At 73.6% G+C, this 57,671-nt stretch carries 45 protein-coding genes and 1 pseudogene (1 of these 46 running past the window's edge); 29 read left to right on the top strand and 17 right to left on the bottom strand.

All coding sequences use genetic code 11. The features are described from left to right. A protein-coding gene (locus tag KMS84_RS11545) for an ABC transporter ATP-binding protein (protein ID WP_256916057.1) crosses the window boundary here: on the bottom strand, positions 1-1,638 show its 5' portion. It extends 222 nt beyond the left edge of the window; only the first 1,638 of its 1,860 coding nucleotides appear in the window; it begins with the start codon at positions 1,636-1,638; its stop codon lies beyond the left edge, outside the window. After that, the gene (locus KMS84_RS11540) at positions 1,635-3,416 is read right to left on the bottom strand and encodes an ABC transporter ATP-binding protein (RefSeq protein WP_256916056.1); all 1,782 of its coding nucleotides are present in this window, start codon (positions 3,414-3,416) and stop codon (positions 1,635-1,637) included. The genes KMS84_RS11545 and KMS84_RS11540 overlap by 4 nt, the downstream gene beginning before the upstream one ends. A gap of 182 nt (positions 3,417-3,598) precedes the next feature. Here KMS84_RS11540 and KMS84_RS11535 point away from each other — a divergent pair, with 182 nt between their 5' ends. Genes KMS84_RS11535 through KMS84_RS11520 form a run of 4 tightly spaced genes read left to right on the top strand, consistent with a single transcriptional unit; the run spans position 3,599 to position 7,172 of the window. Continuing rightward, a complete protein-coding gene (locus tag KMS84_RS11535; RefSeq protein ID WP_256916055.1) occupies positions 3,599-4,504 on the top strand; it encodes an ABC transporter ATP-binding protein in 906 nt (301 codons plus the stop codon). Further along, positions 4,501-5,235 (top strand): ABC transporter permease, encoded by a 735-nt coding sequence (locus tag KMS84_RS11530; RefSeq protein ID WP_256916054.1) that lies wholly within the window; start codon positions 4,501-4,503, stop codon positions 5,233-5,235. Before KMS84_RS11535 ends, KMS84_RS11530 begins: the two co-directional genes overlap by 4 nt. A 25-nt stretch (positions 5,236-5,260) precedes the next feature. After that, positions 5,261-6,523, top strand: a complete 1,263-nt coding sequence (locus KMS84_RS11525; RefSeq protein ID WP_256916053.1) for a sensor histidine kinase — start codon at positions 5,261-5,263, stop codon at positions 6,521-6,523. Further along, positions 6,516-7,172, top strand: a complete 657-nt coding sequence (locus KMS84_RS11520; protein WP_285893405.1) for a response regulator — start codon at positions 6,516-6,518, stop codon at positions 7,170-7,172. Before KMS84_RS11525 ends, KMS84_RS11520 begins: the two co-directional genes overlap by 8 nt. A 49-nt stretch (positions 7,173-7,221) precedes the next feature. On the opposite strand, the gene glgX is transcribed toward KMS84_RS11520, so the two are convergent. Next, positions 7,222-9,456, bottom strand: coding sequence for a glycogen debranching protein GlgX (gene glgX / locus KMS84_RS11515; RefSeq protein WP_256916052.1), 2,235 nt, complete (start codon positions 9,454-9,456; stop codon positions 7,222-7,224). A 153-nt stretch (positions 9,457-9,609) separates the two neighbouring features. On the opposite strand from glgX, the gene KMS84_RS11510 reads away from it, so the two are divergent. The 8 genes from KMS84_RS11510 to KMS84_RS11475 all read left to right on the top strand — a co-directional run bounded on the left by KMS84_RS11510 (position 9,610) and on the right by KMS84_RS11475 (position 17,264). Then, on the top strand, positions 9,610-10,851 hold the full coding sequence (locus tag KMS84_RS11510; protein WP_256916051.1) for a L,D-transpeptidase: 1,242 nt from the start codon (positions 9,610-9,612) through the stop codon (positions 10,849-10,851). 182 nt (positions 10,852-11,033) lie between these two features. Continuing rightward, on the top strand, positions 11,034-12,287 hold the full coding sequence (locus KMS84_RS11505; protein WP_256916050.1) for a L,D-transpeptidase: 1,254 nt from the start codon (positions 11,034-11,036) through the stop codon (positions 12,285-12,287). A 99-nt stretch (positions 12,288-12,386) separates the two neighbouring features. After that, positions 12,387-13,154, top strand: a complete 768-nt coding sequence (locus tag KMS84_RS11500; RefSeq protein ID WP_256916049.1) for an enoyl-CoA hydratase/isomerase family protein — start codon at positions 12,387-12,389, stop codon at positions 13,152-13,154. Between the two features lie 288 nt (positions 13,155-13,442). Then, on the top strand, positions 13,443-13,946 hold the full coding sequence (locus KMS84_RS11495) for an ATP-binding protein (protein WP_256916048.1): 504 nt from the start codon (positions 13,443-13,445) through the stop codon (positions 13,944-13,946). Between the two features lie 94 nt (positions 13,947-14,040). After that, complete coding sequence (locus KMS84_RS11490) at positions 14,041-14,847, top strand: polysaccharide deacetylase family protein (RefSeq protein WP_256916047.1); 807 nt, start codon at positions 14,041-14,043, stop codon at positions 14,845-14,847. Continuing rightward, positions 14,847-16,031 (top strand): YncE family protein, encoded by a 1,185-nt coding sequence (locus KMS84_RS11485; RefSeq protein ID WP_256916046.1) that lies wholly within the window; start codon positions 14,847-14,849, stop codon positions 16,029-16,031. Before KMS84_RS11490 ends, KMS84_RS11485 begins: the two co-directional genes overlap by 1 nt. A 214-nt stretch (positions 16,032-16,245) precedes the next feature. Next, positions 16,246-16,458, top strand: coding sequence for an EF-hand domain-containing protein (locus KMS84_RS11480; protein ID WP_256916045.1), 213 nt, complete (start codon positions 16,246-16,248; stop codon positions 16,456-16,458). Between the two features lie 143 nt (positions 16,459-16,601). Beyond that, positions 16,602-17,264: an NADPH-dependent F420 reductase gene (locus tag KMS84_RS11475; protein WP_256916044.1), complete on the top strand. Its 663-nt coding sequence runs from the start codon at positions 16,602-16,604 to the stop codon at positions 17,262-17,264. A 202-nt stretch (positions 17,265-17,466) separates the two neighbouring features. Here KMS84_RS11475 and KMS84_RS11470 read toward each other — a convergent pair whose 3' ends face one another. Together KMS84_RS11470 and KMS84_RS11465 are read right to left on the bottom strand one after the other, a co-directional pair. Continuing rightward, complete coding sequence (locus tag KMS84_RS11470) at positions 17,467-18,129, bottom strand: NAD(P)-dependent oxidoreductase (protein ID WP_256916043.1); 663 nt, start codon at positions 18,127-18,129, stop codon at positions 17,467-17,469. A 56-nt stretch (positions 18,130-18,185) separates the two neighbouring features. Next, complete coding sequence (locus KMS84_RS11465) at positions 18,186-18,383, bottom strand: thioredoxin domain-containing protein (RefSeq protein ID WP_256916042.1); 198 nt, start codon at positions 18,381-18,383, stop codon at positions 18,186-18,188. Positions 18,384-18,502: 119 nt separating this feature from the next. Between KMS84_RS11465 and KMS84_RS11460 the strand changes: the two genes are divergently transcribed. Beyond that, positions 18,503-18,913 carry a winged helix-turn-helix transcriptional regulator gene (locus tag KMS84_RS11460; protein WP_256916041.1) on the top strand — a complete coding sequence of 137 codons (411 nt, stop codon included), beginning with the start codon at positions 18,503-18,505 and terminating at the stop codon, positions 18,911-18,913. 226 nt (positions 18,914-19,139) lie between these two features. Beyond that, a pseudogene (locus KMS84_RS11455) lies at positions 19,140-19,586 on the top strand (LuxR C-terminal-related transcriptional regulator); the annotation flags it as partial. 16 nt (positions 19,587-19,602) lie between these two features. Here KMS84_RS11455 and KMS84_RS41230 read toward each other — a convergent pair. The 9 genes from KMS84_RS41230 to KMS84_RS11410 are packed head-to-tail and all read right to left on the bottom strand — an operon-like array spanning position 19,603 to position 30,404. After that, entirely contained in the window at positions 19,603-20,607 is a 1,005-nt protein-coding gene (locus KMS84_RS41230; protein ID WP_256916040.1) for a prephenate dehydrogenase dimerization domain-containing protein, read from the bottom strand. Next, complete coding sequence (gene pabB / locus KMS84_RS11445) at positions 20,604-22,745, bottom strand: aminodeoxychorismate synthase component I (RefSeq protein ID WP_256916039.1); 2,142 nt, start codon at positions 22,743-22,745, stop codon at positions 20,604-20,606. The genes KMS84_RS41230 and pabB (KMS84_RS11445) overlap by 4 nt, the downstream gene beginning before the upstream one ends. After that, entirely contained in the window at positions 22,742-23,077 is a 336-nt protein-coding gene (locus KMS84_RS11440) for a chorismate mutase (RefSeq protein ID WP_256916038.1), read from the bottom strand. Before KMS84_RS11440 ends, pabB (KMS84_RS11445) begins: the two co-directional genes overlap by 4 nt. A gap of 1 nt (position 23,078) precedes the next feature. Further along, positions 23,079-24,341, bottom strand: coding sequence for a phenylacetate--CoA ligase family protein (locus tag KMS84_RS11435; protein WP_256916037.1), 1,263 nt, complete (start codon positions 24,339-24,341; stop codon positions 23,079-23,081). Further along, a complete protein-coding gene (locus tag KMS84_RS11430) occupies positions 24,338-25,582 on the bottom strand; it encodes an ATP-grasp domain-containing protein (protein ID WP_256916036.1) in 1,245 nt (414 codons plus the stop codon). The genes KMS84_RS11435 and KMS84_RS11430 overlap by 4 nt, the downstream gene beginning before the upstream one ends. Next, the gene (locus KMS84_RS11425; protein ID WP_256916035.1) at positions 25,579-26,868 is read right to left on the bottom strand and encodes an MFS transporter; all 1,290 of its coding nucleotides are present in this window, start codon (positions 26,866-26,868) and stop codon (positions 25,579-25,581) included. Before KMS84_RS11425 ends, KMS84_RS11430 begins: the two co-directional genes overlap by 4 nt. Then, complete coding sequence (locus KMS84_RS11420; protein WP_256916034.1) at positions 26,861-28,123, bottom strand: aminotransferase class I/II-fold pyridoxal phosphate-dependent enzyme; 1,263 nt, start codon at positions 28,121-28,123, stop codon at positions 26,861-26,863. The genes KMS84_RS11425 and KMS84_RS11420 overlap by 8 nt, the downstream gene beginning before the upstream one ends. Continuing rightward, on the bottom strand, positions 28,120-28,968 hold the full coding sequence (locus KMS84_RS11415; RefSeq protein WP_256916033.1) for a N5-glutamine methyltransferase family protein: 849 nt from the start codon (positions 28,966-28,968) through the stop codon (positions 28,120-28,122). The genes KMS84_RS11420 and KMS84_RS11415 overlap by 4 nt, the downstream gene beginning before the upstream one ends. Beyond that, on the bottom strand, positions 28,968-30,404 hold the full coding sequence (locus KMS84_RS11410) for an NAD(P)/FAD-dependent oxidoreductase (RefSeq protein WP_256916032.1): 1,437 nt from the start codon (positions 30,402-30,404) through the stop codon (positions 28,968-28,970). The genes KMS84_RS11415 and KMS84_RS11410 overlap by 1 nt, the downstream gene beginning before the upstream one ends. Before the next feature lie 450 nt (positions 30,405-30,854). On the opposite strand from KMS84_RS11410, the gene KMS84_RS11405 reads away from it, so the two are divergent. From KMS84_RS11405 to KMS84_RS11385, 5 genes are all read left to right on the top strand, one after another. Next, entirely contained in the window at positions 30,855-31,424 is a 570-nt protein-coding gene (locus tag KMS84_RS11405; RefSeq protein ID WP_256916031.1) for a GNAT family N-acetyltransferase, read from the top strand. 429 nt (positions 31,425-31,853) lie between these two features. Next, positions 31,854-32,780 (top strand): ArsR/SmtB family transcription factor, encoded by a 927-nt coding sequence (locus tag KMS84_RS11400; RefSeq protein ID WP_256916030.1) that lies wholly within the window; start codon positions 31,854-31,856, stop codon positions 32,778-32,780. A 399-nt stretch (positions 32,781-33,179) separates the two neighbouring features. Further along, positions 33,180-33,446 carry a hypothetical protein gene (locus KMS84_RS11395; RefSeq protein WP_256916029.1) on the top strand — a complete coding sequence of 89 codons (267 nt, stop codon included), beginning with the start codon at positions 33,180-33,182 and terminating at the stop codon, positions 33,444-33,446. Next, entirely contained in the window at positions 33,443-35,521 is a 2,079-nt protein-coding gene (gene pabB, locus KMS84_RS11390) for an aminodeoxychorismate synthase component I (RefSeq protein WP_256916028.1), read from the top strand. Before KMS84_RS11395 ends, pabB (KMS84_RS11390) begins: the two co-directional genes overlap by 4 nt. Continuing rightward, complete coding sequence (locus tag KMS84_RS11385) at positions 35,518-35,856, top strand: chorismate mutase family protein (RefSeq protein ID WP_256916027.1); 339 nt, start codon at positions 35,518-35,520, stop codon at positions 35,854-35,856. Before pabB (KMS84_RS11390) ends, KMS84_RS11385 begins: the two co-directional genes overlap by 4 nt. A 124-nt stretch (positions 35,857-35,980) precedes the next feature. Here KMS84_RS11385 and KMS84_RS11380 read toward each other — a convergent pair whose 3' ends face one another. Beyond that, the gene (locus tag KMS84_RS11380; protein WP_256916026.1) at positions 35,981-36,403 is read right to left on the bottom strand and encodes an acyl-CoA thioesterase; all 423 of its coding nucleotides are present in this window, start codon (positions 36,401-36,403) and stop codon (positions 35,981-35,983) included. 207 nt (positions 36,404-36,610) lie between these two features. Between KMS84_RS11380 and KMS84_RS11375 the strand changes: the two genes are divergently transcribed. The 6 genes from KMS84_RS11375 to KMS84_RS11350 all read left to right on the top strand — a co-directional run bounded on the left by KMS84_RS11375 (position 36,611) and on the right by KMS84_RS11350 (position 43,617). Continuing rightward, entirely contained in the window at positions 36,611-38,131 is a 1,521-nt protein-coding gene (locus tag KMS84_RS11375) for an amino acid adenylation domain-containing protein (protein WP_256916025.1), read from the top strand. Then, on the top strand, positions 38,128-38,349 hold the full coding sequence (locus KMS84_RS11370; protein ID WP_256916024.1) for an acyl carrier protein: 222 nt from the start codon (positions 38,128-38,130) through the stop codon (positions 38,347-38,349). Before KMS84_RS11375 ends, KMS84_RS11370 begins: the two co-directional genes overlap by 4 nt. Next, entirely contained in the window at positions 38,346-39,707 is a 1,362-nt protein-coding gene (locus tag KMS84_RS11365; RefSeq protein ID WP_256916023.1) for a flavin monoamine oxidase family protein, read from the top strand. The genes KMS84_RS11370 and KMS84_RS11365 overlap by 4 nt, the downstream gene beginning before the upstream one ends. A 148-nt stretch (positions 39,708-39,855) precedes the next feature. Further along, entirely contained in the window at positions 39,856-41,580 is a 1,725-nt protein-coding gene (locus KMS84_RS11360; protein ID WP_256916022.1) for a class I adenylate-forming enzyme family protein, read from the top strand. A 16-nt stretch (positions 41,581-41,596) separates the two neighbouring features. Then, the gene (locus tag KMS84_RS11355; protein WP_256916021.1) at positions 41,597-42,985 is read left to right on the top strand and encodes a KamA family radical SAM protein; all 1,389 of its coding nucleotides are present in this window, start codon (positions 41,597-41,599) and stop codon (positions 42,983-42,985) included. 2 nt (positions 42,986-42,987) lie between these two features. Further along, the gene (locus KMS84_RS11350; RefSeq protein WP_256916020.1) at positions 42,988-43,617 is read left to right on the top strand and encodes a TIGR03086 family metal-binding protein; all 630 of its coding nucleotides are present in this window, start codon (positions 42,988-42,990) and stop codon (positions 43,615-43,617) included. Here KMS84_RS11350 and paaI read toward each other — a convergent pair. Then, positions 43,606-44,079, bottom strand: coding sequence for a hydroxyphenylacetyl-CoA thioesterase PaaI (gene paaI, locus KMS84_RS11345; RefSeq protein ID WP_256916019.1), 474 nt, complete (start codon positions 44,077-44,079; stop codon positions 43,606-43,608). The two genes, KMS84_RS11350 and paaI, sit on opposite strands and share 12 nt — an antisense overlap. A gap of 110 nt (positions 44,080-44,189) precedes the next feature. Here paaI and KMS84_RS11340 point away from each other — a divergent pair, with 110 nt between their 5' ends. Genes KMS84_RS11340 through KMS84_RS11325 form a run of 4 tightly spaced genes read left to right on the top strand, consistent with a single transcriptional unit; the run spans position 44,190 to position 54,530 of the window. Continuing rightward, positions 44,190-44,591 carry an acyl carrier protein gene (locus KMS84_RS11340; protein WP_256916018.1) on the top strand — a complete coding sequence of 134 codons (402 nt, stop codon included), beginning with the start codon at positions 44,190-44,192 and terminating at the stop codon, positions 44,589-44,591. Further along, positions 44,588-51,037, top strand: coding sequence for a type I polyketide synthase (locus KMS84_RS11335; protein ID WP_256916017.1), 6,450 nt, complete (start codon positions 44,588-44,590; stop codon positions 51,035-51,037). The genes KMS84_RS11340 and KMS84_RS11335 overlap by 4 nt, the downstream gene beginning before the upstream one ends. Before the next feature lie 14 nt (positions 51,038-51,051). Further along, complete coding sequence (locus tag KMS84_RS11330) at positions 51,052-52,926, top strand: beta-ketoacyl [acyl carrier protein] synthase domain-containing protein (RefSeq protein WP_256916016.1); 1,875 nt, start codon at positions 51,052-51,054, stop codon at positions 52,924-52,926. Between the two features lie 32 nt (positions 52,927-52,958). Then, on the top strand, positions 52,959-54,530 hold the full coding sequence (locus KMS84_RS11325) for a fatty acid--CoA ligase (protein ID WP_256916015.1): 1,572 nt from the start codon (positions 52,959-52,961) through the stop codon (positions 54,528-54,530). A 94-nt stretch (positions 54,531-54,624) separates the two neighbouring features. Here KMS84_RS11325 and KMS84_RS11320 read toward each other — a convergent pair. Continuing rightward, on the bottom strand, positions 54,625-57,671 hold a 3,047-nt coding region (locus KMS84_RS11320), incomplete at its 5' end, for an amidohydrolase family protein (protein ID WP_256916014.1).

Genomic DNA, 57,671 nt, shown 5'->3' with positions numbered 1-57,671 from the left:
GAGCGAGCTGGTCGCCTCGTCGAGGATCAGCACCGCCGGATCGGCCAGCAACGCCCGTGCGAACGCCACGAGTTGCCGCTGCCCGGCGGAGATGCGGCCGCCGCGTTTGCGGACGTCGGTGTCGTAGCCGTCCGGAAGAGCGCTGATGAACTCGTGCGCGCCGATCGCCTTCGCCGCCCGCTCGATGTCCTCCCGGGAGGCGTCCGGCCGCCCGATGGCGATGTTGTCGGCGACCGTGCCCGAGAACAGGAACGCCTCCTGCGTCACCATCACCACCCCGCGCCGCAGTTCGGGCACGGGCAGCTCGCGCAGGTCGACGCCGTCCAGCAGCACCCGGCCCCGCGAGGGGTCGTAGAAACGTGCGAGCAGCTTGGCCAGCGTGGACTTGCCCGCGCCGGTGGAGCCCACCACCGCGACCGTCTGCCCGGCGGGCAGGACCAGGTCGAAGCGGGGCAGCACCTCGCCGCCCGTGCGGTAGCCGAAGGACACCCCGTCGAAGACGACCTCGCGGCCGGGCAGACCGCCCCGGGGCGCGGGCAGTTCCCTCGGCGCCGACGGCTCCGGCACCGACGGCGTCTGCGCGAGCAGGCCCGCGATCTTCTCCAGCGAGGCGGCGGCCGACTGGTAGGAGTTCAGGAACATGCCGAGCCGGTCGATCGGGTCGTACAGCCGCCGCAGATACAGCACCGACGCCGCGAGCACGCCCAGTTCCAGCGAGCCGTCTGCGACCCGGGTGGCGCCCCACAGCACGATCAGGGCGACCGCGGTGTTGGCGACCAGCCGCGAGCCCACCACGTACCGGGCCATCTCCAGCAGCGCGTCGCCGTTCCTGCGCTCGTGCCGGCGGTTCAGGACCTGGAACGCGGCCTCGTTGACCGCCTCGCGGCGGAAGGCGCGCACCGGCCGGATCCCGTTCATGGTCTCCACGAACTTGACGATCACGGCCGCGATCGCGGTGGAGCGGGCCGTGAACACCCGGCCCGCGCGCCGCTGGTAGACCCGCACCAGCTGGTACAGCGGCACGAACGACGCGACGGCGACGGCGCCCAGGCCCAGGTCCAGCCAGAGCAGCATCGCGGAGATGAACAGGAAGGACAGCACCACCGAGACGAGTTCCTGAAGGCCCTCGTTGAGCAGCTCGCGCAGGGCCTCCACATCGCTGGTGGAGCGGGAGATCAGCCGGCCCGAGGTGTAGCGCTCGTGGAAGTCCAGGCTCAGCGCCTGGGCGTGCCGGAAGATCCGGCCGCGCAGGTCGAGCAGCACGTCCTGGCTGATCCGGGCGGAGACGATCAGGAACGCGTACTGCAACCCGCCGGAGGCCAGCGCGCACAGCAGGTAGCCGACGCCCACCGCGACCAGCGGCCCGTGGTCGTCCGACCGCCAGGCGGGCACGGCCCGGTCGATGGCGTACGCCACCAGCAGCGGGCCCGCCTGCACGGCCGCCTGCTGGAGCAGCAGCACCAGCGTGGTGAGGGCGACGCGCGCCCGCAGGGGGGCGAGCAGGGAGCGCAGCAGCACGCGGGTGGCGCCGGGCGGGGTGGGCAGGACGTCCCGGTCGAAGGGGTCCCGCGCGCTCTTCGGACGCGGTCGTCCCGGTCCGCCGTCGGTCGTGGGGGACGAGGGGGCGGGGGCGGTCATCGGTCGTCCTCCTGGCGGCCGGTTCCGGACATGAGGTGGGCGTACTCGGGGTGGTCGCGCAGCAGTTCGTGATGGGTGCCCACCGCGACGATCCGGCCCCCGGACAACAGGGCCACCCGGTCGGCGAGGAGCACGGTGGACGGGCGGTGGGCGACGATCAGCGCGGTGGTGTCGGCGAGGACCTGCCGCAGCGCGGCCTCCACGGCGGCCTCGGTGTGCACGTCCAGCGCGGAGAGCGGGTCGTCGAGGACGAGGAACCGGGGGCGGCCGACCACGGCTCTGGCCAGGGCGAGCCGCTGCCGCTGCCCGCCGGACAGGCTGAGCCCCTGCTCGCCGACCTGGGTGTCGGCGCCCTGCGGCAGCGCGTGCACGAACGCGGCCTGCGCCACGGCCAGCGCCCGCTCCAGCTCGTCGGCGCCCGCCCGGTCGTCGGCGCCCATCAGGACGTTCTCCCCGACGCTCGCCGAGAACAGGGTGGGCTCCTCGAACGCGACGGCGACCCGCGCGCGCAGCTCCTCGCGGGGCAGCGTGGCGACGTCCTCGCCGTCGAGGGTGATGCGTCCGGCCGTCACCTCGTGCAGCCGGGGGACGAGGGCCGTCAGGGTGGTCTTGCCGCTGCCGGTGGCCCCGACCAGGGCCATCGACTCGCCAGGGCGGACGTGCAGGTCGACCCCGTCGAGGACGGGCCGCGCACCGGGTTCGGCGTCCGGGTAGCGGAAGACGACACCGTCGAACCGCAGTCCGGTGTCCGGCGCCCGCTCCGAGCGCACCGCGGAGTCCTGTTCGGGCTCCTCGTCCATCACCTCGAAGTACCGCTCGGTCGCCGTCGCCGCCTCCTGGCTCATCGCGAGCAGGAACCCGATGGAGTCGACGGGCCAGCGCAGCGCGAGCGCGGTGGACAGGAAGGCGACCAGGGTGCCCGCGGACAGGTCCCCGTCCGCGACCTGGACCGCCCCCAGCACCAGCGCGGCGCCGATGGCCAGTTCGGGCAGCGTCACGATGACGGCCCAGATCGTGGCCAGCAGCCGGGCCTTGCTCAGCTCCGTGCCGCGCAGCGTCGAGGACAGCTCCCGGAAGGCGCGCGCCTGCGTGCGGTGCCGGCCGAAGCCCTTGATGATCCGGATGCCGAGGACGCTCTCCTCGACCACCGTCGTCAGATCCCCGACCTGGTCCTGCGCGCGTCGGGCCACCACCGCGTACCGGTGCTCGAAGTACACGCACATCACGACGACGGGGACGGCCGGGCCGAGGATGACCAGCCCGAGCGTCGCGTCCTGCACCAGCATGACGACGACGCCGAAGACGATCGTCACCGTGTTGACCAGCAGGAACGTCAAAGGGAAGGCGAGGAACATGCGGATCAGGCCCAGATCGGCCGTCGCCCGCGAGAGCAGCTGGCCCGACGCCCACCGGTCGTGGAACGCCACCGGCAGCCGTTGCAGCCGCCCGTACAGCCGCGCCCGCATCTCCGCCTCCACGTGCGCCAGCGGACGCGCCACCAGCCAGCGCCGCATCCCGAACAGCAGCGCCTCCGCGAGGCCGAGCAGCAGCAGGACGAGCGCGCCCAGCCAGACCCCCGAGGTGTCCCGGTCCGCCACCGGACCGTCCACCATCCACTTCAGGACCAGCGGGATCACCAGCCCCGTGCAGGAGGCCAGCACGGCGACGAGGGCGGCCGTGAACAGCCGGGCCCGTACGGGCCGGACATACGGCCACAGACGCAGCAGGGACCGTACGGCGGAGCGGTCGGGGGCGGTGGTTGCACGTGTGGGGGCCATCACTGCGAGCCTACGGACCGGCACTGACATCGCCCACCGAGTTTCGGCCCGGCCGGGCTCGTCCGCAGGTCCTACGACCTGCGGGTCCGCCGGGTCGTAGCGGCGCATCCACCGATCGGCCGATGCCCGTTCGAGCGAGCCGGCCGATGCGCGCGCGCCGCCCCGGCCGCGACGCTGGAGCCATGTCCGTCATCGAAGTCACCGACCTGCGCAAGACGTACGACGGCCGAGCGGTCGTCGACGGCGTCACCCTCGCCGTGGAGGAGGGCGAGATCTTCGGGATCCTCGGCCCGAACGGCGCCGGCAAGACCACCACCGTCGAGTGCGTCGAGGGTCTGCGGGCGCCCGACGCGGGCCGGGTGCGGGTCGCCGGGCTGGACCCGGTCGCCGACCACGAGAAGGTCGCCCGGGTGCTCGGCGCCCAGCTCCAGCAGAGCGAACTCCAGCCGAAGCTCACCGTCCGCGAGGCGCTGGAGCTGTACGCCTCCTTCCACCCCCGGCCGCTCGACTGGGCCCCGCTCGCCGAACGCCTCGGTCTGGCCGCGAAGCTCACCACCCGGTTCGCGCGGTTGTCCGGAGGCCAGAAGCAGCGCCTGTTCATCGCGCTCGCGCTGATCGGCGACCCGCGGATCGTCGTCCTGGACGAGCTGACCACCGGCCTCGACCCGCGGGCCCGCCGCGACACCTGGGAGCTCATCGAGGACGTGCGGGCCGGCGGGGTCACCGTCCTGCTCGTCACCCACTTCATGGAGGAGGCCCAGCGGCTCTGCGACCGCGTCGCGGTGCTCGACCGGGGCCGGGTGGCCGCCCTCGACACCCCCGCGGGCCTGATCCGGCGCTCGGCGGGCGCCACGGTCATCAGCTTCACCCCCTCCGCCCCGCTGGACGACCGCGACCTGGACGCCCTGCCCGAGCTGGCCTCGGTCGAGCACAAGGAGGGCCGCGTCACCCTGGCGGGCACCGACGCCACCGTCAACGCCGTCATCACGCTCCTCGCCCGCCACCGCGTCACCGCCCACCAGCTGCGCGTCGTGGACGCCACGCTCGACGAGGCGTTCCTCGACCTCACGAAGGAGACCGCGTCATGAGCACCGCCGTCCTGCGGACCGAGGCCGGCCTGTTCCGGCGCGAGCCCGGCGCCCTCTTCTGGATCCTGCTGTTCCCGAGCCTGCTGCTGGTGATCCTCGGCTCCGTCCCGTCCTTCCGGCAGCCCAGCGACGACCTCGGCGGGCTGCGCACCGTCGACGTCTACGTCCCGGTGGCCGTGCTGCTCGGGCTGATCGTCGGCGGCCTCCAGTCGATGCCGCAGACCCTGACCGGGTACCGCGAGCGCGGCATCCTGCGCCGGATGGCCCTCACCCCGGTCCGGCCCCGCGCCCTGCTGTCCGCGCAGATGCTGGTGTACGGCGGGGCGTCCCTGGCGTCGGCGCTGCTGGTCCTCGCGGTCGGCCGGCTCGGCTTCGACGTGCGCCTGCCCGAGCAGCCCGCCGGGTACGCCCTCGCCCTGCTGGGGGCCGTCCTGGTCGCGCTCGCGCTCGGGTCGGTGGTCTCGGCGCTGTCCCGTACGACGAAGATCGCGGGCGCGATCGGCTCCGCGGTGTTCTTCCCGTCGATGTTCTGCGCCGGGGTGTGGGCCCCGGTGCAGACCATGCCGCACCTCCTCGCCCGCGTCGTGGGCTGGACCCCCTTCGGGGCGGCCGCGCAGGCCCTGGACGAGGCGGCCGCCGGCCACTGGCCCGGCTGGAGCCACCTGGGCGTGCTCGCGCTGTGGATCCTGCTGCTGACGGGCGCCGCCTCGCGCTGGTTCCGCTGGGAATAGGCGCGGCGCCGTGCAGACTGGTGAGATGACCGCGGCGGACCGGCAGATCGAACGGCGCTGGGAACAACTGCACACCTGGGGGCCCTACGGGCTGCTCGGCGCCGGCGTCGTCCTCGCGGTCGCCTCCGCCCCCGGGATCGACCGCTCCATCCAGTGGTACGCCGCCTGGGACCTGGTCGGCGCCGGCGTCGCCCTCCAGGCGGCGTGGCAGGGCGTCAGGTCCCGGCTGCCCGACCGCGGCCGGACCCCCTCGCGCACGGGGACGGTCTACTACGTCGTCCGCTGGGCGCTCGCCTTCGCCCTCACGTGGATCGACCCGTTCTTCGCGTTCTACGCCGCCACCGGCTACATGGACGCCGACGAGCTGCTCCCCGGCAGGTTCCAGCGGCTCGGGCTGCTGGCGAGCGCGGTCACCGTGGCCGGCGCGCAGGCCGGCGGGCTGCCGTTGCACGGCCCGGTCCAGTGGATCCTCTTCTCCGCGCTCCTGGCCGCCAACTCCGGCCTCCAACTGGTGATCGCCCACATCATCGGCCAGGAGGCGCAGCGCACCCGCGAGCGCACCGCGACCATCGCCGAACTCGAGCGCACCAACACGGCGTTGCAGCAGGCCCTCGACGAGAACGCCGCCCTGCACGCCCAACTCCTGCTCCAGGCGCGGGAGGCCGGGGTCGCCGACGAACGCCGCCGGCTCGCCGCCGAGATCCACGACACCATCGCCCAGGGGCTGACGGGCATCATCGCCCAGCTCCAGGTCGTCGCCAACGCCCCCGACCTCGACGCGGCCCGCGCCCACCTCGAACGCGCCGCCGGTCTCGCCCGGCACAGCCTGGGCGAGGCCCGCCGCTCCGTGCACAACCTGGCCCCGGTGGCCCTGGAGCACGACGGACTGCCCGAGGCGCTGGAGAAGACGGTCGCCGAGTGGGGCGAACGCACCGGCGTGCGGGCCGGGTTCACGGTGACCGGCACCGCGGAGCAGCTCCACGACGAAGTGGCCGCGACGCTGCTGCGCCTCGCCCAGGAGGCCCTGTCGAACGCGGCCCGGCACGCCCGTGCCTCCCGCGTCGGCGTCACCCTCTCCTTCCTGGGGGACGAGGTCATCCTCGACATCCGCGACGACGGCCGGGGCTTCGACCCGCGGGCGGTGCGCCCGCGCACCCGCGGCGGTGGCTTCGGCCTCGACGGCATGCGGGCGCGCGCCGAACGCGTCGCGGGCGCCCTGACCGTGGAATCCGCCCCGGGCCAGGGCACGGCGCTGTCGGCTCGCGTACCGTTGATCCGCCATGAGTGACGAACCCCTGATCACGCTGCTGATCGTGGACGACCATCCCGTCGTGCGGGACGGCCTGCGCGGCATGTTCGAGTCGGCCCCCGGTTTCCGGGTCGTGGGCGAGGCTGCCAACGGCGTCGAGGCGCTGACGGCCGCCGCGACGGCCGACCCGGACGTGATCCTGATGGACCTGAGGATGCCGGGCGGCACGGGGGTGGACGCCATCCGAGAGCTGACCCGCCGTCGGGCACGCGCGAAGATCCTCGTCCTGACCACGTACGACACCGACTCCGACACGCTCCCGGCGATCGAGGCGGGCGCGACGGGCTATCTCCTCAAGGACGCCCCGCGCGACGAGCTGTTCACGGCGGTCCGCGCGGCGGCGCAGGGCCGTACCGTGCTGTCCCCCGCCGTGGCCACCCGCCTGGTCACCGCGGTGCGCGCGCCCCGGACGCCGGCCGCCGAGCCTCTCTCCGCGCGCGAGCGCGAGGTCCTCGCCCTGGTGGCCCGGGGCACCTCCAACCGCGAGATCGCCCGCGAGCTCTTCATCAGCGAGGCGACCGTGAAGACCCATCTCACGCATCTGTACGCCAAGCTGGGCGTGAACGACCGCGCGGCGGCCGTCGCGGCGGCCTACGAGCGGGGGATCCTGGGGCGGTCCTCGGAGTGAGCGGGAGCGCCCGGGCGCGCCCGTCGCCCCGGCCCGCCGCCCGTGCGCCTCAGCCCACCACCCGCAGCAGCAGCACCGCCCGCCCCGGCACCGTCACCGCCGTCCCCGCCGGCAGCGCCACCCCCGGCGCCTCGCCCTGTTCCTCGCGCGAGGTGTCGACGACCACCTCGTAGCGCTCGGCCCACGGCGGTCCCGGCAGGACGAAGTCCACCGGCCGGTCCCCGGCGTGCAGGACGGCGAGGAAGCTGTCGTCGGCGATCGGGACGCCCCTCTCGTCCCGGCCGGGGATGTCCCGCCCCGACAGGTACATCCCCAGGGTCGCGGCGGGCGCGTACCAGTCCCCCTCCGTCATCTCCGCGCCCCGCCGGGTGAACCACGCGAGGTCGCGCAGCCCGTCCGCGGAGTGCGCCCGGCCGGAGAAGAAGGCGCGGCGGCGCAGCACCGGGTGGCGGTGACGCAGCGCGATCAGCCGTGAGGTGAGGTCGCACAACGCCCGCCAGCCCGGATCCTCCAGCAGCCCCCAGTCGAGCCAGCTGATCTCGTTGTCCTGGCAGTAGGCGTTGTTGTTGCCCCGCTGGGTGCGCCCCAGCTCGTCGCCCGCGACCAGCATCGGCACGCCCGTGGACAGCAGCAGCGTCGTGAGCAGGTTGCGCAACTGCCGCCGCCGCAGGGCCCGTACGCGCTCGTCGTCCGTCTCGCCCTCGGCGCCGCCGTTCCAGGCGCGGTTGTCGTCCGTGCCGTCCCGGTTGCCCTCGCCGTTGGCCTCGTTGTGCTTGTGTTCGTAGGACACCAGGTCGCGCAGGGTGAAGCCGTCGTGCGCGGTCACGAAGTTGACCGAGGCGTACGGCCGCCTGCCGCCCCAGGCGTACAGGTCGCTCGACCCCGACAGCCGGTAGCCCATCTCCCGCACGTCGGGCAGCGCGTGCCGCCAGAAGTCGCGCACGGTGTCGCGGTAGCGGTCGTTCCACTCCGTCCACAGTGGGGGGAACGCGCCCACCTGGTAGCCGCCCGAGCCCACGTCCCACGGTTCCGCGATGAGCTTCACCCGGCGCAGCACCGGGTCCTGGGCGATCACCGCCAGGAACGGCGACAGCATGTCGACGTCGTGCATGGAGCGGGCCAGCGCCGCCGCGAGGTCGAAGCGGAAGCCGTCGACGCCCATCTCGGTCACCCAGTAGCGCAGCGAGTCGGTGATCAGACGCAGCACGTGCGGCTGGACCACGTGCAGCGTGTTCCCGCAGCCGGTGTAGTCGGCGTAGCGCCGGGCGTCGGGCTGGAGCCGGTAGTAGCCGCGGTTGTCGACGCCCTTGAGGGACAGGGTCGGGCCGAGCTCGCCGGCCTCGGCCGTGTGGTTGTAGACGACGTCGAGGATCACCTCGATCCCGGCGGCGTGCAGCGCGCGCACCATCCGCTTGAACTCGCCGACCTGCTGCCCCGTCGTCCCGGACGCCGAGTAGGCGGCGTGCGGGGCGAAGTAGCCGATCGAGTTGTAGCCCCAGTAGTTCTTCAGGCCGCGGCGCAGCAGGTGGTCCTCGTGCGCGAACTGGTGGACGGGCAGCAGCTCCACCGCCGTCACGCCGAGCCGCACCAGGTGGTCGACGGCCGCCGGGTGGGCGAGCCCGGCGTAGGTGCCGCGCAGCTCCTCGGGGATCCCCGGGTGCCGTCGGGTGAAGCCGCGCACGTGCAGCTCGTAGATCACCGAGTCCGCCCACGGGGTCTTCGGGCGGCGGTCGTCGGCCCAGTCGTCGTCGTCGTGGACGACGACGCCCTTGGGGACGTGCGGCGCCGAGTCCCGCTCGTCGCGCACGGTGTCGGCGACCTGCTGCTGGGGCCAGTCGCGGACGTGCCCGTAGACCTCCGGGGGCAGCGTGAACTCGCCGTCGACCGCGCGGGCGTACGGGTCGAGCAGCAGCTTGGCCGGGTTCCAGCGGCCGCCGGTCCACGGGTCCCAGCGGCCGTGCACCCGGTAGCCGTACCGCTGGCCCGGCATGATCCCGGGCAGGAAACCGTGCCAGATCTCGTGGGTGAGCTCGCCGAGCCGGGCTCGGGTCTCGCGCCCGGCCTCGTCGAACAGACACAGGTCGACCGCCTCCGCCCCGCCCGCCCACAGGGCGAAGTTGGTGCCCGCGACCCCGTCGGGGCCGACCCTGAACCGGGCGCCCAGGGGCGTCGGCGCACCCGGCCACACGGGTGGGCCCGGCACCTTGCGCGGCGCACCGTTCACGACGGTGGCCGGCGTGGCGCGCTGGGCCGCCACCGCCTCCTGCTCGGCTGCGCTGGACACCGTTCAGCCTCCCGCGGCTCGTGGGACGACGTGGGTGAGGAGCGCGCGGTGTCCCGGCCGCGGCTCCCCGTCGTGTCGTCCTCCCCCCATTCCTGCCCAGAGCGGCCCTCGCACTCACGTTTCCCCGAGGCGTGCCCGGTCGTTGGGCACGCCGTGAGGCACGTACATGGGCGCGCACGGCGCGCGGGGGTCGCACTGGCCGCCGTACTGACATGGGCAGGACTACTGGCCGGGGCCGCCGGCTGCACCGGCGGCGACAGCCGCAGCGGACTCGACCGGATGCTCGGCAAACCGCGGGCCCCCGAGGACGTCATCCGCGTGGCCCCGCAGGACGGGGCCAGGGGCGTGCGCCCCGGGGAGCGTCTGCGGGTGCGGGTGCCCGACGGACGGCTGGAGTCGGTGAAGGTCGTCAGATCGCAGGACGCCGAGCAGACGGAGGTGAGGGGCCGGATCGCCGCGGACGGGACGAGCTGGCGGCCGGACGACGACCGGCTCGGTCTCGCCGCCCGCTACACGGTGGACGTGGTGGCCCTGGACGGCGACGGCGACCGTTCGGCGCGCCACACCACGTTCACCACGTTCGTCCCCGAGAAGCGCTTCATCGGCTACGTCACGCCCGAGGACCGCTCGACGGTCGGCACCGGGATGATCGTCTCGCTGGAGTTCAACCGGGAGATCGAGGACCGGGCGGCCGTCGAGCGCGCCGTCCGGGTCACGGCGCAGCCGGCGGTGGAGGTCCGGCCCCACTGGTTCGGCCGCTCCCGCCTCGACTTCCGTCCCGAGGAGTACTGGAAGCCCGGCACCCGGGTCACCGTGGCGCTGGGGCTGCGCGACGTCGAGGCGGCGCCCGGGGTCTACGGGCTTCAGCACAAGACGTTCTCGTTCACCGTGGGCCGCAGCCAGGTCTCGCTGGTCGACGCGGCGCGGCACACGATGCAGGTGCGGCGCGACGGGGACCTGCTCGCCACCGTGCCGATCACGGCCGGGTCCCCGAAGAACACCACCTACAACGGCAAGATGGTGGTGAGCGAGATGCTCGAGCTGACCCGCATGAACGGCGCCACGGTCGGCTTCAGGAAGGCCGACGGCAAGGGCGAGTACGACATCCCGGACGTGCCGCACGCCATGCGCCTGACCAGTTCCGGCACCTTCCTGCACGGCAACTACTGGGCGGACGACGTCTTCGGCCGCGCCAACGTCAGTCACGGCTGCGTCGGCCTGAGGGACGTCAGGGGCGGCGCCTCGGACACGCCCGCGGGATGGTTCTTCGACCGCAGCCTCGTCGGGGACGTCATCGAGGTCGTGCACAGCAAGGACAAGCAGGTGGCCCCCGACAACGGTCTGGGCGGCTGGAACATGACCTGGAAGGAGTGGACGGCCGCGCCCGCGGAGTGACCCGCGAGAAGTCCCCGCCCTCCGGGGGCAACCTTCCCCGCCGTCCCATGGTCCAAGTTGGGACTGAACGGTGACATTTTCGGCCCGTCCAGGCCGCTGACCATGTGGTTAATATGCGGCGAACGCGGGGGACGCGTCGCTGTGCGGCCCGGGGAGGGCCCGGGGGAGTGGGGAGAACGACTTTGAACGTGCGACCGATACCGGGGGCGTCGGTTGGGGGGCGCTCACGCGGCCGCGACAGGCGGCTGGCGCTGATCGCCGGCGGGATGCTGCTCGCCGTGACGGCGTGCGGCGGCGGTGGCGACGGCTCCGGCTCCGGCTCCGACGGGAAGGCCGGCGGCGACAAGGGCGCGACGGCCGCCGCGCAGAGCAAGCAGTCGGAGGCGGTCGTCACCATCGCCCCGAAGACCGGCGCCAAGGGCGTCGACACCAGCGGCGCGCTGAAGGTGACCGCGGCCAAGGGCAAGCTCACCGAGGTGACCGTCAAGGACACCAAGGGCAAGAAGATCGACGGCGTGATCTCGGCCGACGGCGCCGGCTGGACGCCCGCCACCCACCTGGCCGCGTCCACCGCCTACCAGGTCCACGCGGTCGCCAAGGACTCCGAGGGCCGCACGGCCGCCGAGGACTCGTCCTTCACGACCCTGAGCCCGCAGAACACCTTCATCGGCAACTTCACGCCGGAGGACGGCTCGACGGTCGGCGTCGGCATGCCGTTCTCGGTGAACTTCACGCGCGGCATCACCAAGCCGGACGACGTCGAGAAGGCCATCAGGATCACCACCGTGCCGGCCGTCGAGGTCGAGGGCCACTGGTTCGGCAACGACCGCCTCGACTTCCGCCCGGAGAAGTACTGGAAGGCCGGCACCAAGGTGACGGTCGAGATGAACCTGGACGGCGTCGAGGGCCGCAAGGGCGTCTACGGCAAGCAGTCCAAGACCGTGTCCTTCACCGTCGGCCGCAACCAGGTGTCCGTGGTGGACGCCAAGAAGCACACGATGAAGGTCACCCAGGAGGGCAAGGTCGTCCGGACCATCCCGGTCACCACCGGCAAGCCCGGCTACGCCACCTGGAACGGCCAGATGGTGATGAGCGAGAAGTTCACCGTGACCAGGATGAACGGCGACACGGTCGGCTACGACGGCGAGTACGACATCAAGGACGTCCCGCACGCCGTGCGCCTGACCAACTCCGGCACCTTCGTGCACGGCAACTACTGGGGCGGCGACGCCTTCGGCAACTACAACGCCAGCCACGGGTGCATCGGCCTGCGCGACGTGCGCGGCGGCTACGACAGCTCCGTCGCGGCCGCGTGGTTCTTCAACCACTCGATCGTCGGCGACGTGGTGGTCGTGAAGAACTCCACCGACCCGACGGTCGACCCGGCCAACGGCCTCAACGGCTGGAACATCCCCTGGGCGGAGTGGAAGAAGTAGGGCGGCGCACGCCGCGGGGCGCACGCCCCGACCGACGGACCCGGTGCTGTGACCCACGGCACCGGGTCCGTCGTCGTTAATGGTGGTTAACCTGCTGGCATGACCGTGAATCTCGAAGTCGCCGACGGCGTCGGCACACTGCGCCTCGAACGTCCGCCCATGAACGCGCTGGACGTGGCCACCCAGGACCGTCTCAAGGAGCTCGCCGAGGAGGCCGGCCGGCGTGACGACGTGCGCGCGGTCGTCCTCTACGGCGGCGAGAAGGTGTTCGCGGCGGGCGCGGACATCAAGGAGATGCAGGCGATGGACCACACCGCGATGGTGTTGCGCGCCCGCGCCCTCCAGGACTCCTTCACAGCCGTGGCCCGCATCCCCAAGCCCGTCGTGGCGGCCGTCACCGGGTACGCGCTGGGCGGCGGCTGCGAGCTCGCCCTGTGCGCGGACTTCCGGATCGCCGGGGACAACGCGAAGCTGGGCCAGCCGGAGATCCAGCTCGGGCTGATCCCCGGCGCCGGCGGCACCCAGCGCCTCTCCCGGCTGATCGGCCCCTCGAAGGCCAAGGACCTCATCTTCACGGGCCGCATGGTGAAGGCCGACGAGGCGCTGGCCCTCGGCCTGGTGGACCGCGTCGTCCCGGCCGCCGACGTGTACACCGAGGCGCACGCCTGGGCCGCCAGGCTGGCGCGGGGTCCGGCGATCGCGCTGCGTGCCGCCAAGGAGTCGATCGACACCGGTCTGGAGACCGACATCGAGACGGGGCTGACGGTCGAACGCAACTGGTTCGCGGGTCTGTTCGCGACCGCCGACCGCGAGACCGGCATGCGCAGCTTCGTCGAGGAGGGGCCGGGCAAGGCCAAGTTCCTGTGATCAGCGTCTCCTTCCGGGACGCCGGAACCGCTTGCAATTGACGAGGCGTCTCATCCGGGTCCCCCGATGGGGCGGTTTATCGGAACCTTAAGACGGCCTTAAGGCCGCCTTTCCGGGGGCGAGCGTCGATCGCCCCCGGGCGGGCCGTCCTCGCAGGTGGGCGGGGACCTCGCGGCGGCCGTGCTGCCTGCGGCATATGCCGAACGCCGTCCGGGAAGGGCCCGCGCACGGGGGGCGTATTCCGGCGGAACCGCCCCGACGGGCTCGGCGGGCGGCCATGATGGGGGCATGGCGGGGCTGGAGGGCATCGGACAGCCGCGGGGACACAGCCGTGCGACCGCGGCGCGCTGGTCGCCTGCGGTCGAGGACGAACGGGCGCTCAAGGCGCTGGAGTTGTTCGGGAACCCCACGGAGGGCGAGGTCCTGCTGCCGTCCCGCCCCGAGTCCGCCGCCACGGCCCGCCGGCTCGCCCAGGTCGTCGTCCTGCGCCAGTGGGGACTGACCCCCAGGATGACCGAGGACGCGGTCCTGCTCGTCTCCGAACTCGTCGGCAACGCCGTACGGCACACCGGTGCCCGCATGTTCGGGCTCCGGATGCGGCGACGGCGCGGCTGGATCCGCGTCGAGGTCCGCGACCCCTCCCGGGGGCTGCCCTGCCTGATGCCGGTTCAGGAGACGGACGTCAGCGGCCGGGGCCTGTTCCTCGTCGACAAGCTGTCCGACCGCTGGGGCGTCGACCTGCTGCCCCGGGGCAAGACGACCTGGTTCGAGATGCGGGTCGCCGACCGGTAAGGGAGCCCACCGCAGGCAAGGAACCGGTAAGGCGTCGGGCGGCAGGCTGCGTCAATGGCCCGAATTGTGGGATATCGCCCCTTAAATGGGGTGGATGACCACCTCCGACCGTCGTACCGCGCTGCGGGCGGGCGCCGGGATCGTCGCCGCCGGCGCGCTCGCGGCCGCGTGCTCGCCCCCGGAGACCTCCTCCGGCGCCGGCGCCGCCCGCGGCGCCCCCACGCCGACCGCGCCCGTGCCGACCGCCCCCGGCAAGGCGGCCCGGCCCCGCGTCCCGCCGCCGGCGCGCGCCTTCCCCGGGCAGCCCGCGCAGATCGCGCACGGTCCCCGCGACCGTCCCCGTGTGGCCCTCACCTTCCACGGCCAGGGCGATCCGGCCGTCGCGCGCGCCCTGCTCGACACGGCCGAACGGCATGGCGCGCGGGTCACCGTGCTGGCCGTCGGGACCTGGCTCGACGAGCACCCCGGCATCGCCCGCCGGATCCTGGACGGCGGCCACGACCTCGGCAACCACACGCAGCGCCACCTCGACGTCAACGCGATGTCCGAGGCCGAGGCGACGGCCGAGATCACCGGGTGCGCCGATCGGCTGCGCCGGCTCACCGGGTCCGCCGGCTCCTGGTTCCGCCCCTCCCGCGCCGCCCGCGCCTCCCCCCTCGTCGAACGGCTGGCCCGGCGCGCCGGGTACCCGCACGTCCTGTCCTACGACGTCGACTCCCTCGACTTCACCTCGCCCGGCGCCCCCGCCGTCACCCGCAACGTCCTCGACGGGGTCCGCAACGGATCCGTCGTGAGCCTGCACTTCGGCTACCCGGACACGGTCGCCGCCCTCCCGGTCCTGCTGGACGAACTCGCCCGCCGCCGCCTGCGCGCGGTCACTGCCACGGAGCTGATCGGCTGATGCACCCCAACCTCGTCAAACGCGCCCTGCTCGCCGGTGCGGCGCTCGCCGTCCTCGCCGCCTGCGGCGCCGGGGCCAGGGGCGGCCCCGACGGCGCCACCAGGGCCGCGGTGCCGGCCCCGGCGAAGAAGGCCGCGCAGAAGCCGGCCGTCGACGGGCTGCCCGGCATGCCGCCCGTGCTGGACCCGAAGGACGTCTACGCCGCGGACCGCCCGAACCGGCTCTCCCCGGTGGTCCGCGACTTCCCCTCCCGGGTCTACGTGCCCAACACCGAGTCCGACACCGTCTCCGTCATCGACCCGCGGACGTACCAGGTGATCGACACCCTGCGGGTCGGGCGCCAGCCGCAGCACGTCGTCCCCTCCTGGGACCTGAAGACCCTGTGGGTGAACAACGACCGCGGGAACACGCTCACCCCCATCGACCCGAGGACCGGCAAGACCGGCCGGTCGGTCGAGGTGCACGACCCGTACAACCTCTACTTCACGCCCGACGGCAAGTACGCCGTCGTCATGGCCTCCCTCGACCGCGAGCTCGTCTTCCGCGACCCGCACACCATGAAGCGGGTCAGGACCGAACCGGTCACCTGCTACGGCGTCAACCACGCCGACTTCTCGCTCGACGGGCGGTACTTCATCGTCTCCTGCGAGTTCAGCGGCGAGCTGCTCAAGGTCGACACCGCGAAGATGAAGGTCGTCGCCCAGCAGAGGCTGCCGTTCCCGGGCGCGATGCCGCAGGACGTCAAGGTCTCGCCGGACGGGAAGCGCTTCTACGTCGCCGACATGAAGGCCGACGGGATGTGGATCGTCGACGGCGACACCTTCGGCAAGCCCGCGTTCCTGCACACCGGCAAGGGCTGCCACGGCCTCTACGTCAGCCGCGACTCCCGCAGGATGTACGTGTCGAACCGCGGCGAGGGCACCATTTCGGTCTTCGACTTCGCCGCGAACGAGGTCACCGACACGTGGCGCCTCCCGCAGGGCGGCAGCCCCGACATGGGCGGCGTCTCGGCGGACGGCAAGGTCCTGTGGCTGTCGGGCCGCTACAACTCCGAGGTGTACGCCATCGACACCGGCACCGGACGCCAGCTCGCCCGCATCAAGGTCGGCAGCGGACCGCACGGTCTGGCCGTCTACCCCCAGCCCGGCCGCTACTCGCTCGGCCACACGGGCGTCTTCCGCTAGGGCCCGCCCGCCCGGCTCCCGTCCCCGCCCTCGGCGTCCCGGCCGGTCGTCGCCGCCTCGCCGGTCCGCCGCAGGCCCGCCGCCGGTCCGCCGTACGTTCGTCCACCGGGTGGTCGCCGCGCTGCGCACCGCGGGGGGCCGTTAATCTGACCTGCGTCAGTAGGACAGCAAGACAGCACGTATGACCGCAAGGCATCTCAAGAGGGGCGGATCGGTGGCCGACATCGAAGAAGCGCGCAAGCAGTTCCAGCGGATCGACACGGACGGGGACGGCTACATCACCGCGGCCGAGTTCAAGACCGCCCTGGCCCAGGGCGGCGACTGGAACGTCACGGAGTCGGTGGCCGAGGTCATCATCAAGAGCCGTGACCTCGACGGCGACAAGGTCCTGTCGTTCGACGAGTTCTGGGCCCACCTCGACAAGTGACCCGGGCCGGGCCGGGCTGAGCCGGGCCGAGCCGTGCCGGAATAGTCGGGCGCAGGGCGCGGTTGACGCCGTCCAGACGTATGCGTGTGCATTGATATGGATCGCTCATCGACCTCGGATCGCATCGGAAGGCAGGGCCTGTCATGAAGATCGGCATCATCGGCGCGGGCAACATCGGCGGCAACCTCACCCGTCGGCTCACCGCCCTCGGCCACGACGTCGCCGTCGCGAACTCCCGCGGCCCGCAGACGCTCACGGACCTCGCCAAGGAGACGGGGGCCACCCCCGTGACCGTCGGGGAGGCGGCACGCGACGCCGAGATCGTGGTGGTCACGGTCCCGCTGAAGGCGGTGCCGGACCTGCCGTTCGGCCTCCTGGACGGCGCGGCCGACGGCGTGGTCGTCATCGACACCAACAACTACTACCCGCAGCAGCGCGACGGCCGGATCGCGGCCATCGAGGACGACGGCCTCACCGAGAGCCGCTGGGTGGAAGGCCGGCTGGGCCACCCCGTGATCAAGGCCTTCAACGGCACCTACGCCCAGGACCTGCTCGACCGGCCGCGACCGGCCGGCGACCCCGAGCGGATCGCGCTGCCCGTCGCCGGCGACGACGCGACCGCCAAGGCCACCGTGCGCGCCCTGATCGACCAGCTCGGCTTCGACACCGTCGACGCGGGCGGCATCGACGACTCCTGGCGCCAGCAGCCCGACACCCCCGTCTACGGGCTCCGGGCGGGCGTCGAGGCGGTCACCGAGGCCCTGGCGCAGGCGAGCCCGCAGCGCCCGGAGGCGTTCCGCGGCTAGACCGTTTCCTTCGGATCACGTCGATGACCTCGTGGATGCCTCCCTCGCCACGGGATCACGCCTGAGCTCGAGGCGCCGCCGGGCTCCACGTCCATGGGCGGCGCCGTCAGGCGCCGCCCGCACCGCGTCGTTCAGCGGGGGCACGTCGGCGGTCGGCCGGCAGGTGCGGCGTGGCCGCTCCGGGTCACGAGCGTGGGGCGGGTCATCCTCGTGCGTTCCAGACGAGGGGAGCCTTGCGGATCCAGGTGTCCTGCTCCAGCGCGTCGAGGAGGAAGCGGGCGAGATCGGCGCGGTTGATCCGCGTCCCCGGCTTCTCGGTGCCGGCCTCGGCGGCGTGCGGAGGGCCGCTCATCGGCTTGTCGGTGAGGGCGACGGCCCGGGCGAGGGTCCAGTCGACGTCGGAGGCGCGAAGGAGCTTGTCGACGCCGTGGTGGTCTTCGAAGCCGGCCTTGATGTTGGAGACCTTGATCAGGGCCTTGAACACCGGGTTGATCCGGGCCCAGTCGTCTCCGGCGCCCATCGTGGAGGTCAGGACGATCCGGTCGACGCCCTCCTCCTTCATCACGGCCAGGGTGTTGCGGGTGGCGTCGGTCATGAACATGGGCGGACTGACGGGCTTGGCCCACGGGTTGTCGGAGGCGCGGGAGTTGTTGAGCGTGCTGATCACCGCCTCGGTGCCCCGGGCGGCCTTGCGGACGTCGTCGATGCTGGCGGGCGTGCCCCGGATCAGCTCGACGCCGGCCGGGGCCCGGGCGGCGTCGGGGTCGCGCACGAGGGCCCGGACGCGGTGGCCGCGCTGTGCGGCCTCGTTGAGGACGTGGATGCCGGTGCGGCCGGTGCCGCCGAGGACGAGCAGGTAGGACATGGGGAATTCGGCCTTTCGAAACGATCAAGGGTGGGCCGGGGAGTGACCGGTGGGGGTCAGCTGTGGGCCGGTACGGCGCAGCCGTCGGGGCCGCAGACCGGTGCGCCGCCGCCGGTGCCGGGGGTGAGCGGGCGGGATGGGTGGACGACCTCCACCTCGTCGCCGTGCTCGAACCGCTCCACGGCCCCGTCCGGACGGTGGCTGCCCAGTCCGCACCAGGGACAGGTGACCTCGGCCCGGACCTCGACCTTCATGACACGCCTCCCATGCCCTGCGCTGGACTCCTACGTTTTGTTCGTAGCGCCATGATGGGCCAGTATGGAAGTCGACACAAAAGGCACACCGGTGTTCGTGCCGGAGAGGAATGTGCGTCATGGAGGTCAACGGCAGTTCGGGCGGCGCGGCGGCGGTGGGGCCCTGTGCCCGCATCCCCGCCGAGCACATGGAGTTCATCCGGCAGGTCCTCGACCGCGTCGGCGACAAGTGGAGCCTGCTGCTCATCGCGGTGGTCGAGGCCGGCCCGCTGCGCTACACCGACCTCCAGCGCCAGGTCCCCGGGATCTCCCAGCGGATGCTCACCCTCACGCTCCGCCAGCTCCGGGAGGACGGTCTGATCACCCGCACCGCGTACGCGGAGGTCCCACCGCGCGTCGAGTACGCCCTCACCCCGTTGGGGCGCGGCCTCCACGAGATCGTGACCTCCCTGATCGGCTGGGCCGCCGACCACCACGACGAGATCCGCGAACACCGCGCCCGCGCCGCGGCACCGGCGGCCCGGTCCTGACCGCAGGATCGGCGACCGGCCGTCGGCGTCCGGTGCGGCGCGGACGCCCCCGAACACCACTGGTCGCACCACGACCTGCCGACGTCGTATGTCACCCGGGTCCCGGCCATGGTGACCGTGCTGGTCGTCAGCACCATGGCGGCGGTCGGACCGGGGCCGGCCGGCCGGGTCGCGCGGGCCTACATCGCCGCTCTGGAGGACCGGGCCGTACGCCTGGAGACAGAGCGTCCGGGCCGGCGGCCGCTCCCATGTCCTGGTCCTGACCACCTTCGACCTCGACGAGCACGCGTATGCCGCCCTGCGCGCCGGGGCCAGCGGCTTCCTGCTCAAGGACGCGCTGCCCGACGAACTGGTCGCCGGCATCCACGCGGTGGCCGCCGGGGACGCGGTCATCGCACCCGGCCTGACCCGCAAGCTCATCGACGCCTTCTCCGACCGCCTGCCCGCCCGCAGCGCCGAGCAGGAGCGGATGCTCTCCGCGCTCACCGAGCGCGAGCGCGAAGTGCTCACCGCCGTCGCCTCCGGCTGGAGCAACATCGAGATCGGCGAACGGCTCAACCTCGCCGAATCCACCGTCAGGACCCACGTCAGCCGCATCCTCGCCAAGATCGCCGCCCGTGACCGCGTCCAGGCCGTGATCTTCGCCTACGACACCGGGCTGGTCAGGCCCGCACGACCGGCCGGCCGTCTCAGTCGGCGGCCTCGGCAGGACCGGCCTCGGCTCCCCGCTGCCGCGTCCTGCGCCGCTGGATCAGTTCGAACAGCTCACGGCACTCCTCGGCCCCCTCGGCGGCGTACGGCCCCAGGCCCCGCGTCGCCGAGGCGAGCGCGGCGCGGAAGTCGTCGGCCCGGTCCTCCTCGACGAGGGCGTCCAGCCGCAGCAGGGAGGACGACAGCTCCCTGCGACGGTCGCCGCCCAGGGCGTTGGCCCGCTGGATGTCCCAGTAGATCTCGGGCGGCGCCGCCAGGATGCGGCAGGCCAGCGCCACCAGGGTGCGGGCCGGGGGCGGGGCGATCCGCATCAGGGTGGGCACGTCCACCGGCGCGGCCAGGAGCGCGTCCACGAACGACAGCACCGCCGCGTGCGGCAGGGCCTGGAGCACGGACATCGCCGCGTCGTGGCCGGCCGGGTCCATCACGGAGACCGTCATGGACCCGGCCTCCAGCCGCGCCGACAGCCGGCGGACATGAGCGTCCGTCCGCTCGCCCGCGTCGCCCCCGTCACCGGCGTCGTCCCCGCCCGAGCCGGCCGGCCGCCCGGCCCCGGGCGCGATCACCACGACGGACTGTCCCGCCGAGGGCAGGGTGGGCGAGAACATCGGGTTCACCCCGCGCAGCGGGGCGCGCAGCCCCTGCTCCGCCGCGGCCGCGAACAACGGCAGCTGGACCGAGCAGGTGGACACCACCACCGTTCCCGGACCGGTGCACCCGGCCAGCCACGGCAGACACGCGGCGGCCACGTCCTCGGGCAGGGCGAGGACCACCTCGTCGGCCGCGGCGACGGCCGAGCGCAGCCCCGCGCCGGGTGTGCGCACGTCACCGGGGTGGTCCGCGTCCGCGCCCAGGTCGGCGGTGGCCACCGCGTCCCCGGCGTCCGTGAGGTGGGCGCGGTACCAGCGGCCGACCGTGCCCCCCGCGCCCAGCAGCACGATCCGCCGCAGTGCCGTCGCCCCCTCCGGGGCCGGGGCGCTCACGCCTCGCCCCGCCGCTGCCAGCCGCGCAGGCCGAAGTAGGGCACGCTCGCCTTCACCAGGGTCTCCTCGTACTCCTCGTCGGGGTCGGACTGCGAGGTGATCGCCCCGCCGACGCCGAAGCGCGCCGTGCCCCCGCGCACCACCGCGGTGCGGATCACGATGTTCAGGTCGAGCGCGCCCGAGAAGGACAGCCAGCCCAGGGCGCCCGAGTAGACACCGCGGGCCTCGCCCTCCAGCTCGTCGATGATCTCCATGGTCCGCTTCTTCGGGGCGCCGGTCATCGAGCCGCCCGGGAAGCAGGCGCGCACCGCCGAGAGCGCCGACTCGGTCCGCCGCAGCCGCCCGCGCACGGTCGACACCAGCTGGTGGACGGAGGAGTAGCTCTCGATCGCGAACGCCTGCGGGACGTGGACGCTGCCCGGGACGCACACCGAGTTGAGGTCGTGCCGGACCAGGTCGACGATCATCAGGTTCTCGGCGCGGTCCTTGCGCGAGGACCGCAGGTCCTCCCGCAGCGCCGCGTCCTCCTGCGGCGTCGCCCCGCGAGGGCGGGTGCCCTTGATGGGCCGCGACTCCACCACGCGGCTCTCGTCGACCCGCAGGAACGTCTCCGGCGAGGAGCACAGCACCTCGACGTCACCGGCCCGCAGATAGGCGCCGCGCGGCACCGCGCTGACCGTGCGCATCCGCGTGTAGGCGGGCAGTCCCGCGCCCACGCCGGACAGTTCGGCGCGGTTGGTCAGGCAGATCTCGTAGCTCTCGCCGTCGGTGATGAGGCGCTGGCTCTCCTTGATCTTCGCGAGGTAGGCCGCCCGGTCGTCGCGCAGGTCCAGCAGCCGCTCGGACACCGGCCCCGGTGTGTAGGCGGCGGTCCCGCCCGGGCCCGCCCCGCTCGTCGCCGCCGTGGGAGCCTCCGGGGCGGTGAGCCGGTCGGGGGCGGCCGCGCTCGTGCCGCCGTCGGGCCCGTGGCCCGGGCCGGCGTCCTCGGGGACGAGCCGGCAGTCCAGGGCGACGCCGCGCGCGTGGTCGAAGACGGTGAACGCGCGGGTGTGCAGGAACCAGGCCTCGGGCTCCAGCGAGGTGTGCCGCTCCTCGCCCGTGGTGAGCGCCTTCAGCTCGTAACCGAACCAGCCCACCAGACCGCCGCGGAAGGGCAGCGGCCAGTCCGCGGGCGCCGTGACCTCCACGGCGTCGACGATGTCCTCCAGCAGGGCGAAGACGTCGCCCGTCACCTCCTCGGTGCGGCCGGGGCCGCGCAGGGTGAGGCGGCGTGCGGCCAGGTCGTAGCCGAGGGCGACGTCGCCCGGCTCGCCCCAGGCGCCCATCAGCGAGTACCGGGAGCCGGGGTGCTCGCTGCCCTCGGAGTCGAGCCAGAACGCGTGCGGGCGGCCGGCGCAGTGCCGGTGGAAGAAGTCCGCGGGCGTGTCAGGCGTGGTGAAGGGCTCGGCTTGCAGCCGCATCCGCAGCGAGCCGCCCGCCCTGCGGAACGCCGCCACCGACGCGGACTCGGCGGCCGCCGGCCCGGGCGCGGGGGAGGCCGGGGACCGCACGTCGTCCCCGGCGTGGTGGCGGGCGGCCAGCGCGACGAAGTTGGCGAGGAGGCCGTGGCCGCCGGCCGACTCGACGGACTCGGGATGGAACTGCACGCCCCACACCGGCCGGGAACGGTGCGTGACGGCCATGACCAGCCCGTCCCGCGTCCACGCCGTGCGCTCGAGCGTGTCCGGCAGATCGGTGCTGACCAGCGAGTGGTAGCGCACCACCGGCAGGTCCTGCGGCAGCCCCGCGAAAAGGCCCGTGCCCAGGTGGGCGACCGTGTCGACGACGCCGTGCGCGGGGGCGGGCGCGTGGACCGTGCGCCCGCCGAAGAACTCGGCTATCCCCTGATGGCCCAGGCAGACCCCGAGCAGCGGCAGTGCGCAGCGCGCGATGATCTCGCGGCAGACGCCGAAGTCGGCTGCCCGCGAGGGCCGTCCGGGGCCCGGCGACAGGACGACGGCGCCGCACTCGTCGAGCGGCAGCGCGTCGAAGGGGGTGGTGTTCGGGACCACGAGCGGCTGCACGCCGGTCACTTCGTACAGGTACTGGGCGATGTTGAGGGTGAAGGAGTCGAAGTTGTCGACGACGAGGACCTTCACCGGTCCTCGGCCCCGTTCAGCTCGGCCATCAGCACGTCCTCCTGGGCGCACGTCTCGGCCACGATCCGCTCGAACAGGTCGCCGAGGTACTCCTCGGGCAGACCGTGGGCGGCCGCGTGGGCGCGGGCCCGGCCGACGACGAGCCCGACGCGCGAGGGCTGCATCATCGGGATCCCGTGCTCGGCCTTGAGTCTGGCGATGTCGAGGCAGAGGTCCATCCGCTCGACGATCAGCGCGAGCAGCCGGCGGTCCAGATCGTCGAGCCGGTCGCGCAGCGGACCCAGCACCGTGGCAGCCTCGGTCTCGCCGGGCGCCGCACCAGACGTGATCATCTCAGTCCTCTTCACTTTCGTCCCAGAAGAAGGGGGCCTTGGCCCGGGTGGTGATGCGCGGCGCGCTTTCGACGTCGACCGTGAGGCCGGCGAAGCGCGCCGAGCCGACGACCTTGCGCAGGGTCTGGTGCCGGCCGAGGGCCGTGCGCGCCGTCTCGCCCGTCAGCGCGCCCAGGGCCGAGCCGCGCAGCGTCAGCCGCAGCAGGCCCTGGCGCGAGCCGAAGGCGACCTGGTAGCGGGCGTCCGGCGGCAGGCCGAGCGCGGTGTCGAACATGGAGCGGGTGACGAGGGTGCCGTCCAGGTTGGCCGACACGTCGTCGCGGGCCCCGATCCGCAGCACCCGGGCGGTCGAGCCGCAGGGGCAGTCGACGGTCCGCAAACTGGCGCGGTCGCCGACGAGATAGCGCACCAGCGCGCCGCCGGTGTCGGCCAGCACGGTGACGGCGAGCGCGCCCACGTCCCCGTCGGGCAGCCGCCGGCCGTCGTCGTCGACGACCTCGGCGATCACCAGGTCCTCGTGCACATGGTGGTCCGTGCCGGTCAGGTGGGCGCACTGGAACCCGATGGGCCCGGTCTCGGTGGTGCTGTACGCGAAGGAGCGCACCGCGCAGCCCGCCTCGGCCAGCAGGTCCGCGGCCGGTCCGGTCATGCGCTCCCCGAGGTAGAACAGGGTGCGCAACTGCCGCATGGCCTCGGGGATCTCGGCGACCAGGCGCTCGACGTAGCCCGGCAGGCCGACCATCGCGGTGACCGGGAGGTCGGCGATCAGTTCCGCGAGGTGGGGCGCCGGCATGGAGGTGCCGGCCGGGAGCACGGCCGCGCCGCGGCGGGAGAGCACCGCGTCGGCGAAGCCGAACCCGCCGAACAGGTCGCCCGGAGCCAGCGAGTTGAGCACGAACGGGTTGTCGCCCAGGCCCTGCGTGCACAGTCCGCGGGCGCCGAGGGCCTCGACGCGCTCGTTGAAGGGGCGGTCGTGCAGCAGCGTCCGCACCCGGCCCGAGGAACCGCTCGACCGCAGCACCAGACGGATGTCGCCCTCGGTGATGCGGTGCGGCGCACCGGGCGCCAGGCTCCACTCGGCCAGCCGGTCGCGGGTGGTGAGAGGGACCTGCTCCAGCCCCTCGTGGGTCAGCGAGTCCGCGTGCGGGCGCAGCGCCGTGCAGGTCGCCGACCCCCGTACGGCGTCCCGCATGAGCGTCAGATTGTCCGCCTGGACCCCGAGCAACTCCGGGCGCGGCAGCGTGAGATCCGCGAGGAGCCTCACTGTTCCTCCATCCGTAGGGTGATGGCCCGGCAGGCCCGCTCGGCCGCCGCCGCGGCGGCCGCGGTGTCGGGGCCGACGGCGACGACCTCGCCGAGCCGGTCCCAACTCGCCGTCGCCGGGCGCACGGTGTCGCCCGGACCCGTCCAGACCCGCACGCTGTGCACGCCCGGCAGCGCGGCGGCCTCGGCCGTGCCGTCGACGGCGGCGACCCGGCCGGCGCGCTCGGCCAGCAGATACCGCTTCACGGCCGCCGCGCCCAGCGGCCGCACCGCGGGCGGCAGCGGCAGACCGCAGGCGTGGGCGAGCATGTCCGCCTCCATGTCCCGCCCGGTGACCAGCGTGAGCAGCGCCGGGATCTCGTCGCCCCCGGTCCGGGCGTGCGACTCGACGAGGTGGACGCCCGCCTCGCCGACGATGACCTCGGTGTGGGCGGGGCCCTCGCTCAGCCCGACATGGTCGAGGAAGGCCACGACACGGTCGACGACCGCCCGGTGGCGCTCGGCGTCGAGGTCGGCCGGCACGAGGTGGCCGGTCTCGACGAACGCGCCGCCCACGAGCTTGCGCACCACCGCCCGCACCTCGTGGCGGCCGCCGCGGCTGAACGTCTCGACGCTGAACTCCTCGCCGGCGGCGAAGGGTTCGACGAGATAGCCGGTCACGGGCAGCACCTCGTGGTACCGGTGGCCGTTGCGCAGCGTCTCGCGCACCCGCCGCCAGGCGTCGTCGAGGTCCTCGGGGCCGTCGACCCTGAGCACGCCGAGGCTGGCGGAGCCGTCGACGGGCTTGAGGATCAGCGGCCAGCCGGCCTCGCCGGCCACCCCGAGCGCGGTTTCGGGGCCGGTCAGCCGGGCCCAGGGAGAGCGCAGCGAAGGGCTCTTGTCGAGCACCTCGTGGGTCCTCGCCTTGTCGCGCAGCAGGGCTGCGACCCCGGTGCCGGGCGCGGTCAGCCCCAGGTCCAGGGCGACCGCCTCGGCCGCCGCGCACGCGGGTTCGTGGTTGCTGCACACCCCGGCGAAGCCGAATTCCTCGTGCAGGGCGCGGGCGAGGGCCACGACGCCGGGCACGTCGAGCAGGTCGGTGCGCACCGAGCGCAGGCACAGCGGGTCCAGCGAGGCGTCGGTCATGGTGGGCGCCTGGAGGTGCACCACGTCGAGACCGAGGCCGAGGGCCTTGTCGACGACTCTGCGGCTGCCGCTGAGCAGCAGGAGCACGGGGCGGCGCGGGGCCGCGGGGGATGTCACGAGGCGTTCTCCCTCACGAGCGGAGAGCGGCGGGCCAGGGCGACGCAGTACTTCATGGCGAAGGACGCGCCGAGGAACAGGGCGCCGAGGGCCAGCCAGCCCCAGGAGCCGTGGGAGAGCAGGAGCCAGGTGAGGGCGAGCGGGCCGACCGCCTCGGCGATCGTCGAGCCGATGCCGAAGAAGCCCTGGTACTCCCCGTACCGGCCGTCCGCCACCAGCCGGAAGCTGATCTCGTTCATGCTGGAGATCTGCCGGATCTCGCCGAAGGTGAGGACCGTGACCGCCAGCACGAGCACCCCGCCCGCCGCCCAGGGCGAGGAGGGCAGCCCGGACAGCGAGTACAGCGCCATGCCGGTGAACAGCAGCACCCCGCCGACGCGCAGACTGCGCACCCCCGCGTCGACGCTGGTCACCGTCTTGGCGGTCCGGTACTGGAGGGCCACCACCAGGCCCGTGTTGATCATGAAGACGGCGGCGATGCTCCACTCCGGCGCGTGCGTCTGCCGGACGATCCACAGCGGCAGCGCCACGTCGATCAACGGCACGTGCAGCATCAGGACCAGGTTGACGAGGCTGACGGCGGCGTAGCCGCGGTCGCGGAACACCCCCAGGGGCGAGCCCCCGGCCTCGGCGGCCGCGTCGCCGTCCGCGGGGGAGGCGACCGCCGTGCGCAGCGTCCGCGGCACCTTGAGCAGCAGCGCCGCGGCGAGGAAGAACGACAGCCCGTCCAGGGCGAACGCCAGCCGGTAGGCGCCGTCGGTGTCCACGGCGATGACCAGGGCGCCCAGTGCCGCCCCGACCGCCAGACCGGCGTTGGCGGTCGCGATCAGCACCGCCCGCACCCGGGTGACCCGGTCGGGCGGGAACGAGCGGGCGATCAGGGCGGAGCGGGCGGACATGGTGCCCTGGGTGGAGACCGCCAGCAGACAGGCCCCCACGAAGAACAGCGGCACGTTGGAGGTCGCCAGGTACAGGCAGATGGACAGTCCGGCCACCGCGAGCAGGGAGACGGCGACGGTGCGGGCCTCGAACCGGTCGGCGAGATGACCGACCGGCACGCTGAGCACCATGGCCAGCAGCCAGGACGCGGTGAGCGCGGCGCCGTAGGTGACCGGTTCCAGTCCGACCACCCGGGTGAAGTACAGCGCCGCGCAGACGTAGAACAGCCCGTCGCCGAAGTAGGTGACGAAGTGCGACACGGCGAGGGGGCGCACCAGCGGCCCCAGCGCCGGGCCGGGCGGCTTCGGGTCCCGCGCCGCGGCCGGCGAGGTGGATTGCTCAGTCACGGGCGTCGGACTCCTGACCGCTTCCGTAGTGCCCGCTCTCCTCGAGCGTGTCGGCGAGAAGGGTCAGATCCTCCTCACCGTGCAGTGCGGACAGGGCGAACCGCAGCAGGGACCGGCCCTGCGCCACCGTGGGGTAGAACGCGGGAAGCATGATCACTCCGCGTTCCTTGAGCCGCCGTACGGCGCGCAGCCCCTCCTCCTCGGTCTCGAACACCGCGCCGCGCACCGGTGTGCGCAGACCGGCGTTGGACAGCTTGTTGCCGGTCAGTTCGTCGAGCCGGGCCGCGTTCGCCCACAGCCCCCGCTGGAGCACGGTGATCTCGGGGGAGAGGTGGATGCGGGCCGCCGCGACGTTGGCCGCCATCATCGGCACCATCACCGAGTGCCCGAAGACCAGCGGGTTGGCGAGCTTCCTGACGACGGCGACGTCCTCGGCGGACGCCACGAGCAGGAAGCCCCCCGAACCGCCGAAGCCCTTGGACAGCGAGCCGGCCAGGACGACGTGGTGGGGGAGTTTGCCGCCGAGCGCGTCGAAGGCGTAACCGCAGCCGTCGGCGCCGTCGATGGAGATGCCGTGGGCGTCGTCGACGTAGAGGTACCCGCCGGCGGACGCCGTGCGCCGCGCGAGGTCCTGGACGGGCACCAGGCCGTTCATCGATCCGACCCCGTCCACCAGCAGGACCGGCGTGCGTCCCGCCCCGGCCGCCCGCCGCAACGACTCCTCCACCGAGGCGGGGTCGTCGGACCGGAACCGGTCGACCGGGCCGAACTGCTCGAAGATGCCGCGCAGCACCTGCATCGAGGCGTGCGCGGTGCGGTCGACGAACAGATGCGGCCCGCCCTGCACGGGGTAGCTGGGCAGCGACCCCGACGCCAGCAGCGGCAGCACCCCGAGGTGCACGTTGCTGGTGGAGGTGAACACGCAGGGGGTGGCGCCCGGGTAGACGCGGCCCAGCAGTTCCTCCAGCTCGGGCAGGTAGGACGGCCGCATCCGGTTGCGCGAGGACGACAGGTGCACGCCGAAGCGGCCGACGGCCTCGACCACGGCCTGCGCCAGCGCGGGGTGCGACTCCAGCCCCAGGTAGGAGCAGGAGACGAACTCCGTCGCGGTGGTGCCGTCCTGGAGGGTGACCCGTTTGCGGTCGCGGGAGACCACGGTGTGTCCGGTCAGCCCTTCGGCGAAGCACAGGTCCAGCGCCGAGGAGGTGCGGTCCCTGCGGGTGGTCAGCCAGTTCTGCGATGTCGGGGCGCTCACGAGGTTCCCTCCTGGTCGGCACGGCGGGCGACCGTGATCCTCGGTTCTCCGGCGGTGTCGACGAAGGTGGTGACGTCGTCGAAGGCGTCGTCGAGCAGGAGCGCGCGCACCTGCTCGGGCTGCGCCCGGTCGTGTTCGAGCGCCAGCCGCCCGCCGGGACGCAGCGCGGCGGCGGCCAGGACGGCGATCCGGCGGATGAGGTCGAGTCCGTCGGCGCCGCTGTAGACGGCCGCCCGCGGCTGGTGCTCGGACCACTCGGGCAGCAGGCGCACGTCGGGGGAGACGTACGGAGGGTTCGCGACCACCAGGTCGGTCCGCCCGTCGAACGCGTCGAGGCAGCCCGGCTCCGTCAGGTCGGCGGCGAGCACGGCGACCGGGCCCAGGACCGCCTCGTGGCGTGCCGCGTTGCGCCGCAGGTACTGCACGCAGGTGTCGTCCCGCTCGACGCACGTCACCTCCGCGTCGGGGCGCCGCCGTGACAGGGCGAGGCCGAGGGCCCCGACGCCCGAGCACAGGTCGAGGGCGACGCCGCCGTGCGGCAGGGTCTCGTGGTCGGCCGCCCACGCGACCAGCGCGGTGCTCTCGTGACGGGGCACGAACACGCCGCTTCCGACGACGAGTTCGAGGCCGTCGAAGTCGACCGAGCCGATGATGTGCCCGAGCGGGATGCGCCGGCAGCGCTCGGCCACGGCGGCCTCGAAGCGGGCCACCGCCGCCGCGCTCCCCGCGGTGAGGAAGCGCTCCCGCAGGGCGGCGAGGTCGCCCTCGACGTCCCACACGCCCGCCTCGGCCAGCCGGGCGCGGGCCGCGTCCTGCACGGACCGGATGCCCTGTGCGGTCGTCATCACGACCACGCCGCGTAGTACCGGGTGAGGGAGGCGCGGATGCCGTCGGTCATCGCGGCGACCAGTTCGGCCGGGGGCGTGAACGACGGGTGCAGCTCCTCCACCAGGGAACCGTAGAACCGGCGCAGATGACGCTCGATGCGCGGCGGCCATTCCGGCGTGACGTTCCACTTGTACTCGTAGCCGGTGGCCATCATGTGCTCGACCGCCGTGGTGACGACCTGCTCGCGGGTCCCGCCGGCCAGCGGGGCGCGCACCGGCGAGAAGGACGACAGGAAGTCGTACTCGCTCGTGCCGCCCTCGACGAGGGTGGCGATGTGCCGGGCCAGCAGCGGGGACTGGTGCAGTCCGTCGCGATACGTGCCGGTGGCCAGCCACAGCCCCTCCGCGCCGGCGTTGCCCACCAGCGGGAAGCCGTCGGCGGGCACCGGCCGGTTGCCGACCTGCACGGACAGCAGCGACGACTCGGAGAGGTTGGTGTGCAGTTGGTCCACGGCGCAGCCGAGCAGGAACTGCAGGTCGCCGACGGCGGCGAAGCGGCGGGGCTGCTCGGAGATGATGTTGGTGGCCCCGAGGTAGAGCACGCCGTCGGCGCGGGGCACGGCGTGCAGACCGCAGGCGAAGGCCCGGTTGGGGGTGCGCACCACGGACGAGGGCAGCGCGCGGTCCTCGGTCTCGACCAGCACCGAGACGCCGTACCCGCTGACCATGGGCGGCATCTGGGCGCGCGCCTCGGCCACCTCGTCCAGCAGCGTCAGGGACCGGGCGCCGGCGGCCACCACGACGTGGTCGGCGGGCAGGATCTCCCCGTTCGCCAGCTCGACGCCGGTCGCGCGGCCGTTCGTCACGCGTACCCGCAGCGCCTCGGCGTCGACCACCCGGCCGCCGGACTTCACCAGCGCCTGGTCCAGCTTGACCAGCAACCGGTGGGAGTCCACCGCGTGTTCGCCCGGGATGTACATGCCGCGCAGCGAACGCGAGAGGTCGTTCGGGGCCAGCCAGTCCAGGTCCTCGGGGTCGGCCGTCTCGTACGGCTCCTTGTACTCCTGCAAAGTCGCCTCGATGGCGCGGAAGTTGCCGGAGTCGACCGCGGCCGATCCCATCGTGTTGAGGAGGACGAACGTGCCGTCGGCGCTGAAGAGGGTGCGGGAGTCGCCCGAGTCCTGGCTGAGGCGCTCGTCCCACTCGGCCCAGTAGCGGCGGGCCCGGTGGTCCATGTCGAGCTTGGCCCGGCCGTGGTCGCTGGCCAGCAGCGACGTGGTGACCTCACCGAAGCAGCCGAGCATCGCGCCGGCGGCGAGCGAGGCGGCGTAGGGCCGGTTCTCCCGGCCGACGCGCGTGACCTGGAAGCCGCGGCTGCTCAACTCGTAGGCGATGGAGGCGCCCACCGCTCCGTTGCCGACGACGACGGCAGTCTGCTGTGGCCCTGCGTACATGGTTCTCCTCGTGATCTACGGGCACGGGGGCGCCGCTCGGCGCGTGCTCCGGCCGTGAGAAAAGGTGGGGATGTCGTCGTGCCCGGACGGGCGTCAGACGGTCGCTCGGACCGCGCTGTCCGGAGTCACGTGGTGCCACCGCGCGCACGCCTGCCACAGGGGCGTGGCGCACGGTATGAAGGGCGGGCCGCTTCGCGGTCTCGCGGGGGCGTGGGTACTGCCACGCCGCCTATGCGTCCGCTTTCGGCCGCGTGAGGCGGCCGCTTCCGGAACGGGGCGAGAAATGGGGTGGAGGTCCAGTCCGAAGATCCACCGACATGGGCCCAGGACTGTGCACTTCGCCGCATCGCTTCACGTTCCCCCGTTGCAGATGCCACTGGCCAGGTAGCGCCGTGGAGTCTAAGTTGCGCATGATGGGGTGTCAATCCTATGAATAGGGAAGCGGGACCCATGAATTTCGCGATTTCCCAGCCGGTGACGACCGATCGGTTGGTGCTGCGTCTGTTCACGGCGGACGACCTCGACGACATGCACGCATATCAGGGGCTGCCCGAAGTCGCCCGGTTCCTCTACCGGCCGCCGCGCGATCGCGCGCGCTGCGCCGAGGTCATCGAGCGCATCGGGCAGGGCACGCACTGGAAGGAGGACGGCGACAACCTGACCCTCGCGGTGTGCCGCCGCGACACCCCGGGGGTGATCGGCGAGGTGCAGGTGACGCTGTCGAGCGCCTACGCCCGGCAGGCCGAGATCGGGTGGGTCTTCCACCCCGACCACGGGGGCCGGGGCTATGCCACGGAGGCGTCGCTCGCCCTGCGTGACCTGGCCTTTCAACAGCTCGAGGTGCACCGGCTGTTCGCCCGCATCGACGCCGACAACACCGCCTCCGAGCGGATCTGCGAGCGGCTGTCGATGCGTCGTGAGGCCCATCTGATCGAGAACGACCGCGACGACCGCGGCTGGGGCAGCGAGTACGTGTACGCGGTCCTCGCCCGCGAGGTCGCCCCCGCCGGGACCGACTAGGCCGGGCGCGGCCGCCCCGCCCCCTGCCGGTTCGGACCGGGGGGCGGTTTCCGGACATGTTTATGGCCGAATTCCCCGGGTGTGGCTTCGGCCGTCGCCTGACCGGAATACCGCTTGACTTGTTCGGAATCCCCCGGGGTGAAGTCGTGTCGAACCTCGTCAAGGCCGTGCATCTCCGCCGCGACCGGCGGGGTGCACGGCCGCATTCGTCACCGGTGGGACTTCTTCCGTTGCCGGCGTGTTCGCCCGGCAGCCCGGATCCGGGTCCGGATTGCGTTGCACAACGGCGCCTTCACCGGCCTACCGTGAGAGGAGCAGGTGCAGCAGAGAAACGGGGGAACGTTGATCAGCTACAGTGCGACCGCCGATGACGTCGCGAAAGTTCGATTTTCCATGTCTCCGCTCGGGGAAACCGTTTACAGCTTTCGCATGCTGGCGTCTCCCGAGCGCCGAAGGCAGCACCAGCCGTGGGTGGACGACGTCCTGCACCGGCTGAAGGGCCTGGACCTCCGGCCGCTGCGAGCCGTGATCCCGCCCACCGGATACGTGCCCGACTTCCTCACGCCGCCGCCCACCGGCACGCCCTCCAGCTTCGAGAACGAACTGGAAGCGGTGCGCGCCACCCGGCTCTCCCACTTCGTGGACGAACTGGCCTGGATGGTGGGGGACACCGGGACGCCGCTCGCCTGGCGCCGCGAGACGGCGCCGCTGCACCGGCAGATGCTCGACGAACCCGAGAAGGCCGTCCAGCAGATCACCCAACGGCTGCGCGCCTACTGGCGGGTGGCCCTCGAACCGTCCTGGCACAAGCTGCACGCCGGGCTCGTCTCCGACGTGCGCTCCCGGATGCGGGTGATGGAGAACTCCGGCGCGGCGTCCGTCTTCTCCACGCTCAACGAGCGCATCGGCTGGCAGGACGACCGTCTCGTCGTGCGCAGCAGCTACGTCTTCGAGAAGAACCTCGACGGCCAGGGCATCGTCCTGGTGCCGAGCGTCTTCTGCGGCCCCGAGGTGCTCACCATGCTGCCGCCGCTCCAGGCGATGATCGTGTACCCGCGGCCCGCCGTCGCCGACATCTGGCGCCACCACGGGGAGGAACGCCCCAGCCCGCTGAGGGCGTTGCTCGGCGGGGTGCGCGCCGCGGTCCTCGAAGCCCTGCTCACGCCCTCCTCCACCGGCGAGCTGGCCGCCAAGGTCGACGTCACCCCCGGCGCCATCAGCCAGCACGTCTCGGTGCTCCGGGGCTGCGACCTGGTCACCAGCCAGCGGACGGGGCAGCGGGTCGTGCACGCCCTCACGGAGACGGGCGAAGCGCTCGTCCGCGGCGCCGAGCACTCCGCCGGCCGCACCTTCTGACGGGCCACCGCCGCGCCCTCCCGCCCGGCGGACTCCGCGCCCCGCGTGCCCCGCGGCCGGCTGACCCCGCCTCGTCCGGTCGCCGTCGGCCGCGGGGGCGGGCCGCCGTCGCCCCCCGCACCTGCCGCCGCCCCCGGGTACCGGTCGCCGTCGCTGTCCGTGAGCGAGCCTGTGCGGAGCTTTTAGCCTCAGCTAAAAGCTTTGGGGGCCCTCCTCGCCGTGTGTTTGGCTCACAGGGCCACCTTGGCGGGACGCTGGGCAACGGCGCCGAGCGGTCCCGCCGACTCCCTTTCCCGCACGGACGCGCGGCCGTACTGGGCCGTGCCCGCCCGACACCGGGAGGACCCCACCACCGACGGAACCAGCCCGTTGCACCACGACGTTCAGAAAGGCACAGGCATGACGACGACCTCGAGCCCTGAAGTCGGGCTGGCGGGTCTGCGCGCCGAACTCGACTTCAGCGACGCGACGTCGCTCCACGCCCCGCGGACCCGGACCGACATCCGCGTCCGGGGCGCCCGGCAGACACGGGAGCACGGCGCCGCCGGCCCGTTCACGCGGCGCGGGCAGCGCCCGATCACCGAACAGACCAGCGCCGTGGAGGAGTTCGTGACCGACCTGCCGGACACCCACGGCCGGCGGCCGGCCTGGGACGTCGCCTCATGAGACGCCCCGTCCGCACCCTCCTCGTCGACAACTACGACTCGTTCACCTACAACCTCTACCAACTCCTCGGCGAGGTGAACGGCCAGCCGCCCGTCGTCGTCCGCAACGACGTCGACTGGTCCGCCCTGCACCTCGGCGACTACGACAACATCGTCGTCTCACCGGGGCCCGGACGCCCCGACCGGGACCGCGACTTCGGCGTCGGGAGCCGCGCGATCCGCGACTCCGGACTGCCCGTGCTCGGCGTCTGCCTCGGACACCAGGGCATCGCCGCCCTGTTCGGCGGCACGGTCGAGCACGCCCCCGAACCGATGCACGGCCGGCCGTCGCGGATCCTGCACAACGGCGAGGACCTCTTCGCCGGGCTGCCCTCGCCGTTCTCCGCCGTCCGCTACCACTCCCTCGCGGTCTCCGCGCTCTCCGACGAACTGGAGGGCGTCGCCTGGACCGAGGACGGCGTCCTCATGGGGCTGCGGCACCGGACCCGTCCCGTCTGGGGCGTCCAGTTCCACCCCGAGTCCATATCCAGCGAGTACGGCCGTGAACTGCTCGCCAACTTCCGGGACCTGTCCCTCGGGCGCGCCGCGGGCGAGACGCCGGCCGCCCCGCCGTACCGGTTGCACACGCGGCGGCTGGACCAGGCGCCCGACACGGAGGCGGTGTACGCCGAGCTGTTCGCCGGCCGGCCGCACAGCTTCTGGCTGGACAGCGGCTCCCACGCCGACGGCGACTCCCGCTTCTCCGTCCTCGGCGACGGCAGCGGTCCGCTCGCCGAGTACCTCACCTACCGGGTCGCGACCGGCACCGTGCGCATCGAGCGGACCGGCCGCCCGGACGAGCAGGTGACCAGCGGCTTCTTCGACTACCTCGACGCCGAGTTACGGCGGCGCGCGCTGCCGACCGACCCGCTGCTGCCGTTCTCCTTCAACCTCGGCTACGTCGGCTACCTCGGCTACGAACTCAAGGCCGAGGCGGGAGCGGCCGCCGCGCACACCGCGCCGACCCCGGACGCGGCGCTGCTCTTCGCCGACCGCGCCGTCGTCGTCGACCACGAGGCGCGCTGCACGTACCTGCTCTGTCTCGGCACCGGCCCGGACGACCCGGACGTCGTCAAGTGGCTCGACGCGACCGCCGGCCGCCTCGCCGTGCTGCCCGACCAGACCGACCGCGAGCGCACCCCGCTCACCGAGGCGCCCCCGCTCGCCGTCGCCGCCCTCGCACAGCGGCACGACGAGCAGGAGTACCTGACACGCGTCGGGCAGTGCCTGGAGAAGATCCGCGACGGCGAGTCGTACGAGATCTGCCTGACGAACATGGTCTCCACGCCCACCGTCATCGACCCGGTGGCCACCTACCGGCTGATGCGGGAGATCAGCCCCGTGCCCTACGGCGCGCTCCTGGACTTCCCCGAGGTGGCCGTGCTCAGCGCGTCCCCGGAACGGTTCCTGAGCATCGGGACGGACCGGGTCGCGGAGTCGAAGCCGATCAAGGGCACCCGGCCGCGCGGCGCCACCCCGGACCAGGACCGGGAGCTGCGCGACGGCCTGCTGGCCAGCGAGAAGGACCGCGCCGAGAACCTGATGATCGTGGACCTGCTCCGCAACGACCTCAACACGGTGTGCGAGGTCGGCTCGGTGCACGTTCCCAAGCTGTTCGACGTGGAGACGTACGCGCCGGTCCACCAGCTCGTCAGCACCGTGCGCGGGACGCTGCGCGAGGGGGTGTCGGCGGTGGAGTGCGTGCGGGCCTCGTTCCCCGGCGGGTCGATGACCGGCGCGCCCAAGCTGCGGACCATGGAGATCATCGACGGGCTGGAGGGCGGGGCCCGGGGGGTCTACTCCGGCGCCCTCGGCTGGTTCTCGCTCAGCGGCGCGGCCGACCTCAGCATCGTGATCCGCACGATCGTCGCGACCGACGAGGGCGCCTCCTTCGGCGTCGGCGGAGCGGTGATCGCGCTGTCCGAGCCGGCCGAGGAATACGAGGAGACCCTGGTCAAGTCGCGGACGATGACCGCGGCCATCGTGGCCGGCTCGGCCCGCGCGGTACTGGTGCCGGGCGAGGCGGTGGACGCGTGAGCGCGGCCCTGGACCTGCCGGCCTCGATGACGAAGGCGCCGCAGGCGGTGCCCGCGAACGCCGCGGAACGCGAGGTCCGCGCGCTGCTCGCCGACCTCGACGGCCAGATCATCACGATGGTGCTGCGCCGGGCGGAGCTCGCCCGCTACGACCAGTCGACGCGGAGGCTGTCGGGCCTGCCGGCCTCGGAGCTCGCCTGGGAGAACGCCGTGCTGGGACGGTACGCCGACGCGCTCGGCCGTGCGGGGGTGGACATCGGGCGGGCGCTGCTCGCGCTGTCGCGGCTCCCTCCGGCGTACGCGTCGGCAGGGCGGGGGGCGCCGCAGCAGGAGTGACCCTCGACGCGGCGGACGGGGTGGTTAATGCCGAAAGCACCCTCGGAGGATTCTGCCGCCGCATGCGGGGCGAATCTTCCTCGGGTGCTTTCGGACGCTCTTCTCCGGCCGGCGCCGGTGAAGCTCACAGACCCATGATCTCCGGGTGGTCGGCCAGCTTCGCGAAATGCTCCGCCGGGTGGGAAATCAATTTCCGCTGCGTCAGGTCGATGAGTCCGGCGACGCTCGACAATTCACAGGCGAGGACGCCGTCCGTGCGCCGGATTTCCTGTTCGACGCGGAAGGTCTTTCCCTCGCCCCAGATCCACTGGCAGGTCACGTCGACCTCGTCCCCGCCGCGCAGTTCGTGGCGGAAACGCATGGTGTTCTCCAGGACGGCCGGCCCGATCTGCGTCGCGATCAGCTTGTCCTGCGAGATCCCGGCCGCGCGCAGGCTCTCCCAGCGCAGGTGCTCGCAGTACTGCAGATAGACGGCCTGGTTCAGGTGTCCCTGTGTGTCGAGTTCGTAGCCCCGTACGGCGATCCGCAACTGGAACGGTTTCGTCATGTGCTGTCGACCTCCTTGGTGGATGGATGAATTCCTACCGCATGTAGTTGGGGCGGGCAAGACCGCGTCGACGCGCGAAAATGCGTGTGGGGTGGATCACGCGCGAAATCGGCTTGACTCGCCGAGATTTTGGAGTGGTAGCGTCATGGTCATGCTGGAAAATGAAGGGATAAGTTGATGGTGGGTATAGTGCCCGCCTTTCTGGAAATGGCTCGCACCTTTCCCGAAAAGTGCGCCGTCGAATGCGACGGACGTGAACTGACCTACGCGGAGCTGGCCCGCCGGGTCCGTGCGACGGCCCGCGAGCTGGGGCCCGCCCCCGGGCCGGTGGGGGTCCTGACGGACCGCTCCGAGGCCACCGTCGTCGCCCTCCTGGGCATCCTGGCCGCGGGCGGCGTCTACGTCCCGGTCGACCCGGCCTTCCCCGCCGCCCGGCAGCAGGCCCTCCTGGCCGCGGCCGGCTGCACCCGGGTGCTCGGCGCGTCCGGCCCCGGGCACGCGTCGCGGACGGAGCCGGCCGCGACGGGCCTCCCGGCGACGGAGCCCGAGGAGAAGGACCCGCAGGACAGGGACCCCGAGGCGCCCGCGTACACGCTGTTCACCTCCGGATCGACCGGGCGGCCCAAGCCCGTCCTCACCCCGCGGCGCGCCATCGCCGCCTCGGTCGCCTCGCTGCGCGACCTGTTCGCCCTGACCCCCGCGGACCGGGTTCTGCAGTTCGCCTCGCTCAACTGGGACACCTGTCTGGAGGAGATCCTCCCCGCGCTGACGACGGGCGCGACGCTCGTCTTCCACCGCGAGGCGTACACCGGCTCGATCCCGCGCCTGCTGCGGGCCGTCGACGCGAGCGGCGTCACACTGCTCGACCTGCCCACCGCGTTCTGGCACGAACTCGTCCGCCACCTCGCCGAGAGCGACGAGCGGCTGCCCGACCGCGTGCGGACGGTGGTCATCGGCGGCGAGGCCGTCAGCCCCGCCCGGCTCGCGGACTGGCGGGCCCGCGACACCGGCCGCGTCCGGCTCGTCAACACCTACGGATGCACCGAGACCACCCTGATCACCCACGCGGTGGACCTGCACGGTCCGCGGGCCCCCGGCCCGGGCGCCTGGTGGGGCGAGGACGGCGGCGTCCCCGTCGGCCGGGCGCTGCCGCACGTCGCCGACGCCGTCGGCCCGGACGGCGAACTGCTGATCGGCGGGCCCGCGCTCGCGCTGGGCTACCGGGATCTGCCGGAGGTCACCGCCGAACGCTTCGTGACCCGCGACGGCCCCGGAGGACCCGCGCGCTGGTTCCGCACCGGTGACCGCGTCGCCCGCCGGCCGGACGGCCACCTGGTCCACGAGGGCCGCCTCGACGCCGAGATCAAGGTGCGGGGCATCCGCGTCGACCCCGGCGAGATCGAGGCCCACCTCACCGCGCACCCGGAGGTCGGCGTCGCGGTCGTCGTCGGCACCCGGGTCGAGGACCGCACGACCGTCACCGCGTACGTCGTCCCGCGGCGCGAGGGCGCCGACGACGCCGCGCTCGCCCGGCAGGTCCTGCGCGACCTGCGCGCGAGCGTGCCCGGCCACCTCGTCCCGCACCGGGTGACCGTCGTCCCCGGACTCGTCCACACCGCCGGCGGAAAGATCGACCGGCTCGGCACCCACCGACGTCACTCACCCGCCGCCGCGCCGTCCGCCCCCGCGGAACACCCCGGCGGCCTCACAGAACAGGACAACCGATGAGTCCCGACGACATGGTCGCCATCTTCCGCAGGGTTCTGGAGACCGACGGCGTCACGGCGGACACCGACTTCTTCGAATCCGGCGGCGACTCGCTCATGGGCACCCGCGTCCTGAGCGCCGTCGCCCGCGCGCAGGGGGTGGAGCTGACCTTCGACGACCTCCTGGGGGCGCCCACGCCCGCGCTGCTCGCCGACCGCGTCGCGAGCGTGGCCCGATGAGCGCGACCACGGACGTCCCGGCGAACGCCCCCGCGCGCGTCGTCGTCGTCGGGGCGGGACTCGCCGGCCTCACCGCCGCCGCCGACCTCGCCGACCGCGGCGTCGACGTCCAGGTCCTGGAAGCCCGCGACCGGGTGGGCGGCAGGACCCACGGCATCGAGGTCGCCCCCGGCGACTGGGCCGACGCCGGCGCCGCCTACCTGGGCGAGCGGCACACCGACCTGCTCGCGCTGATGGACCGCGCCGGCCTCAAGACCGTGCCCACCGTCATGGAGGGGGACAGCCGCTTCGACGTCTCCGGCGCCGCCCGGGCGGACAGCGTCCCCGGCCGCTTCCCGCCGCTGAGCGGCGTGGCCCTGGGCGAGCTGTTCGACCTGCTGGACGAGGTCACGCGGTCCGTGCGCGTCGACGCCCCCTGGCTCACCCCGGACGCCGGACGCCTCGACGCCATGACGGCCGCCGAATGGGCGGACGCGTCGTTGCGGCACCCGGACAGCCGGCTGTTCTTCCCGCTGTTCCTCGGCGAGATGATGGCCGCCGCCCCCGCCGACGTCTCCGTCCTGCACATGGCCTTCTACCTGCGCTCCGGCGGCGGACTGCGCTACCTCAACGCCTTCGCCGGGGGCGCCCAGGAGTGGCGGATCGACGGCGGCGCCCACCGGCTCGGCGAGGCCCTCGCGACCGGACTCGGCGACCGGGTGCGCCGGTCCGAGCCGGTCACGGCGGTGGAGCAGGACGCCGACGGCGTGACGGTGCGCTCCGCGAGCGGCGCCACCCGCGCCGACGCGGTGATCGTCGCGCTGCCCCCGGTCCTCGCCGACCGGATCGACTACTCGCCCGCCCTGCCCGCGCCGCGCTCGGGAGAGCGGACCGGGCCCGGCTGCGCGGTCAAGGTCCATCTGATCCACCCCTCCCCGCTCTGGCGCCGACAGGGCCTGTCCGGCTGGTCGGTGAGCTCGCGGGGCCCCCTGCTGTCCACGGTCGACGACTCGCCGGCCGACGGCGGTGCGGGCATCCTGACCGGCTTCGTCACGGGGGAGGAGGCCCGCCGCTTCGCCGCGCTGCCCCTCGCCGAACAGCGGGCCGTGGCCGTCGCCCAGGCCGGCCGGCTCTTCCCCGACCTGCCCGAACCCATCGGCTTCCACGTCACCGACTGGGTCAACGACCCCTACAGCCAAGGCTGTTACGCGGCCCTGTTCGGCCCCGGCGACTGGTCGGCGCTCGGCCCGCACCTGACCCGCCCGCACGGTCGCGTCCACTGGGCCGGCACCGAGACCAGCACCGCGTTCTTCGGGCTCATGGAAGGCGCCGTCCGCTCGGGCCACCGGGCCGCCGCCGAACTGACCGCCCGCCGGTAGGAGACCGCCGCCGGCCGCCCGCGTCCCGGGGCCCGTCCGCCCGTGGACGCCGTCCGCCTGCCGCCGCCGTCCGGCGGACCGCGGCCGGACGTCCGTCCCACCGGCCCGCGTCGTCACGAGACCACCCCGACATCCTCTGGAGAGCACCGTGACCACCAGCCCGATCGCCCCGCTCGCCGTCCGGCGGCAGTTCATGACCGACCCCGGCCTGGGAGCCGGCAACTTCCTTCAGAAGGCGCTGGAGGCGAACCCGAACAACACCGTCCCGTACGCGTTCACCCACACCACCGACCACCGGGGCCGGGTCGTGCTGCGCGGCCACAGCCTGCGCGACCTGGCCGCGCTGCGCGACCGTTACGCCCACTGGTACCGGGCCAACGGGGTCCGTCGCGGCGAGCCGGTCGCCGTCCTCGTCGCCGAGGGCCTCGAACCCCTGCTGCACTTCCTGGCGCTCACCGCCCTCGGCGCGGTGCCGGCCCTCGTCAACGACGCCATGCCGCAGACCACGGCCCTGCGCTACATCGACCACGTCGGCGCGGTGGGCCTGGTCGCCGACGACCCGACCCGGCTGGTCGCCGCCTACCGGGCCGACGCCAACCGCCGCCGGCCCCGCTTCATCGTCCCGGCCGCCGAGATCAAGGCGTACGAGCCGAGCGGCCCGCTGCCCGAGGGATACCCCCACCAGCACGCGGACGACGAGATCGTGGCGCTCATCCACTCCTCCGGCACCACCGGCACACCGAAGTCGACGATGCTCGCCCACCGGCAGTTCTGGGCCGGCAAGGAACCGCGCATGGAGCGCTTCCCCGCCTCGCCGGACGACCGGCTGATGTCCCTGATGCCGCACACCCACGCCGGCGGGCTCAGCTACTTCCTCACCGCCACCCTGCTCGGGCTGCCCACCGTCGTCATGGGCGACTGGCGGCGCGCCGTCGTGGAGCCGGTCATGGAGGCGTTCGAGCCGACGATGGTCGCCTCCTTCCCGCGCACGTTCGTCGAACTGGCCACGGGAGAGCCGCCCACGCGGGCGGCCGCCAAGGTGCACAGCTGGTTCAACACCGGCGACGGCGCCCACTACGGTCACATCCGTCGCCTGGTGCAGCTCGGCGAACGGCCCGCCGGGCTCATCAAGCCCTGGCTGCTGCCGCGCGGCCACGCGGGCGACGAGGCCGTCCCCGGCTCGCAGTTCATCGACGGGCTGGGCTCCTCCGAGATGGGCATGGCCCTCTTCGGGCAGGTGACCACCCCCGAGTCGGAGCGCGACGACCGCTGCGTGGGCAAGCCCACCGAGGTCGTCACGGCCGCGGTCGTCCTCGACGCCGACGGCCGCGAGGCGCCCGTCGGCACGGTCGGCCTGCTGGCCGTGAAGACCCCCTCGCGCACCCCGGGCTACTGGAACGCCCCCGAACTGACCCGCAGCTTCGAGGTCGACGGCTACTGGCTGACCGGCGACGTGGCCCGCAGGGACGAGGAGGGGAACTTCTACCACCTCGACCGGACCGTGGACGTCATCGACACCGAGGACGGCCCGGTCTACAGCCTCCCCGCGGAGGAGGTGCTCCTCGCCGACTGCGGGGACGTGGTGCAGGACTGCGCCGTCGTCGGCGTGCCGGCCGCGAACGGCCGAGGACAGGTCCCGGTCGCCGTCGTACGGCTGCAACCCGGCGTGGTCGAGCCGTCCGCGACCGAGCTGTGCGCACAGGCCAACAAGGAACTGGCCACCGTCGGACTCGCGCCGCTGGCGGCCGTGATCGTCGCCCGCGACCCGGCCGACTTCCCGACCGGCGTCACCGGAAAGGTCCTCAAGCGGGAGCTGCGCACCCGCTGGGCCACCCTCTTCACCGGCGCCGAACCCGCCCTGTCGATCAGCTAGGAATCCGATGGGAACCATGACGACACAGGGACCGCACACCCTGCCCGTACCGCAGCCCTACGAGTACGAGCGCGTGATCCCGGTGGAACCCGACTGGCGCCGTCTGCCGGGCTGGAGCGAGGTCACCGCCGTCCAGTGGCGCGACGCCCAGTGGCAGCGCGCGCACTGCGTGAAGACCGCGCGGCAGCTGAGGGCGGTGATGGGCCCGTTGCTCGAAGACCGCTTCTACGACGACCTGGAGGCCGACCACAAGCGCTTCGCCACCATGTCGATGCTGCTGACGCCGCAGATGCTCAACACCATGGCGCCCGACGCGCCCGCCCGGCCGGCGGCCTTCACGGACGCCTTCATGACGGACCCGGTCCGCCGGTACATGCTGCCGGTCGCCTCCGACCGCGAGCCGGAGTGGCCGAGCCACCCCTACGCCGAGCGCGACTCGCTGCACGAGGCGGAGATGTGGGTCGTCGAGGGGCTCACCCACCGCTACCCGACCAAGGTCCTGGCGGAGCTGGTGTCCACCTGCCCCCAGTACTGCGGCCACTGCACCCGGATGGACCTGGTGGGGGGCTCGACCCCCCAGGTGGAGAAGCAGAAGCTGACGCTCAAGCCGGCCGACCGCCAGGACCAGATGATCGACTACCTCAAGCGCAACCCCGGCGTCCGCGACGTCGTCGTCTCCGGCGGCGACGTGGCCAACGTGCCGTGGCCGCGGCTGGAGTCGTTCCTGATGCGGCTGCTGGACCTGGAGAGCGTCCGGGACATCCGGCTGGCCACCAAGGCCCTCGCCGGGCTGCCGCAGCACTGGCTCCAGCCCGCGGTGCTCGAAGGACTGGAACGCGTGGCGCGCACCGCGGCGCGGCGCTCGGTGAACCTGGCGGTGCACACCCACGTCAACCACGCCCAGTCCGTCACCCCGCTGGTCGCCGAGGCCGCCCGGGCCGCGCTGGACGCCGGCGTGCGCGACATCCGCAACCAGGGCGTCGTGATGCGCGGGGTCAACGACACCCCCAAGGCGCTGCTGGACCTGTGCATGGTCCTTCAGGGCGAGGCGAACATCCTGCCCTACTACTTCTACATGTGCGACATGATCCCGAACGCCGAGCACTGGCGGATCGCGGTCTGGGAGGCGCAGGAGCTCCAGCACGCCGTCATGGGCTACCTGCCCGGCTACGCGACGCCGCGGATCGTGTGCGACGTCCCCTACGTCGGCAAGCGCTGGGTCCACCAGCTCGTCGACTACGACCGCGAACGCGGCGTCTCGCAGTGGACGAAGAACTACCGCACCGGCATCGAGCTGGACGACCCCGAGGCGCTCGCACGCCGTCACCCGTTCTACGACCCCATCACCACGCTGCCCGAGGCGGGCCGGCGCTGGTGGCGGGAGAACGCACAGGAGAAGGGCTGATCATGACCGACCGGCACACCGCCGCAGTCCCGTCCGAGGGCGCGGTCCAGGAGCTCGACCGCAGGGCCGTGCTGCGCAGCGCGCAGATCGTCGCGCGGATCCGCGACGACCAGTGGGACGCACCCACCCCCTGCGGGGACTGGACCCTGCGCCGCCTCCTCGCCCACATGACCGCCCAGCACCTCGGCTTCGCCGCGGCCGCCGACGGCGGACCGGTCGACGAGTCGGTGTGGCGGGAGACGCCGCTCGCGGATCCCCGCGGGGCCTACGCCGCCTCCGTCCACCGCGTCCTCGACGCGTTCGCCGCCGACGGCGTGCTCGAGCGGGAGTTCGTCCTGCCGTGGATCCACCCGACGATGCGGTTCGCCGCCCCCCGCGCCATCGGCTTCCACCTCGTGGACTACGTGGTGCACGGCTGGGACGTCGCCGTCTCCGCGGGCCTCCCGGCGGCGTACGACGACGACCTCGTGGCGGCCGCCGCCGAGGTCGCCGTCAAGGAGGTGCCGGTCGGCCCGTCCCGCGAACGCCCCGGCGCCGCGTTCGCGCCGCCGGTCGAGCCGGCCGGCTCGACGAGCGCCGCGGACCGGCTGCTCGCCTCGCTGGGCCGGGACCCGCGGTGGTCACCGGCGTGAGGGGTCCTGCTGCCGCGTCTCGGGAGCCGGGCGGCTCCCGAGCGTGTGGCTCTGCCCCCGGAACTCGGCGACCGGCACGCCGTCCGCACGGCGCACGGTGACGTCGTACAGGCCGCCGCGCCCGAACCGGGTCCGCTCCACCGCCTCGGCGACCAGGTCGTCGTCCACCTCGGCCGGGCGCAGGAAGGTGATCTGGGCGCCCTGCGCCAGGGTCGTCGGGCCGTACGTGTTGCAGGCGAAGGCGAACGCCGCGTCGGCCAGCAGGAAGAGGAAGCCGCCGTGCCCTATGCCGTGGCCGTTCACCATGGCCTCCGTGACCCGCATGCCGACGGTCGCCCGCCCCGGCCCGGCGTCCAGCAGGGCGATGCCGAGCAGTTCGCAGGTGCGGTCCTTCGCGTACAGCTCCTCGGCGCGCCGCCGGGCCGCGAACTCCACGTCGCCCTCGTCGCCGGTCCCCGTCATCGAATGAGCCTCAATTCCCTTGATTTCACATTGAACTTGGCGCGCCGATCCTTCCATCCGTGAGTGACCGCGGTCAACAGACACAGAAAACCATCCAGCCAAGGAGCGGCATGACTTCGCGTACACCCTGGATTCAGGAATTGTCAGACACTCCGCCTTCCGAACGCCGGGCGCTCCTCGAATCGCTGGTCGTCGCGGAGTTCAAACGGGAACTGATGATGGACGAGACGGAGGAGATGCCTCTCGGGGTGAGTTACTTCGAACTCGGACTCACCTCCCTCGGGGCCGTCGACACCCGGCGCCGGCTCGAGGGGGAGCTCGGCCGCACCCTCGACGCGGCCTTCCTGTTCAACCACCCCACGGTCGGCGACCTCGTCGCCTTCCTGACCGCCGAGGTGCTGCCCGACCTCTTCTCCGCAGGTCCGCCCACCCCCGAGGCGCCCCAGGACGCAGGAGTGCCCACCTCCGCGAAGCACCTGGTCAACGACATCCTCAAGGAGCTCTACCAGTGACCGACACGGCCTCGTCGCGCACCGACGCCCTGCTGAAGGACCTGCTTCTGGAGAAGTACGAGCCGATCGCCGTCATCGGGCTGGGCATCCGCTTCCCCGGGGACAACGACACTCCCGAGGAATTCTCCGCATTCCTCAGGGAAGGCCGGGCGGGAACCGGACCCGTGCCCGCGGACCGCTGGGACATGGACGCCCTTCAGGCAGCCGAGAAAGAGGCCGGAAGAAGCCCCCTCGCGGCCGGCGGGGGATTCGTCTCCGGAGCGGACGAATTCGACTCGAAGTTCTTCAACATATCGCCCAAGGAAGCCGACTTCATGGACCCCCAGCACCGCTGGGCCCTGGAATCGGCCTGGCGCGCCATGGAATCCGCCCACCTGGACCCGGCGGCCCTGCGCGGCAGGAACGGCGGCGTCTACCTGGGCGTCGGACAGATGGACTTCGCGATCGACGTCGAGGCCCTGGACCCGGTCGACCTCGACGCGCACGTCGCCGCGGGCACCGCGCACAGCGCCGCCGCCGGACGCCTGTCCTACTTCCTCGGCTGGCGCGGCCCCTGCATCAGCGTCGACACCGCCTGCTCCGCCTCGCTCGTGGCCCTGCACCTCGCCGCCCAGGGACTGCGCCGGCGCGAGTGCGACATCGCCCTGGCGGGCGGCGTGAACGCGACCCACCACCCGCGCAACCACATCGTCTACTCCCGCGCCGGCATGCTGTCGCCCGACGGCCGCTGCAAGACCTTCGACGACTCCGCCGACGGCTACAGCCGCAGCGAGGGCTCCGGCATGGTCGTCCTCAAGCGGCTCTCGGACGCCCGGCGCGACGGCGACACCGTGCTCGCGCTGCTGCGCGGCTCCTCGGTCCGCCAGGACGGCGAGAGCGGCGGCCTCACCGTCCCCAACGGCACCGCCCAGGTCGCCCTGATGCGCGACGCGCTGGCCTCGGCCAACCTGGAGCCCGAGGACATCCAGTACGTCGAGGCGCACGGCACCGGCACGTCCCTCGGCGACCCCATCGAGATGGGGTCCGTCAACACCGTCTTCGCCGAGTCGCGCGCGCACGGCGCCCCGCTGCCCGTCGGCTCGGTGAAGACCAACATCGGCCACATGGAGGCCGCCGCGGGCATCGGCGGCGTCGCCAAGGTCCTCCTCCAGCTCCAGGAAGGCGTGATCTACCCGCACATCAACCTGGAGACGCCCTCGCGCCACATCCCCTGGGACCGCTACCGGGTGACCGTCCCCACCGAACTGCGCGACTGGCGCGCCGACGGCCCCCGGCGCGCCCTGGTCAACTCCTTCGGCTTCGCCGGCACCATCGCGTCCGTCGTCCTGGAGCAGGCGCCGCCCGCCCGCGCGTCCGAGGCGGCCCCGGACGACGGCACCGCCGTCTTCGCCCTGTCGGCGAAGGACCACGCAGGACTGCGCGCCCAGGCCGCCGCCCACCTACGCTTCCTCGACGCGCACCCCGGCCTCGCCGTCCCCGACTACTGCCGCAGCTCCACCCTCGGCCGGGCTCACCTGCCCGCACGGCTCGCCGGGCCCGTCTCCTCGCGGGAGGACCTGGTGCGGCTGCTCGACCGGCAGCTCGCGGACGACGGCGACGGCGGCGAGGCCCGCTTCACCGAGGCCGCCTTCCTGTTCTCCGGACAGGGCGCCCAGTACGCCGGGATGGGGCGCGGACTGTACGAGCGCCATCCCGTCTTCCGCCGTCACCTCGACGCCTGCGACCGGCTCTTCGCCGCCCACCTCGGCCGCTCCGTCAAGGACGTCATGTTCGGCGACGCGCCCGACGGCGACCGCGACCTCGACCGGACCCTCTACACCCAGCCCGCCCTGTTCAGCCTGGAGTACGCGACCGCCCGGCTCTGGATGTCCTGGGGGATCCGCCCGGGCGTCCTGCTCGGCCACAGCGTCGGGGAGATCGCCGCGGCCGCCATCGCGGGCCTGTTCTCGCTGGAGGACGCCGTCCGGCTGGTCGCCGTACGCGCCCGCCTCATGCAGTCCGTCACGGCGCCCGGGGGCATGGCCGCCGTCTTCGCCCCCGCCGAGGAGGTGGCCCCGCTCCTGGAGCGCCACCCCGACGCCGGCTTCGCCGCCGTCAACTCCCCGCGCCAGTGCGTGATCTCCGGCGGACGCGACTCCCTCGCCGCCCTCGTCGGCGCCCTGCGCGAACGCGGCGTCGACGTCAGGGACCTGCCGGTGTCGCACGCGTTCCACTCCCCGCTGATGGCCGAGGTCGCCGACGCCTTCCGGGACGCGATCGCGGACATCGCCTTCCACGAACCGCGGCTGAGCTTCGTCTCCAACCTCACCGGAGAGGTCGCCACCCTCGCCGACGCGGGCACGCCCGAGTACTGGGTACGCCACATCCTGGAGCCCGTCGACTTCGCCGCCGGCATGCGCCGGGTCCAGGCCCGCGGCCCCCACGTCTTCGTCGAGGTCGGCCCGTCCGGCGCGCTCACCGCGCTGGGCCGGCACAACGGCGACCCCGACGCCCACGTGTGGGTGTCCAGCATGGCGAAGTCCGATGCCGGCGCCGCCACGATCGCCGCCGCCGTCGCCCGCTGCTACCAGGCGGGTCTCCCCGTCTCCTGGACGGGCTACCACGCCGGGCGCGGCGGACGGCACGTGCCGCTGCCCGGCTACGTCTTCGCCAAGAAGCGCCACCCGCTGCCCTCCACCCGCGTCCGCGCCGCCCTCGCCGGCCGCACGTCCGGGCCGGCCCGCCATCCGCTGCTGGGCCGCGACGTCACCGCCGAGGACCGTCGCGCGGCGGGGGAGCGCGAGTTCAGCGCGTCGACGGCCCCCCACTCCCCGGCCTACCTCGCCGACCACGTCGTCATGGGCCAGGCGGTGTTCCCCGGCGCGGGATACGTCGAGATCGTGCTGGCACTCCAGGACGCGGTGCACGGTGAGACCGGCCGGCCGGTGCGCGACCTGCGCATCCACGAGCCCCTGTTCCTGCGCGAGGGCGAGCCGACGGAGATCCGCACCCGGCTGCGCCCGCACGGGGACGCCGACGGGCCCGCCGCCGTCGAGATCGTCAGCCGCGTCGACGGCCGCGACGGCGTGATCGAACGCGTCCACGCCACCGCCGTCCTCGACGGCGCGCCCGGCGGCCCGGCCGCGCTCGGCGACGTCGTGGACCGCCTGCGCAAGACGGCCGCGGCCCACGACGCCCCCCGGGCCCGCCTGAGCGGCGAGGAGCTGTACGAGCGGTACGCCGGACTGGGGCTGCCCTACGGCCCGGAGTTCCGGCGCGTCCTGAGCGTCGACCGGTACGCCGACGGCTTCGCGACCGGCGAGCTGCGCGGCCTCGACACGCCGACCGTCGAACATCTGCGGGCCTCGGTCCTCGACTGCGCGATGCAGACCCTCGGCGCGGCCGTCGACCTGGACGGCACCTATCTGCCCGTCGGCTTCGACGCGGTCGAACTGCTCAAGCGTCCCAAGGGCGACCTGCACGTCCTCGTCCAGGTGGACCTCCGCCCCGGCGGCGAACTCAGCGCCGACGTCGTCGCCCTGGAGGGCGCCCGGACGGTCTTCGCCGTCAAGGGCGTCCGCCTCAAGCGCGTCGCCGACGCCCCGGCCGACCCGGCCGAGCGCATGCTGCTGCGCCCCCGCTGGCTCAAGCGCTCCCTGCCCGCCGCCCGCACCGGCGCCCAGGACCGCCGTGTCCTGGTGGTCCGGCCGGGCGACGGCCTCCCCGGCGACCTGCCCGACCGGCTCGCCGGCACGGGCGTCCACGCCCTGCACGCCCCCGACGCCGTCGCCGCCGCCGCGCTGCTGGCCGCGGACGAGGCCGTCACGGACCTGTGCTGGTTCTGGACGCCCGAGCCCGCGCTGCGCGGCGAGGAGCGGCTGCGGACCGAGACCGAGCGCAACTACCGCGACCTGCTCGCCCTGGTGGCGGCCGCGGCCGACGGCCCGGCCGCGGGGCGCGACCTGCGGATGCTGCTCGTGACCGAACGGGCCCAGTGGCTGCCCGGCGACGTCGTGGACGACGCGGCCCAGGACGGCGACGCCCTCGCCGCCGCCACCCTGTGGGGCTTCGGCGCGGCCCTGGTCCACGAGCATCCCGCGCTGCGGACCGTGCTGCTCGACCTCGACGGGCCCGATCTCCAGCCCCTCGCCGACGAGTTGCTCGCCGCGGACGCCTCCGCCGGCGAGCACCGGATCGCCTACCGGTCCGGCGTGCGCCACGTGCTGCGGCTCTCCGCGCCGCCCGCCGGCGGCCGCGACGACGTCAACACGGAACTCACGATCACCGAGTACGGCCAGTTCTCCGCCGTCCGGCCGGTGCCCGTCGAGGACCGGCCGCCCACCGGCGACGAGGTCACCGTCCAGGTCCACGCCGCCGGACTGAACTTCAAGGACGTCCTCAACGCGCTCGGCATGCTCCGCCGGCACGCGCTGGACCACGGCATCGCGCACGAGCCCCTCCCGCTCGGCTTCGAGGCGTCCGGCACCGTCGTCGAGGCGGGACCCGACGCGGCGTTCCGGCCCGGCGACGAGGTGGTGCTCAGCCGCATCGGCTGCATGCGGCGCCGGGTCACGGTCCCGTCCACCGTCGTCGTGCGCAAACCCGCCGGCCTCACCTTCACCGAGGCCGCCGCACTGCCCGCCGCGTACGTCACGGCCTTCCACGCCCTGCACGACCTCGCGGGCCTCACGGCGGGCGACCGGGTCCTGATCCACGCGGCGGCGGGCGGCGTCGGCCAGGCGGCCGTCCAGCTCGCCCGGCTCGCCGGCGCCGAGGTGTACGCCACCGCCAGCCCCCGCAAGTGGCCCCTGCTGCGCTCCCAGGGCGTCGAGCACCTCATGAACTCCCGCACCCTCGACTTCGCCGACGAGGTGCTCGCGGCCACCGGCGGCCGGGGCGTCGACGTCGTCCTCAACAGCCTCAACAAGGACTACATCCCGGCAGGACTGCGCTGCCTCGCCGAAGGCGGCCGGTTCGTCGAACTCGGCAAGATCGGCGTCTGGTCGCCCGAGGAGATGAGCGCCCGGCGACCCGACGTCGGGTACCACAACTTCGACCTCAGCGAGCTGCCCGCCGACGAGCTCGACCGCCTCAACCACGACATCCTGCGCACGGTCGCCGACCACATCGAGGCCGGCCGGCTCACCGCCCTGCCCGTGGTCGGCTACTCCCTCGACGAGGTGGAGGAGGCGTTCGGCGTCCTGAGCCGGGGCGCCAACCTCGGCAAGATCGTGCTGGAGTTCCGCGACGAACGCGACCTGCCCGCCCGCCCGGTGCGCATCGACGCGGGCGAGACGTACCTCGTCACCGGCGGCCTCGGCGCGCTCGGCCTGGCCTCCGCGCGCAAGCTGGTGCGGCAGGGCGCCCGCCGTGTCGCACTGGTCAGCCGCCGCGCCGTCGACGAGCGGCGCCGGGCCGAGATCGCCGCCGGACTCGGCGAGGGCGTCGAGGTGGAGATCCACCAGGGGGACGTCGCCGACGCGGCCGACGTCGAACGGATCGTCGGCGCCCTCGCCGGGGGCGAGTCCCCGCTCGGCGGCGTCGTGCACGCCGCGGGCGTCCTCGCCGACGCCCCGCTCGCGGCCCAGACCTGGGAGACCATGGCCGCCGTCCTGCGCGCCAAGGTCCACGGCTCCTGGCTGCTGCACCGCGCGCTGGCCGACGTGCCCACGGTCCGGTTCTTCGTCGGCTACTCGTCGATCGCCTCGGTGCTCGGCTCCGCCGGCCAGGCCAACTACGCGGCGGGCAACGCCTACCTGGACGCCCTCATGCGGCACCGGGCCGCCGCCGGACTGCCCGGACTCAGCGTCAACTGGGGCCCCTGGGCCCGGATCGGCATGGCCGCCTCCCTCACCGGCCGCCAGATCGCCGGCATCGAGGCCCGCGGCCTGAAGTTCGTCACGCCCGACGCCGCGCTGAACGCGCTGTTCGCCGCGCTCGCCCGGCCGTACGCCCAGGCCGTCGCGGGCGAGTTCGACTGGGACGCCTACACGGGCGCCCTGGCGTCCCCGGACGCCCTTGTCGCCGGCCTGCGTTCGGGCCGGGACACCGCGCCCGGCCGGGCCGGCGTGGACGTCGAGGAACTGCTCGGCCGGCCGAAGCCCGACCGCGAGGCCGCGCTGCGCGCCCTGCTGCGCGGCCGGATCGCGGACGTGCTGCGGTACGACTCGCCCGAGGAGATCGATTTCGACGCCCGGTTCGTGGACCTCGGCCTCGACTCGCTCGGCTCGGTGGAGCTGAAGAACGCCCTGGAGACCGTGCTCGGCGTCCCGCTGCCCGCCTCCGCCCTCTTCGACCACCCCGCCGTGCGCCCGCTGGCCGTGTTCCTCGACGAGCAGCTCGTGCCCGCCGGGACCGAGGACGCACCGGCCGCACCGCCGCGGGAGGACCCCGGCGAGGACGTCCGCGCGCTGACCGACGCCGAGGCGGACGACGAACTCGACGCGCTGCGCGAGATGTTCCGGTGACGGGCGGCCCGAGGGTGACGAGCTACATCGACCACCTGGAGACCCTGTCGAGGAAGCAGCTCATGGTGATGCTGGCCCGCCAGCACCACGAGCGGACCCAGCCCGTCGCCGTCGTCGGCATGGGCTGCCGGCTGCCCGGCGGCCTCGACGACCCCGACGAGCTGTGGAACGCGCTGCGCGAAGGGCGGGTCCTGCCCACCGAGTCGGCCGGCGTGCCCGAGGACAGCCTGGGCCGGCCGCGCTGGAACCTCGCCGCACCGGACCTCGCCCCGCTTGCCGGCCGGCTGCGCCAGGGCGCCTACCTGACGGACGTGGACCTCTTCGACGCCGACCGGTTCGGCATCGGCGCGCAGGAGGCCCGCGACATGGACCCCCAGCAGCGCCTCCTCCTGGAGGTCGCCGCCCAGGCCCTCGCGGACGCCAACCTCTCCCGGCAGCGGCTGCGTGGCCGCACCACCGGCGTGTACGCGGTGGCCGGACCGGTGGAGTACCCGCACGCCTGGCTGCGCGGCGGGCGCCCCGGCGACGGCCTGTCCGCGCACATGAGCACGGGCTCCTCGCCCAGCGCCTTCAGCGGCCGCATCGCGCTGTCGCTGGGGCTCGACGGTCCGGCCGTCACCGTCGACACCGCCTCCTCCTCCATGCTGACGGCCGTGCACCTGGCGGTGCGGGCGCTGCGCGCCCGCGAGTGCGACATCGCCCTCGTCGGCACCTGCAACCTGCTGCTCTCCCCGTTCGGCACGGGCATCCTCGACCGGGCCGGGATGCTGTCGCCGACCGGCCGCAGCAGGCCCTTCACCCGGCATGCCGACGGACACGTGCGCGGCGAGGGCTGCGGGGTCGTCGTCCTGAAGCGGTACGCGGACGCGATCGCCGACGGGGACCGGCCGTACGCGCTCGTGCGCGGCAGCGCCGTCCACGCCCAGGGCGACCGGCCCGGCATCTCGGTGGCGCCGGCGCGCGGTCAGCGGACCGTGATCGAGCGGGCGCTCCAGGACGCCGACGTCGCTCCCGAGGACGTCCAGTACGTCGAGGCCCAGGCCAACGGCTCGCGGATCGGCGGCCAGATCGAGGCCGAGGCCCTGGCCGACGCGTACGCACGGCGTTCGCCCGACGCGCCGCCGCTGTACGTCGGCTCCTGCAAGGCGAACCTCGGCTACCTCGAAACCGCCTCCGGCGCGCCCGGGTTGATGAAGACGGTGCTGGCGCTCGCCCACGCGGAGATCCCGCCGCAACCCGGCGAGGACGAGCCGGACCCGGACATCCCGTGGGGCCGGACCGCGCTGCGGCTCGCCGCGAAACCGCAGCCCTGGCCCACACGGGGCAGGCGGCGGGCGGCCGTCAGCGGGTTCGGGTTCTGCGGCACCCTCGCGCACGTCGTGCTGGAGAGCGTCCCCGAGCGCCCGGCCGCCGCGGAGTCCGGACCCGCCGGGACCGGCGAGGGCGCGGGCCCCTGGCCGCTGCTGCTGTCGGCGCACACCGCCGAGGCGCTGGCCCGCACGGCCGCCCGGCTGCACCGGCATCTGCGGCGCCGGGCCGACTGGACCCCGGCCGCCGTCTGCCGGACCCTCGCCGAGGGCCGCGACCACCTTGCCGCCCGGTACGCGGCCGTCGTCCACGACCGCGCCGGCCTCCTCGCCGCCCTGGAGCGCGCCGCCGCGGCCGGGCAGGAACCCGGGCTCGACGACGCCCACGACGCCCACGACGCCGACGGCGCGCCCGGCCGCGCCGCCGACGCCGTCCGGCACGCCCGGCGCCACATCGCCGGAGAAGCCCCCGCCACCGACGAGTGGTGGACCGCCGAGGCCCCGCGACCGGACCTGCTCCACCTCCCCGGCCCCGCGCTCGTCGGGCGACGCCACTGGCCCGACCACCACAACTGGATCTGAGCCCCCGCCTCCTACGGACAGGACATCCCTTCATGCACTACCCGAACCTCAGGACCGCCGTCGACACGGTGGCGTTTCACGCCACGCACCACCCCCGGCGCACCGCCCTGAGCTGCGAGGGCCGCAGCGTCACCTACGAGCAGCTGCACCGGGAGAGCAACCGCACGGCCCGGTCCCTGCTGGCGGCCGGCGCCGGACGGGGCTCCCGCGTCGCCTTCCTGGGCAAGGAGTCCGAGCACTACTACGAGATCTTCTTCGCCTGCGCCAAGACCGGAGCGGTGCTCGTCCCGATCAACTGGCGGCTCACCCCCGCCGAGGTGGAGCACATCCTGCGCGACTCCGGCGCCGAGCTCCTCTTCGTGGAACAGGAGTACGCCGAGACCGCCGCCCGCATCCGCGAGGAGCTCCCCGCCCGGCCCACGCTCGTCCGGCTGGACGACGGCGACGACCGGGGCGCGGGACTGCGGGAGTGGAAGGCGGACCGGCCCGACGACGACCTCGCGGCGCGGGCCCACCCCGACGACCCGGTCACCCAGATCTACACCAGCGGCACCACGGGCCTGCCCAAGGGCGTCGTCCTCGCCCACCGCAGCTTCTTCGCGATCCGCGACCTGCTCGCGGAACACGGCCTCGACTGGATCGACTGGTTCCCGCAGGACGTCAGCCTGATCTGCATCCCCGGCTTCCACGTGGCGGGCATCTGGTGGGCCATGCAGGCCTTCAACGCGGGCGTGACCAACGTGGCCATGCGCATGTTCGCCGCGCACGACGCCGTCCGGCTGATCCGCGAGCACGGCGTCACCACCACCTGCGCCGTGCCGGCGATGCTCCAGATGATGGTGTCCGAGGCCGGCGTCGGCCCCGCCGACTTCGCCTCGCTGCGCAAGGTCACCTACGGCGGCTCCCCGATCTCCGAGACGCTGATGCTCCAGTGCATGCGGATCCTGGGCTGCGACCTGGGCCAGCTGTACGGGCTCACCGAGAGCGGCAACACCGCGCTGTGCCTGCCGCCCGCGGACCACCGCGCCGGCAGCCCGCGACTGCGCGCCGCGGGCCGCCCGTACCCCGGCGTCGAGGTGCAGGTGGTCTGCGAGGACGGCGACCCCCTCCCGTCCGGCGCCATCGGGGAGATCTGTCTGCGCACGCCCGCGGTGATGGTGGAGTACTGGGGCATGCAGGAGGCGACGCGGGAGACCCTCGCCGACGGCTGGCTGCACACCGGGGACGCCGGATACCTCGACGAGGACGGCTACGTCTACGTGTGCGACCGCCTCAAGGACACCGTCATCGTCGCCGGCGAGAACGTCTACCCGGCCGAGGTGGAGAACGCCCTGGCCACCCATCCGGCGGTGGCCGAGGCGGCCGTCATCGGGGTGCCCGACGACCGCTGGGGCGAGGTCGTGCGCGCCTTCGTCGTGCTGCGGGCGGGGATGTCGGCGAGCCCGCGCGAGCTGAAGCTCCACCTCCAGGGGCGGCTCGCCGACTTCAAGTCCCCGAGCGGCTACGAATTCATCGAGCGCGTCCCCCGCAATCCCAGCGGGAAGATCCTCAGACGGGAACTCCGCAAGGAATTCTGGGCCGGCCGGGAGCGGCAGGTGAACTGATGACGCGCGGGTAATTCCCGCGGAACCGGGAAAACGGGAACCGGGACCGGCCGAAGCCGGTCCCGGACCTTTCCGTGCGCGGATCCGGGGGAATTCAGCGCGAGCGGCAGCAGCCCTGGTGCCGCCATTCCGCCTCGTGCCAGTAATGCGCGGCGTCGTCACGGGCGCTGGGCGCCGCGGGCCGGACCGTGTTGAGCGCGGCGCCGCCCGGGGCCGCGCCGCGGGCGGCGGCGGACGGACGGAACGGTGCGAGCAGCTCGGGCACGTCGTGGGGACGACCGCCCACCACGACCGTGCGCACCGCCGCGGCCGCGCGGATGTCGGCGAGCGGGTCGCCCGCGACGGCCACCAGGTCGGCGAGGGCGCCCGGGGCAACCTGCCCCAGCCGGCCGCCGAGGCCGAGCGCCCGGGCCGCGTTGCCGGTGGCCGTCCGCAGCGCCTCGCGCGGGGTGAAGCCGTACTTCACCAGGATCCGCAGGTTCTGGTGGATGCTGATCCCGATGTCGTCCAGGGCCGAGTCCGTGCCGGCGACGACCAGCCCGCCGGCCCGGTGCACCCGCAGCAGCATGTCGCAGTCCCCGACCGTCCAGGCGTGGTTGAGCCGGGTGTCCGCGCTGTCCGACGCCGCGTCGTCCGCCTTGCGCACCAGCCGCGCGTACTCCCAGTCGGGGTACAGCACCCGGGTGCGTTCGTCCTCGACGAGCGAGCGGTCCTCGACGAACAGCTCGGAGGCGAACAGCGTCGTCGTGGAGATCCACATGCCGCTCGCCGCCAGCAGGTCCACCGAGTCCTGGAACGTCCGCCCGGCGGCGAAGCTCAGCGTCCGCGAGTATCCGAGGCGGTTGCCGCCCCCGGTGTGCTCCATGCCGTCCAGGCCGGTGCGCGCCGCCGGGTAGAGGTAGTGCGAGGTCACCGGGATGCCGGCGGCGTGGCCGCGCGCCACGACCTCCCGCTCGTACTCCAACGGCAGCCGGATGTACGACTTCAGCAGGTCGTAGCGCAGGGCGAGGGCCCGTCGCAGGTCCCGGTCCAGCTGGTCGCGGGAGAAGACCGGCCGCATGACGCGGTGGCGCCCGCGGGTTCCCTCCAGTCCCTCGCCGGACCCGAAGTAGCGCGGCCCGACCCGGGCCCCGGAGGCCAGCGCCTCGCGCGTCTCGACCATCTGGTACGCCGGGTCGCCGGGGGTACGGCTGGTGGTGACGCCGTACGCGAGCCAGGCGCGGCCCTGCCGGTCGCCCCACTGGGGGCCGCGCCAGTGCCAGTGGTTGTGGGTGTCGATCAGACCGGGCATGACGGTGAGCCGCGAGGCGTCCACGACCCGGTCGCCGCGCGCGCCGCCCCGGCGCACGACCTCCTCGATCCGGCCGTCACGCAGCACGACGTCCGCGTCGTGCCGCAGGGTCGCGGACGTCCCGTCCCACACCGCTCCCGCGCGCACGACGGTCCGTCCGGCGGGGGCCGGGCGGCGGGTCCAGGTCAGCCGGGTCGGCAGGGTGCGCGCCGACCCGCCGTCGAGGCCGACCATGCGCAGCCGGCCCAGAGACAGGTAGAGCAGCGCGCCGCAGCGCGTTCCCACGGACAGCGAGTCGGCGACGTCCTCGGTGATCCGCACCGGCTCGCCGGTGATCCGGCCCGTCGCGTCCACCGGGACCTTCCACGCCTGGCTCTCGATGCCGACGACGAGATGCGTGCCGTCGGGCGTCCACAGCGGGCCGTCGCCGCTGCGGGTGGAGACCGAGCGGCCGGGCGCCACGCTCTGGTAGCGCAGTTCGTGGGTGGTCAGGTCGACGGTGAGGATCTGGTTCACGCCGTTGACGCTGCGCCGGGAGTAGGGGGCGGCCGCGGCGAGGGCGAGGACCCGGCCGTCGGGCGACCAGGCGGGCGGCCCCGGCTGGTACAGCGCGGGGACGACCTGGGTGACGGAGCCGTCGGCCAGGGTCAGCACCCAGGTGGCGCCGCTCTCGTCCTGGTAGGCGATCCGGGAGCCGTCCGGGGACCAGCGCGGCGAGAGCTGGGCGTTGGGCAGGTCGGTGAGCCGCTCGGACGTGCCCGCGGCGACGTCGTGGCGCCACAGGTTCGCCGTGCCGGCCCGGTCGCTGACGTAGACGAGGGACCGGCCGTCGGGCGCCCAGTCGGGGGCGGAGTTGAAGTAGCCGTCCGCGACGATCCTGACGGGCCGCTCCGCGCCGGTGCGCAGCCACAGCGCGTTCAGCGCCCGGAAGGCGATCTTGCGCCCGTCGGGGGAGAGCGCGGGGTCGGCGATGCCCAGCACGTCCTGGGGGCCGCCCCCGGTGAGGTCCGGTCCCTTCCGCCTGCCGTGGTCGACCCGGCGCACCTCGACCGAGGCGGTGAACGGGACGACGCCGCGCCCGCCGCCGTCGAGCCGGCGCCGGCATATCTTGCCGTCGGCCGTGTAGAGCAGCTCGTCGGCCGACAGCCAGACCGGTGCGAGCGGGAAGACGTCCTCGTCCTCGGACACCACCCGGTCGTCCACCATGAGCTCGGCGCGTGCGCCGGTGACCCGGACGTACGCGATCCGCCGGCCGTCGGGGGCGAAGGACGGCGCGTACAGGGCGGCGTCCGCGGGGCCGGTGAGCAGCGTCCGCGTCGCCCCCGACCCGAGGTCGACGGCCTCGATCGAGCCGTACTCGGCGACGTAGGCCACCTGGCGCCCGTCGGGGGACCAGGTGGGCATGGCGAGGTCGCGGTCCTTCCCGGTGATCGCCCGGCGGGCGCCCGTCGCGACGTCGAGGACCTCGATCCGGGCGGCGTTGTCGCGGTCCGAGGCGAACGCGACCGAGCGGCCGTCCGGCGAGAACTCGGGCTCCAGGTCGTACCCGGCGCCGCTGGTCAGCGGGCGGGCCCCGGTCCCGTCGACGCCGATGCGCCACAGGTCGTACGTCCCCTCGCGAAACGACTGGAACACCAGGCTGCGCCCGTCCGGCGCCCAGTGCGGCTGCGTCGCGTCCAGAGCGTCGTCGGTGAGCCGGCGTGCCGTGCCGCCCGCCCGCGGTAACAGCCAGATCGCGTTGAGGGCGTCCAGGGCGAGCGTCGTGCCGTCCGGCGACAGCGCGACGCACAGGTTGGCGCTCTCGTGGGTGTCGACGCGGACGAGACCCTCCCCGGCCGCCCCCTCGGCCC

The sequence above is a fragment of the Streptomyces hilarionis genome (assembly GCF_024539675.1).
Taxonomy (GTDB): Bacteria; Actinomycetota; Actinomycetes; order Streptomycetales; family Streptomycetaceae; genus Streptomyces; species Streptomyces hilarionis.
The sequence above is the reverse complement of the archived record's forward strand: the minus strand, read 5'-3'. Positions and strand labels throughout refer to the sequence as shown.

Excerpts from the sequence above, each read along its gene's own strand:
- KMS84_RS11540 (WP_256916056.1), bottom strand. The coding sequence starts at position 3,416 with ATGGCCCCCACACGTGCAACCACCGCCCCCGACCGCTCCGCCGTACGG.
- KMS84_RS11535 (WP_256916055.1), top strand. The coding sequence starts at position 3,599 with ATGTCCGTCATCGAAGTCACCGACCTGCGCAAGACGTACGACGGCCGA.
- KMS84_RS11530 (WP_256916054.1), top strand. The coding sequence starts at position 4,501 with ATGAGCACCGCCGTCCTGCGGACCGAGGCCGGCCTGTTCCGGCGCGAG.
- KMS84_RS11525 (WP_256916053.1), top strand. The coding sequence starts at position 5,261 with ATGACCGCGGCGGACCGGCAGATCGAACGGCGCTGGGAACAACTGCAC.
- KMS84_RS11520 (WP_285893405.1), top strand. The coding sequence starts at position 6,516 with ATGAGTGACGAACCCCTGATCACGCTGCTGATCGTGGACGACCATCCC.
- KMS84_RS11500 (WP_256916049.1), top strand. The coding sequence starts at position 12,387 with ATGACCGTGAATCTCGAAGTCGCCGACGGCGTCGGCACACTGCGCCTC.
- KMS84_RS11495 (WP_256916048.1), top strand. The coding sequence starts at position 13,443 with ATGGCGGGGCTGGAGGGCATCGGACAGCCGCGGGGACACAGCCGTGCG.
- KMS84_RS11490 (WP_256916047.1), top strand. The coding sequence starts at position 14,041 with ATGACCACCTCCGACCGTCGTACCGCGCTGCGGGCGGGCGCCGGGATC.
- KMS84_RS11485 (WP_256916046.1), top strand. The coding sequence starts at position 14,847 with ATGCACCCCAACCTCGTCAAACGCGCCCTGCTCGCCGGTGCGGCGCTC.
- KMS84_RS11475 (WP_256916044.1), top strand. The coding sequence starts at position 16,602 with ATGAAGATCGGCATCATCGGCGCGGGCAACATCGGCGGCAACCTCACC.
- KMS84_RS11470 (WP_256916043.1), bottom strand. The coding sequence starts at position 18,129 with ATGTCCTACCTGCTCGTCCTCGGCGGCACCGGCCGCACCGGCATCCAC.
- KMS84_RS11465 (WP_256916042.1), bottom strand. The coding sequence starts at position 18,383 with ATGAAGGTCGAGGTCCGGGCCGAGGTCACCTGTCCCTGGTGCGGACTG.
- KMS84_RS11460 (WP_256916041.1), top strand. The coding sequence starts at position 18,503 with ATGGAGGTCAACGGCAGTTCGGGCGGCGCGGCGGCGGTGGGGCCCTGT.
- KMS84_RS11440 (WP_256916038.1), bottom strand. The coding sequence starts at position 23,077 with ATGATCACGTCTGGTGCGGCGCCCGGCGAGACCGAGGCTGCCACGGTG.
- KMS84_RS11415 (WP_256916033.1), bottom strand. The coding sequence starts at position 28,968 with ATGACGACCGCACAGGGCATCCGGTCCGTGCAGGACGCGGCCCGCGCC.
- KMS84_RS11410 (WP_256916032.1), bottom strand. The coding sequence starts at position 30,404 with ATGTACGCAGGGCCACAGCAGACTGCCGTCGTCGTCGGCAACGGAGCG.
- KMS84_RS11405 (WP_256916031.1), top strand. The coding sequence starts at position 30,855 with ATGAATTTCGCGATTTCCCAGCCGGTGACGACCGATCGGTTGGTGCTG.
- KMS84_RS11400 (WP_256916030.1), top strand. The coding sequence starts at position 31,854 with ATGCTGGCGTCTCCCGAGCGCCGAAGGCAGCACCAGCCGTGGGTGGAC.
- KMS84_RS11395 (WP_256916029.1), top strand. The coding sequence starts at position 33,180 with ATGACGACGACCTCGAGCCCTGAAGTCGGGCTGGCGGGTCTGCGCGCC.
- pabB (WP_256916028.1), top strand. The coding sequence starts at position 33,443 with ATGAGACGCCCCGTCCGCACCCTCCTCGTCGACAACTACGACTCGTTC.
- KMS84_RS11380 (WP_256916026.1), bottom strand. The coding sequence starts at position 36,403 with ATGACGAAACCGTTCCAGTTGCGGATCGCCGTACGGGGCTACGAACTC.
- KMS84_RS11375 (WP_256916025.1), top strand. The coding sequence starts at position 36,611 with ATGGCTCGCACCTTTCCCGAAAAGTGCGCCGTCGAATGCGACGGACGT.
- KMS84_RS11370 (WP_256916024.1), top strand. The coding sequence starts at position 38,128 with ATGAGTCCCGACGACATGGTCGCCATCTTCCGCAGGGTTCTGGAGACC.
- KMS84_RS11365 (WP_256916023.1), top strand. The coding sequence starts at position 38,346 with ATGAGCGCGACCACGGACGTCCCGGCGAACGCCCCCGCGCGCGTCGTC.
- KMS84_RS11355 (WP_256916021.1), top strand. The coding sequence starts at position 41,597 with ATGACGACACAGGGACCGCACACCCTGCCCGTACCGCAGCCCTACGAG.
- KMS84_RS11350 (WP_256916020.1), top strand. The coding sequence starts at position 42,988 with ATGACCGACCGGCACACCGCCGCAGTCCCGTCCGAGGGCGCGGTCCAG.
- paaI (WP_256916019.1), bottom strand. The coding sequence starts at position 44,079 with ATGACGGGGACCGGCGACGAGGGCGACGTGGAGTTCGCGGCCCGGCGG.
- KMS84_RS11340 (WP_256916018.1), top strand. The coding sequence starts at position 44,190 with ATGACTTCGCGTACACCCTGGATTCAGGAATTGTCAGACACTCCGCCT.
- KMS84_RS11325 (WP_256916015.1), top strand. The coding sequence starts at position 52,959 with ATGCACTACCCGAACCTCAGGACCGCCGTCGACACGGTGGCGTTTCAC.